General features: G+C 71.5%; 59 protein-coding genes (1 of these 59 running past the window's edge). 25 read left to right on the forward strand and 34 right to left on the reverse strand.

The genetic code is table 11. The annotated features are described in order from the left end of the window. The first annotated feature begins 100 nt into the window (after window positions 1-100). Window positions 101-931 carry a hypothetical protein gene (locus G5C66_RS13095; RefSeq protein ID WP_165111414.1) on the forward strand — a complete coding sequence of 277 codons (831 nt, stop codon included), beginning with the start codon at window positions 101-103 and terminating at the stop codon, window positions 929-931. 50 nt (window positions 932-981) lie between these two features. Continuing rightward, window positions 982-1,194, forward strand: a complete 213-nt coding sequence (locus tag G5C66_RS13100) for a hypothetical protein (protein WP_165111415.1) — start codon at window positions 982-984, stop codon at window positions 1,192-1,194. On the opposite strand, the gene G5C66_RS13105 is transcribed toward G5C66_RS13100, so the two are convergent. Further along, window positions 1,191-2,426 carry a PucR family transcriptional regulator gene (locus G5C66_RS13105; protein ID WP_165111416.1) on the reverse strand — a complete coding sequence of 412 codons (1,236 nt, stop codon included), beginning with the start codon at window positions 2,424-2,426 and terminating at the stop codon, window positions 1,191-1,193. The two genes, G5C66_RS13100 and G5C66_RS13105, sit on opposite strands and share 4 nt — an antisense overlap. Window positions 2,427-2,648: 222 nt before the next feature. Here G5C66_RS13105 and G5C66_RS13110 point away from each other — a divergent pair, with 222 nt between their 5' ends. Then, window positions 2,649-4,970, forward strand: a complete 2,322-nt coding sequence (locus G5C66_RS13110) for a molybdopterin cofactor-binding domain-containing protein (RefSeq protein ID WP_165111417.1) — start codon at window positions 2,649-2,651, stop codon at window positions 4,968-4,970. A gap of 23 nt (window positions 4,971-4,993) precedes the next feature. Next, the gene (locus G5C66_RS13115; protein ID WP_165111418.1) at window positions 4,994-5,485 is read left to right on the forward strand and encodes a (2Fe-2S)-binding protein; all 492 of its coding nucleotides are present in this window, start codon (window positions 4,994-4,996) and stop codon (window positions 5,483-5,485) included. Here the strand turns inward: G5C66_RS13115 and G5C66_RS13120 are convergent. Next, window positions 5,482-5,787: a thiamine-binding protein gene (locus tag G5C66_RS13120; RefSeq protein WP_165111419.1), complete on the reverse strand. Its 306-nt coding sequence runs from the start codon at window positions 5,785-5,787 to the stop codon at window positions 5,482-5,484. The genes G5C66_RS13115 and G5C66_RS13120 overlap by 4 nt on opposite strands. An 88-nt stretch (window positions 5,788-5,875) precedes the next feature. Here G5C66_RS13120 and G5C66_RS13125 point away from each other — a divergent pair, with 88 nt between their 5' ends. The 3 genes from G5C66_RS13125 (at window position 5,876) to G5C66_RS13135 (ending at window position 7,716) form a co-directional block, all read left to right on the forward strand. Then, window positions 5,876-6,103 carry a hypothetical protein gene (locus tag G5C66_RS13125; protein WP_165111420.1) on the forward strand — a complete coding sequence of 76 codons (228 nt, stop codon included), beginning with the start codon at window positions 5,876-5,878 and terminating at the stop codon, window positions 6,101-6,103. Then, complete coding sequence (locus tag G5C66_RS13130; protein ID WP_165111421.1) at window positions 6,100-6,786, forward strand: hypothetical protein; 687 nt, start codon at window positions 6,100-6,102, stop codon at window positions 6,784-6,786. Before G5C66_RS13125 ends, G5C66_RS13130 begins: the two co-directional genes overlap by 4 nt. A gap of 123 nt (window positions 6,787-6,909) precedes the next feature. Next, window positions 6,910-7,716 (forward strand): endonuclease/exonuclease/phosphatase family protein, encoded by an 807-nt coding sequence (locus tag G5C66_RS13135; protein ID WP_165111422.1) that lies wholly within the window; start codon window positions 6,910-6,912, stop codon window positions 7,714-7,716. Window positions 7,717-7,738: 22 nt separating this feature from the next. Here G5C66_RS13135 and G5C66_RS13140 read toward each other — a convergent pair whose 3' ends face one another. Beyond that, window positions 7,739-8,638, reverse strand: a complete 900-nt coding sequence (locus G5C66_RS13140) for a phosphotransferase (protein WP_165111423.1) — start codon at window positions 8,636-8,638, stop codon at window positions 7,739-7,741. Between the two features lie 103 nt (window positions 8,639-8,741). After that, window positions 8,742-11,432, reverse strand: coding sequence for an aconitate hydratase AcnA (gene acnA / locus G5C66_RS13145; protein ID WP_165111582.1), 2,691 nt, complete (start codon window positions 11,430-11,432; stop codon window positions 8,742-8,744). A 285-nt stretch (window positions 11,433-11,717) separates the two neighbouring features. On the opposite strand from acnA, the gene G5C66_RS13150 reads away from it, so the two are divergent. Together G5C66_RS13150 and G5C66_RS13155 are read left to right on the forward strand one after the other, a co-directional pair. Continuing rightward, window positions 11,718-12,089: a hypothetical protein gene (locus G5C66_RS13150; protein ID WP_141804792.1), complete on the forward strand. Its 372-nt coding sequence runs from the start codon at window positions 11,718-11,720 to the stop codon at window positions 12,087-12,089. Next, the gene (locus tag G5C66_RS13155; RefSeq protein ID WP_165111424.1) at window positions 12,076-12,489 is read left to right on the forward strand and encodes a hypothetical protein; all 414 of its coding nucleotides are present in this window, start codon (window positions 12,076-12,078) and stop codon (window positions 12,487-12,489) included. Before G5C66_RS13150 ends, G5C66_RS13155 begins: the two co-directional genes overlap by 14 nt. Before the next feature lie 6 nt (window positions 12,490-12,495). Here the strand turns inward: G5C66_RS13155 and G5C66_RS13160 are convergent, their stop codons facing one another. Together G5C66_RS13160 and G5C66_RS13165 are read right to left on the reverse strand one after the other, a co-directional pair. Further along, window positions 12,496-13,314: an arylamine N-acetyltransferase gene (locus tag G5C66_RS13160; RefSeq protein ID WP_165111425.1), complete on the reverse strand. Its 819-nt coding sequence runs from the start codon at window positions 13,312-13,314 to the stop codon at window positions 12,496-12,498. 49 nt (window positions 13,315-13,363) lie between these two features. Further along, entirely contained in the window at window positions 13,364-14,773 is a 1,410-nt protein-coding gene (locus G5C66_RS13165) for an aminotransferase-like domain-containing protein (RefSeq protein ID WP_165111426.1), read from the reverse strand. A 70-nt stretch (window positions 14,774-14,843) separates the two neighbouring features. Between G5C66_RS13165 and G5C66_RS13170 the strand changes: the two genes are divergently transcribed. Further along, a complete protein-coding gene (locus G5C66_RS13170) occupies window positions 14,844-15,794 on the forward strand; it encodes a DMT family transporter (protein WP_241248493.1) in 951 nt (316 codons plus the stop codon). On the opposite strand, the gene G5C66_RS13175 is transcribed toward G5C66_RS13170, so the two are convergent. Continuing rightward, window positions 15,704-16,894, reverse strand: coding sequence for a class I SAM-dependent RNA methyltransferase (locus G5C66_RS13175; protein WP_165111428.1), 1,191 nt, complete (start codon window positions 16,892-16,894; stop codon window positions 15,704-15,706). The two genes, G5C66_RS13170 and G5C66_RS13175, sit on opposite strands and share 91 nt — an antisense overlap. Beyond that, window positions 16,891-18,906, reverse strand: coding sequence for an amino acid permease (locus tag G5C66_RS13180; protein WP_165111429.1), 2,016 nt, complete (start codon window positions 18,904-18,906; stop codon window positions 16,891-16,893). The genes G5C66_RS13175 and G5C66_RS13180 overlap by 4 nt, the downstream gene beginning before the upstream one ends. Before the next feature lie 26 nt (window positions 18,907-18,932). Here G5C66_RS13180 and G5C66_RS13185 point away from each other — a divergent pair, with 26 nt between their 5' ends. Genes G5C66_RS13185 through G5C66_RS13200 form a run of 4 tightly spaced genes read left to right on the forward strand, consistent with a single transcriptional unit; the run spans window position 18,933 to window position 23,949 of the window. Further along, window positions 18,933-19,595 (forward strand): NAD-binding protein, encoded by a 663-nt coding sequence (locus G5C66_RS13185; protein WP_165111430.1) that lies wholly within the window; start codon window positions 18,933-18,935, stop codon window positions 19,593-19,595. Next, window positions 19,595-20,266 carry a potassium channel family protein gene (locus tag G5C66_RS13190; protein WP_165111431.1) on the forward strand — a complete coding sequence of 224 codons (672 nt, stop codon included), beginning with the start codon at window positions 19,595-19,597 and terminating at the stop codon, window positions 20,264-20,266. The genes G5C66_RS13185 and G5C66_RS13190 overlap by 1 nt, the downstream gene beginning before the upstream one ends. A gap of 42 nt (window positions 20,267-20,308) precedes the next feature. Continuing rightward, the gene (locus tag G5C66_RS13195) at window positions 20,309-22,195 is read left to right on the forward strand and encodes an ABC transporter ATP-binding protein (protein WP_165111432.1); all 1,887 of its coding nucleotides are present in this window, start codon (window positions 20,309-20,311) and stop codon (window positions 22,193-22,195) included. Then, complete coding sequence (locus G5C66_RS13200) at window positions 22,192-23,949, forward strand: ABC transporter ATP-binding protein (RefSeq protein ID WP_165111433.1); 1,758 nt, start codon at window positions 22,192-22,194, stop codon at window positions 23,947-23,949. The genes G5C66_RS13195 and G5C66_RS13200 overlap by 4 nt, the downstream gene beginning before the upstream one ends. A 47-nt stretch (window positions 23,950-23,996) precedes the next feature. Here G5C66_RS13200 and G5C66_RS13205 read toward each other — a convergent pair whose 3' ends face one another. From G5C66_RS13205 to G5C66_RS13225, 5 genes are read right to left on the reverse strand one after another with little or no spacing between them, the layout of a single operon-like run. After that, window positions 23,997-25,010, reverse strand: coding sequence for an ABC transporter substrate-binding protein (locus G5C66_RS13205; RefSeq protein WP_165111434.1), 1,014 nt, complete (start codon window positions 25,008-25,010; stop codon window positions 23,997-23,999). Then, complete coding sequence (locus tag G5C66_RS13210; protein ID WP_165111435.1) at window positions 25,007-25,798, reverse strand: ABC transporter ATP-binding protein; 792 nt, start codon at window positions 25,796-25,798, stop codon at window positions 25,007-25,009. The genes G5C66_RS13205 and G5C66_RS13210 overlap by 4 nt, the downstream gene beginning before the upstream one ends. Continuing rightward, entirely contained in the window at window positions 25,795-26,931 is a 1,137-nt protein-coding gene (locus G5C66_RS13215; protein ID WP_206444075.1) for a FecCD family ABC transporter permease, read from the reverse strand. The genes G5C66_RS13210 and G5C66_RS13215 overlap by 4 nt, the downstream gene beginning before the upstream one ends. After that, window positions 26,931-28,595, reverse strand: a complete 1,665-nt coding sequence (locus G5C66_RS13220; RefSeq protein WP_165111436.1) for a prolyl oligopeptidase family serine peptidase — start codon at window positions 28,593-28,595, stop codon at window positions 26,931-26,933. The genes G5C66_RS13215 and G5C66_RS13220 overlap by 1 nt, the downstream gene beginning before the upstream one ends. A 5-nt stretch (window positions 28,596-28,600) precedes the next feature. Then, window positions 28,601-29,803, reverse strand: a complete 1,203-nt coding sequence (locus G5C66_RS13225; RefSeq protein ID WP_165111437.1) for a hypothetical protein — start codon at window positions 29,801-29,803, stop codon at window positions 28,601-28,603. 113 nt (window positions 29,804-29,916) lie between these two features. Between G5C66_RS13225 and amiA the strand changes: the two genes are divergently transcribed. The 8 genes from amiA to G5C66_RS13260 all read left to right on the forward strand — a co-directional run bounded on the left by amiA (window position 29,917) and on the right by G5C66_RS13260 (window position 38,017). After that, on the forward strand, window positions 29,917-30,015 hold the full coding sequence (gene amiA / locus G5C66_RS26020; RefSeq protein WP_241248494.1) for a streptamidine family RiPP: 99 nt from the start codon (window positions 29,917-29,919) through the stop codon (window positions 30,013-30,015). 131 nt (window positions 30,016-30,146) lie between these two features. Further along, on the forward strand, window positions 30,147-30,920 hold the full coding sequence (locus G5C66_RS13230) for a hypothetical protein (RefSeq protein WP_165111438.1): 774 nt from the start codon (window positions 30,147-30,149) through the stop codon (window positions 30,918-30,920). After that, entirely contained in the window at window positions 30,917-31,903 is a 987-nt protein-coding gene (locus G5C66_RS13235) for a CocE/NonD family hydrolase (protein WP_165111439.1), read from the forward strand. Before G5C66_RS13230 ends, G5C66_RS13235 begins: the two co-directional genes overlap by 4 nt. Further along, complete coding sequence (locus tag G5C66_RS13240; RefSeq protein ID WP_206444076.1) at window positions 31,900-33,303, forward strand: YcaO-like family protein; 1,404 nt, start codon at window positions 31,900-31,902, stop codon at window positions 33,301-33,303. The genes G5C66_RS13235 and G5C66_RS13240 overlap by 4 nt, the downstream gene beginning before the upstream one ends. A 13-nt stretch (window positions 33,304-33,316) precedes the next feature. Further along, complete coding sequence (locus tag G5C66_RS13245; RefSeq protein ID WP_165111440.1) at window positions 33,317-34,312, forward strand: nitroreductase family protein; 996 nt, start codon at window positions 33,317-33,319, stop codon at window positions 34,310-34,312. Then, complete coding sequence (locus G5C66_RS13250) at window positions 34,309-35,964, forward strand: ABC transporter ATP-binding protein/permease (RefSeq protein WP_165111441.1); 1,656 nt, start codon at window positions 34,309-34,311, stop codon at window positions 35,962-35,964. The genes G5C66_RS13245 and G5C66_RS13250 overlap by 4 nt, the downstream gene beginning before the upstream one ends. Then, window positions 35,961-37,655, forward strand: coding sequence for an ATP-binding cassette domain-containing protein (locus G5C66_RS13255; protein ID WP_165111442.1), 1,695 nt, complete (start codon window positions 35,961-35,963; stop codon window positions 37,653-37,655). Before G5C66_RS13250 ends, G5C66_RS13255 begins: the two co-directional genes overlap by 4 nt. Window positions 37,656-37,738: 83 nt before the next feature. Further along, window positions 37,739-38,017, forward strand: coding sequence for an HU family DNA-binding protein (locus G5C66_RS13260; protein WP_165111443.1), 279 nt, complete (start codon window positions 37,739-37,741; stop codon window positions 38,015-38,017). A gap of 66 nt (window positions 38,018-38,083) precedes the next feature. Here the strand turns inward: G5C66_RS13260 and G5C66_RS13265 are convergent, their stop codons facing one another. The 4 genes from G5C66_RS13265 to G5C66_RS13280 are packed head-to-tail and all read right to left on the reverse strand — an operon-like array spanning window position 38,084 to window position 42,787. Further along, a complete protein-coding gene (locus G5C66_RS13265; protein WP_165111444.1) occupies window positions 38,084-39,475 on the reverse strand; it encodes an ABC transporter ATP-binding protein in 1,392 nt (463 codons plus the stop codon). After that, window positions 39,472-40,299: an ABC transporter permease gene (locus G5C66_RS13270; protein ID WP_206444077.1), complete on the reverse strand. Its 828-nt coding sequence runs from the start codon at window positions 40,297-40,299 to the stop codon at window positions 39,472-39,474. Before G5C66_RS13270 ends, G5C66_RS13265 begins: the two co-directional genes overlap by 4 nt. Beyond that, window positions 40,296-41,249 carry an ABC transporter permease gene (locus tag G5C66_RS13275; protein ID WP_165111445.1) on the reverse strand — a complete coding sequence of 318 codons (954 nt, stop codon included), beginning with the start codon at window positions 41,247-41,249 and terminating at the stop codon, window positions 40,296-40,298. Before G5C66_RS13275 ends, G5C66_RS13270 begins: the two co-directional genes overlap by 4 nt. Then, window positions 41,246-42,787, reverse strand: a complete 1,542-nt coding sequence (locus G5C66_RS13280; protein ID WP_165111446.1) for an ABC transporter substrate-binding protein — start codon at window positions 42,785-42,787, stop codon at window positions 41,246-41,248. The genes G5C66_RS13275 and G5C66_RS13280 overlap by 4 nt, the downstream gene beginning before the upstream one ends. A 126-nt stretch (window positions 42,788-42,913) precedes the next feature. On the opposite strand from G5C66_RS13280, the gene rpmG reads away from it, so the two are divergent. Next, the gene (rpmG, locus tag G5C66_RS13285) at window positions 42,914-43,084 is read left to right on the forward strand and encodes a 50S ribosomal protein L33 (protein WP_165111447.1); all 171 of its coding nucleotides are present in this window, start codon (window positions 42,914-42,916) and stop codon (window positions 43,082-43,084) included. 101 nt (window positions 43,085-43,185) lie between these two features. Here rpmG and ykgO read toward each other — a convergent pair whose 3' ends face one another. From ykgO to G5C66_RS13315, 6 genes are all read right to left on the reverse strand, one after another. Continuing rightward, the gene (ykgO, locus tag G5C66_RS13290; protein WP_165111448.1) at window positions 43,186-43,308 is read right to left on the reverse strand and encodes a type B 50S ribosomal protein L36; all 123 of its coding nucleotides are present in this window, start codon (window positions 43,306-43,308) and stop codon (window positions 43,186-43,188) included. 5 nt (window positions 43,309-43,313) lie between these two features. Continuing rightward, complete coding sequence (rpsR, locus tag G5C66_RS13295) at window positions 43,314-43,550, reverse strand: 30S ribosomal protein S18 (protein ID WP_165111449.1); 237 nt, start codon at window positions 43,548-43,550, stop codon at window positions 43,314-43,316. Window positions 43,551-43,574: 24 nt separating this feature from the next. Then, a complete protein-coding gene (gene rpmF, locus G5C66_RS13300; RefSeq protein WP_165111450.1) occupies window positions 43,575-43,751 on the reverse strand; it encodes a 50S ribosomal protein L32 in 177 nt (58 codons plus the stop codon). Between the two features lie 33 nt (window positions 43,752-43,784). After that, window positions 43,785-44,903: a CobW family GTP-binding protein gene (locus tag G5C66_RS13305; RefSeq protein WP_165111451.1), complete on the reverse strand. Its 1,119-nt coding sequence runs from the start codon at window positions 44,901-44,903 to the stop codon at window positions 43,785-43,787. Then, the gene (locus G5C66_RS13310) at window positions 44,903-45,163 is read right to left on the reverse strand and encodes a type B 50S ribosomal protein L31 (RefSeq protein ID WP_045547218.1); all 261 of its coding nucleotides are present in this window, start codon (window positions 45,161-45,163) and stop codon (window positions 44,903-44,905) included. The genes G5C66_RS13305 and G5C66_RS13310 overlap by 1 nt, the downstream gene beginning before the upstream one ends. 78 nt (window positions 45,164-45,241) lie before the next feature. Beyond that, window positions 45,242-45,799, reverse strand: a complete 558-nt coding sequence (locus G5C66_RS13315; RefSeq protein WP_165111452.1) for a helix-turn-helix domain-containing protein — start codon at window positions 45,797-45,799, stop codon at window positions 45,242-45,244. A 73-nt stretch (window positions 45,800-45,872) separates the two neighbouring features. Between G5C66_RS13315 and G5C66_RS13320 the strand changes: the two genes are divergently transcribed. Further along, window positions 45,873-47,438 carry a bifunctional NAD(P)/FAD-dependent oxidoreductase/class I SAM-dependent methyltransferase gene (locus G5C66_RS13320; RefSeq protein WP_165111453.1) on the forward strand — a complete coding sequence of 522 codons (1,566 nt, stop codon included), beginning with the start codon at window positions 45,873-45,875 and terminating at the stop codon, window positions 47,436-47,438. 9 nt (window positions 47,439-47,447) lie between these two features. Here the strand turns inward: G5C66_RS13320 and G5C66_RS13325 are convergent, their stop codons facing one another. The 5 genes from G5C66_RS13325 to rpmB form a co-directional block, all read right to left on the reverse strand. After that, entirely contained in the window at window positions 47,448-47,972 is a 525-nt protein-coding gene (locus tag G5C66_RS13325) for a hypothetical protein (protein WP_165111454.1), read from the reverse strand. A 14-nt stretch (window positions 47,973-47,986) separates the two neighbouring features. Beyond that, the gene (locus G5C66_RS13330; protein ID WP_165111455.1) at window positions 47,987-48,694 is read right to left on the reverse strand and encodes a TIGR03943 family putative permease subunit; all 708 of its coding nucleotides are present in this window, start codon (window positions 48,692-48,694) and stop codon (window positions 47,987-47,989) included. A 79-nt stretch (window positions 48,695-48,773) separates the two neighbouring features. After that, window positions 48,774-49,760: a permease gene (locus G5C66_RS13335; RefSeq protein WP_165111456.1), complete on the reverse strand. Its 987-nt coding sequence runs from the start codon at window positions 49,758-49,760 to the stop codon at window positions 48,774-48,776. 83 nt (window positions 49,761-49,843) lie between these two features. After that, complete coding sequence (gene rpsN, locus G5C66_RS13340) at window positions 49,844-50,149, reverse strand: 30S ribosomal protein S14 (protein WP_165111457.1); 306 nt, start codon at window positions 50,147-50,149, stop codon at window positions 49,844-49,846. Continuing rightward, window positions 50,149-50,385, reverse strand: a complete 237-nt coding sequence (gene rpmB, locus G5C66_RS13345; protein ID WP_165111458.1) for a 50S ribosomal protein L28 — start codon at window positions 50,383-50,385, stop codon at window positions 50,149-50,151. The genes rpsN and rpmB overlap by 1 nt, the downstream gene beginning before the upstream one ends. 100 nt (window positions 50,386-50,485) lie before the next feature. Between rpmB and G5C66_RS13350 the strand changes: the two genes are divergently transcribed. Next, window positions 50,486-50,896, forward strand: coding sequence for a Fur family transcriptional regulator (locus G5C66_RS13350; RefSeq protein ID WP_165111459.1), 411 nt, complete (start codon window positions 50,486-50,488; stop codon window positions 50,894-50,896). Between the two features lie 3 nt (window positions 50,897-50,899). Here the strand turns inward: G5C66_RS13350 and G5C66_RS13355 are convergent, their stop codons facing one another. The 6 genes from G5C66_RS13355 to dut form a co-directional block, all read right to left on the reverse strand. Continuing rightward, window positions 50,900-52,345, reverse strand: coding sequence for a PepSY-associated TM helix domain-containing protein (locus tag G5C66_RS13355; protein ID WP_165111460.1), 1,446 nt, complete (start codon window positions 52,343-52,345; stop codon window positions 50,900-50,902). A 79-nt stretch (window positions 52,346-52,424) separates the two neighbouring features. Next, entirely contained in the window at window positions 52,425-52,943 is a 519-nt protein-coding gene (locus tag G5C66_RS13360; protein ID WP_338144164.1) for a cell division protein FtsQ, read from the reverse strand. Between the two features lie 58 nt (window positions 52,944-53,001). Further along, window positions 53,002-53,763, reverse strand: a complete 762-nt coding sequence (locus G5C66_RS13365; protein ID WP_165111462.1) for a DUF3159 domain-containing protein — start codon at window positions 53,761-53,763, stop codon at window positions 53,002-53,004. An 11-nt stretch (window positions 53,764-53,774) separates the two neighbouring features. Next, complete coding sequence (locus tag G5C66_RS13370; RefSeq protein WP_165111463.1) at window positions 53,775-54,146, reverse strand: single stranded DNA-binding domain-containing protein; 372 nt, start codon at window positions 54,144-54,146, stop codon at window positions 53,775-53,777. A 7-nt stretch (window positions 54,147-54,153) separates the two neighbouring features. Next, a complete protein-coding gene (locus tag G5C66_RS13375) occupies window positions 54,154-54,816 on the reverse strand; it encodes a DUF3710 domain-containing protein (RefSeq protein WP_165111464.1) in 663 nt (220 codons plus the stop codon). 52 nt (window positions 54,817-54,868) lie between these two features. Beyond that, on the reverse strand, window positions 54,869-54,971 hold the final stretch of the coding sequence (gene dut / locus G5C66_RS13380) for a dUTP diphosphatase (protein ID WP_338144165.1). It continues 350 nt past the right edge of the window; only the last 103 of its 453 coding nucleotides appear in the window; its start codon lies off the right edge, out of view; its stop codon occupies window positions 54,869-54,871.

Here is a 54,971-nt window from a genome sequence, read left to right on the forward strand (position 1 = left end):
CCTCCTCCCCTCCACCGCCGACCTGCCGAGCCTGCTCGAGGTGGTCGAGGAAGAACCGAAACACCAGCCGTAGGTGCCGCCGCGGGATACCCTCCCGCGCATGAACCATCGAACCCTCCTTCGCGTCGCGACGGCCATCGCCGTCGCAGCGCTGGCGACCTTGAGCCCCGCCTCAGGCTCACTGGCCGCCACGTCCGGGCCGAGCGTCCAGACCGTGGCGCGACCCACCTACCCCTTCACCCTCGCGTCCAGCTTCAAGGTCACCTACGAGGCCTATCTCGGCAGCGAGCTGGAGGACGGCGGTCGGCCGGCGTACGTCCAGATCCGGGTCTCGAAGACGCCCCTCACCTCGACGAGCCGGCGAGCATGGACCTACCCGTCACACCTGCAACGCGTCGGGCTGACCTCGACGTGGCGGACGGGTCAGGTCACGATCGGCGTCAACCAGGGTCAGGCATCGTGCGTCGGGGCCCGTGCCGTGGATGCCGCCGGACGCGTCGGGCCATGGAGCTACACGACCTGCATCGCTCGCTTCTTCGACGACAACCAGCTCGAGCGCAAGGGCACGGTCAAGACCGTCCGTGCGAAGAGGTTCTGGCACGGCGTTGCCTCGGAGATCGACGGCGGCGGCCAGCTGATCCTCCGCCATGTGCCCCGAGGGAGCGATGTCTGGGTGCTGGGGCGGCCGGCGCCGTACTCGACCACCGCCTACTGGGGATTCACGCCGCGGATCATCGGCATGAACTCGACAGGGACGAAGCAGATCGTCCTCGGCCGGGACGGCGGAGACAACGTGAACCACCGGAGCATGTGGAGGGCCTCCATGCGGACCCAGCGCCTGGGCCCGGTGTGGCTTCGCCGTGACCCCGACGGCACCTTCCCCATCGAGGGCATCGTCGTGATTCCGCCGTGGGCTCGATCCTCGGTCTGATGGCCGCGGGGGTGCTTGACGGAAGGCAAACCAAGGCAAAGACTGGCGTCATGGCAATGACCAAGAAGCAGAAGAAGGCGATCCTGACCACCGGCGCGCTGGTGGCTCAGGCGGCGGTCGCCCCGGTGATCCTGCGTGACCTGCAGAAGCGCTCCGACGACGAGATCCGGGGACCGCGGACGCTGTGGCGACTGTGGGGCAGCACCAACCTGCTCGGCGCGGCGGTCTACTGGTTCTACGGCCGCAAGACAGCCGCGGCCTAGGTCTTCGCACCATTCCGGGGCGCGGTGAGCAGCCGGATCGCGAAGATCAGCTCCTCCACGTCGGCGAACCGGCGCAGGTCGCAGCCGGTGCGCTCGGCGATGCGCTCGAGCCGATGGTAGGCGGTGTTGACGTGCACATGCAGGCGCTCGGCGGCGAGCTTGGCGTTGAGGTCGCAGGCGACGTACGCCAGCATGGTCTCGATCATCACGCTGTCACGCGCGAGGTCCTCCTCGACGAACTGGCGCAGCGCCGGGCGCACCAGACGGCGAGCCGTCGGATCCTCGCGTAGCACCAGGTAGTCGATCGTCGAGATCATCGACAGCGCCATCACCCCGGGATCCCCACCCAGGACGTCGCGAGCGATCGCTGCCTCCGAGTACGCGGCGGGCACGGCGCCGAAGCCGGTGTGCACGGTGCTGGCGCCCACGCCCAGCCCGAACCCCTCCCGGGTGAGGCGGCGGTGGATGCGGCGCAGATCAGGCACGATCGACCTGACGTCGTCGGTGGCGACCGGCAGGATCCCAACGAGCTGCTCCTGACGGATCACCATGACCCCCTCGCGCAACGGGCCCAGCTCGGTGCGCACGTGCCGCAGCGCCTCCCGCAGGCTTCGTCCCGGCGCCTGCGGCCGTCCGGGAACAGCGACCAGGACGATGATCCGGCCGTCGGGTTCGAGCCGGCACCTGCGGGCCACCTCCAGCATCGGCCCGGGCCGGACGCCGCGTCCGGCGAGCAGGTCCTCCACCAGATCTCGGCGGATCCGGTCGCCCTCGGCGAGCTCGACCTGATGGGCGGCGAGGTAGGCCTCAGCCGCGACCGTGCTGCCGACCTCGATCACCTGCATCACGTGCGAGGCCACCGGAAGCGCCGCGCGACTGGTCTCCGGGTCGGCGGCGGCGATCTCCACGATGCGCTCCCACAGCGCCACCTGTCCGATGCGGAAGGCCTGCAGGAAGTCGGCGAGCGCGACCCCCTGGCGGACCCGGCGAGTCGCCTGGTCCACGGTGAACTCGAAGTCCTCGCGTACGGCGGCGCGTCCCTCCTCCAGCGTGGTGAGCACCGCCAGGAACACCGCCTCCGCGTGGTCGCCGACCTCCTTGCGCAGCTCGGGGTCGGGGCTGGCGGCATAAGCCGGCACCTGGTCCCAGTTGTGCTTCAGGAACAGCTCCACTGTGTGCGGGAGGTCGTCCCTGATGCCCGCGACGATGCGTCGGATCGGCTCTGTGCTCATCGCGCTCCCTCGTGTCTCGCTGGCGGTTGCGGCATCAACCAACCAACGCACCAGTGTGGCGACAGTCACGCCTGGGCAGGTGTGTGATCCGTCTCCATCCGGGTTGTCGCGCCCTCACACATTTCCCGACGCGCCCTTCCCAACCGAGATCTGGCTGGTGAAGGGTGCTATGTGTCGGGGGTCACAAACTCGGAACCTGCTCACGCCAGGAGTGATTTGCACATGGGGACGCACAACCCGGATGGCCCGTCTCGGGTCTCCAGACGATCGTTCGTCGGATACGTCATCGGCAGCGCCACGCTGATCGCCGCCGCCGACCTGGGCCTGGCTCCCACTGCCGCCCACGCGGCACCGATCCCGTCGGCGCCGCAGGTACCCGAGGTCTACGACCTCAACGACTTCCTGACCCACTGCGCGGCGCCGACCTCCAACCTGATCGCGATCGAGGTCGACGACAAGGGGCACGCCCACTTCGCGCTGCCTCGGATGGAGGTCGGCCAGGGCATCACCACGGCCGTCTCCATGCTGATCGCCGATGAGCTCGACCTCCCGGTCGACCACGTGCACGTCACCCTGGCGCCGGCCCGGCCCGAGCTGCTCTTCAACCAGCTGACCGGCGGCTCCAACACGATCATCTCGATGTACACCCCGGTGCGCGTCGCCGCCGCCATCGCCCGCAAGGCGCTGCTCGAGGCCGCCGCGATCATGCTCGGCGGCACGGTGGCGCAGCTGGTCGCCAAGAGTGGCGTGATCAGTGCTCCGGACGGGACCTCGGTGACGTACGGCGAGGCGGCCGCCAAGGCAGCGAAGCCGACGACCGAGAAGGTCGAGGTCGAGCTGAAGCGGACCTCCGAGCACGGTGTCGTCGGCAAGCCCCACCGTCGTGTCGACGCCCGCGACGCCATCACCGGCAAGAAGAAGTTCGCGATGGACCTCGACATCCCCGGCGCGCTGCCCACGATGGTCTGCCGGGCGCCCGAGCTCAACGGCACCCCGGACGAGATCCGGAACAAGGCCGAGGTCGAGAAGATGCCGGGTGTCACCCACGTGGCGATCATCCCGACCGGCGTCGCGGTGCGGGCCAAGACCTTCGGGCAGTGCATCGACGCCGTACGCGCGCTGGACGTCACCTGGAACTCCGGCACCGTGACCACCATGTCGGCCGACGACGTCCGGGCCGAGCTCAAGGCCGGCCAGATCCCGCTGGCGGTGCCGAAGGTCGGCGCGGCCTCGGTCGACGGCGAGTTCACCTTCCACTTCCGCAGCGGCTCGGCCCTCGAGCCCAACTGCGCGGTCGCCGACGTACGTGACGACTCGGCGACCATCTGGGGCGGACTGAAGTCGCCGATCGACGCGCAGGGCCGGGTCGCGAAGGCGGTCGGCCTGAGCCAGGACAAGGTGACGGTCAACGTCGTCCAGGGCGGCGGGTCCTTCGGCCGCAAGCTGTTCAGCGACGCCGCGGTCGAGGCCGCGCACGCGTCCAAGGCGTTCGGCGTCCCGGTCAAGCTGATGTGGCACCGCGCCGACGAGCCGCGCCAGGGCCGGGTGCACCCGATGGCGGTCTCCCAGATCCGGGCGACCGTGCTGGCCGGGAGCGTGCTCACCTTCGAGCAGCGGCATGCCAGCGTGGCGTGCGACTTCACCCACGGTCTCGGGGAGCGGCTGACCGCCGAGGTGGCCGCGCTGCCGACCGGTCTGTCGAACCTGAGCTTCTCGGAGTCGATCTTCCTACTGACCCAGGAGCTGCCCTACAACTTCGGGGTCATCACTCAGCTGCTCAACGAGCCGAAGCCCGCGGTCGACCGGTTCAACACGAGCTCGGTGCGCAACATCTACTCCCCCGACGTGGCCACCGCCAGCGAGCTGATGGTCGACCAGCTCGCCAAGAAGCTGAAGCAGGACCCGGTCACCTTCCGGCGCAAATACCTCAAGAGCGACGTGGTCAAGCGGGTGCTCGACCGCGCCGCCGAGCTCGGCGACTGGGGTCGTACGATGCCCGCCGGCACGGCGCAGGGCATCGCCATCCACAAGGAGTACAAGGGCGCCACCGCCGTCCTCGTCGAGATCGACTGCCGTCCCGAGACGGTCAACCGCAAGGTGCGCGACGCGGTCACCGGACCCCGGGTCACCAAGGCCGTCGTGGTCGCCGACGTCGGCCTGGTCGTCAACCCCGCCGGTGTGAAGGCCCAGATGATGGGCGGTTTCTCGGACGGCATGTGCCAGGCGCTGACCTACAGCAACCACCTGGTCGACGGCCACTTCCTGGAGGCCAGCTGGGACAACTCGGCCTACACCCGGCAGTGGAACACGCCGTTCGAGTTCGAGTGCGAGGTGATCGAGTCGCACGGCGACCAGCCGGGCGGTGTCGGCGAGGCCGGCGTGGCCGCCTCCATGGCCGCCGTCGCCTGCGCGTACGCCCGCGCGACCGGTGAGATGCCCACGGAGTTCCCGATCAACTTCCGCGAGCCGCTCCACTTCGAGCCCAAGTCCTTCATCCCGTCCGTGCCCGAGTCGCCGACCGACGGCCTCGCCTACACGTTCTGAGCCAGAGAATCGAGCACAGTGCCATGCCTTCACACACCTTCCAGCTCAACGGCGAGACCGTCACCGTCGACGTCGAGAACGACGTACGCATCCTGTGGGTGCTGCGCGACATCCTCGGTGTCACCGGCCCGAAGTACGGCTGCGGCATCAACGTCTGCAAGGCCTGTACGTCGCACATCAACGGCAAAGCGTTCAACCCGTGCTCGGTGCGGGTCGCCGACATCGGCGCCGACGACGAGATCACCACCATCGAGGGTCTCGCCGACACGGCCCCGGGCGACGGCCTCCACCCGATGCAGGAGGCCTGGCTCGAGCACGACGTCGCCCAGTGCGGCTACTGCCAGCCCGGCCAGATCATGACCGCGGTCGCCCTCGTCAACAAGGTCCGCGAGGAGGGCCGAGCCATCACCGAGGCCGACCTCGACACGATCCGCAACGTCTGCCGCTGCGGCACCTACTCCCGGATCCGGGAAGCCATCAAGACCGGCCAGGAGGCGATGGCCCGCGGGCTCTAATCTCCGGAGAGCTCCTGCTCGATCCGCTCGACCTTCGCGGTGAGCTGGCCGGTGTAACCAGGCCGGATGTCGGCCTTGAGCACCAGCCCGACCCGCGGGGAGACGGCGGCGACCGCGTCGACGCACTGCTTGATGACACCCATGACCTCGTCCCACTCACCTTCCAGGTTGGTGAACATGGCATTGGTCTCGTTGGGCAGTCCGGACTCGCGGACGATGCGGACCGCCTCCGCGACGGACGCGGCGACCGAGCCGTCGGGGTCGTCGGTGGTCGTCGGGGCGATCGAGAAGGCGACAAGCATGTCGAAACAGTATCCAAACGCTTCGTCTGCTTGCTTATAGTGGCGCCGCCGGGGGCCGAAGGTGCCACAGCCGGCGAGAGAGGAACCGATGAGTGAGGGACTCGACCGGCTCGCTGCCACCCTGGGCGTGCCGGCCACGCGGCTCGCGCCGCTGGAGGCGTACGACGACCAGCAGCTGGACCGCTTCAACGATCTGGCCCGGGGAGCGATGACCGCGGAGGACAAGGCCTTCGACGCTTCGCTCGACGAGGCGCTGAAACTGGTGCCGAAGATGCTGCGCGGGGTCGTCCAGAAGATGCTCGGAGGCGCCCGATGACCGCCCTGACCAGCGCGCTGGAGATCACCAAGCTCGCCCACGAGATGCAGGTGGACGAGGCCGACCTCGCCTTCCTCGCCACCACCTCCCCCGACGACCTCCACGACCTGCGCGGGATCGTCTCCCACGCGATGTTCAGCCGCAACGAGTCGCGGGTGAAGGGGCTGGCCGCGGTCAGCAAGAAGCTCCCGGCGGCGGTCACCGCGAAGATCACCGAGATCGCGATGGGCCCGATGCTCAGCGCCCGCGTGGCCGCGGTGATGGACCCGGCCGACGCCGCGAAGCTGGCCGGCCACCTGAAGCCGGAGTTCCTCGCCGACCTCTCCGTCCACCTCGACCCCAGCCGGGTCGAGGCGATCATCGCCAGGCTCGACCGGAGCCTGGTGGTCGACGTCGGCCGCCGGCTCCTGGCCGCCGGTCACGTCCTCACCCTGGCCAGGTTCACCGGCGTCGTCGGTCCCGAGACCTCGCTCCAGGTGATGGACGGCGCCTCCGGTGACGAGATCCTCCGGGTAGCGCTCTTCCTCGACGACACCTCGGTGCTCGACCCGATCATCGCCGGGCTCTCCGACGAGACCCTGGCCGAGGTGGTCGCCGCCACCGCCGACCACGGCGAGGCGGCCGACGCGCTCCTGGCCACTCTCTCCGAGGACAGCCGCACCAGGATCGCCTCGCTGGCCTGAGATCGCGTGGGACGCGGACCCCGGTGACGGCACGGCGCCCGCCGGGGTTCGCTCACGTGAGCGTTGTCTGAACGACTCCCGCGTAGCCTTCCGGGCAGGCCGGAAGCCTGGTTTCGTCGGGCCGTGAAAACTCCACGCTCACTCGTCGTCCGTGCCCTCGCTGCACTCGCCATCGTCGCGCTCCCGGCGCTCTCGACGGCCGCTCCGGCCCAGGCCGCCACCTCCGGGCAGCCGACACAGGTCGGTGCGCCGTACTCCCTGCTGCAGATGAACCTCTGCCTCAGCGGGGGCGCCCGCTGCTACCCCGGCACCGAGTACCCGAAGATCCTCGACGAGGCCGTCGCGCGGATCCAGGAGAACGACGTCAACGCGGTGACCGTCAACGAGGCCTGCAGCGGCGACGTCGAGAAGATCGCCGAGCGCACCGGCTACCACATGCGGTTCGCGACCGTCCTGTACCCGACGGCTCCCTACCAGTGCAAGACGCCCGGTGGTCGCGGGGTCTTCGGCAACGCCGTGCTCACCAAGGACGCCATCATGCGCTCCGAGGACGGGGCGTACTCGCGCTGGAACGGCTCCGAGCAACGCCGCTGGCTCTGTGCGACGACCGCCCGCGGCGTGGACGTGTGCACCACCCATCTGTCCACCGACGGTGAGGCCGACCCGGCCTCCGCCAACAACCTCCAGTGCGGCGAGCTCCGCGCGGTGCTCGAGTCCCGGACGAACCCGACGATCTTCGGCGGCGACATGAACCGGCAGGCCTCCTGCGCCCCCGAGGGCTTCTGGACCCTGACCGACGACGACGCCGAGCAGCTGCCCGGCATCCAGCACATCTACGGGAACATCGGCGAGCCGACCCTCGAGATCGAGCGCGCGACCTACACCGACCACGACGTGATGATCGCTCGCACCGTGATCCCCAAGCCCTGATCGGCACCCTCCGAGACGGGCGTCAGCCGGCCGCCAGGATGCTCTCCAGGCGGGCCCGGCACTCGGCGACGAACGCCGGGAAGCTGTCCCAGTAGTACGAGACGCCGCTGACCCCGACGGCGACCGCCCAGGCCCGCGCCCGGGTCCAGGTGTCGTCGTCGAGGTCGAGCGCGTCCCAGTACGCCTCACGGGCCGTCTCCGGCAGGTCCCAGACCGTGGAGTGCTCGGCGTCGGGGACCCCGACGGAGAGGCCACCGAAGTCGATCAGGGCGTGCAGCCGCCCGTCGCGTACGAGCAGGTTCGTCGGCTTGAGGTCGCCGTGGAGCCAGCCGTGCGGCGCGGGCGACTCCGGCAGCTCGACGCCGGCGCGCCACATCCGCTCCAGGGCGTCGACGTCGAGCAGGTCCCCGGCCTTGTCGCGGCAGTCGGCCAGCGCCTCGGTGACCCAGGGGTCGCACGGCGCGAGCGGGCCGCCGCGGTACCAGTCCAGCGGAGCCTCGCGGGTGGCCCCCATCAGCCCGACACCGTGCAGCTCCCGCACCGCCGCCGCCAGGTCGGCACCGAAGAGCGCCCAGTCCTCGACCGTCCCGGGCCCGGCCTCGGCACCCTCGATCCAGCGGTAGACCGACCAGACGAGCGGGTAAGCCGCCGACGCCGTCCCGGCATGGACCGGCTCCGGGATCCGTGTGCTCAGCCGGTCCGCCAGCCGAGGGAGCCATTCCTGCTCCTTGCGCAGCGACCCGGCGTTGGCGGCGGTCCGGGGCAGGCGTACGAGAAGGTCCTCGCCGAGGCGGAACATCGTGTTGTCGGTGCCCTCTCCGGCAGGCTTCAGCGGGAGCTGGGCCCACTCGGGTCGCTGGTCCTCCAGCAGGGAGCGCACCAGCGCCTCGTCGACCGGGATCTCGTCCTCGTGAAGGGTCACCCGGCGGAGTATCGCAGGACCCGAACCTGCGGCGCCCGCCGTTTTCGCCCGGACGCGGAACGGCCCGCCACCCTCTCGGGTGACGGGCCGTTCGCCTCGCGGATCAGTTGTTGTTGACCAGGCTGCGCAGGACGTACTGCAGGATGCCGCCGTTGCGGTAGTAGTTGGCCTCACCGGGGGTGTCGATGCGGACGACCGCGTCGAACTCGACGCCGGTGTCGGTGGTGACATTGACCGTCTTCGGGGTGCGGCCCTCGTTGAGCTCGGTGATGCCGGTGATGGAGAAGGTCTCCTCACCGGTCAGGCCGAGGCTGTCGGCGTTCTGGCCCGCCGGGAACTGCAGCGGGATGACGCCCATACCGATCAGGTTGGAGCGGTGGATGCGCTCGAACGACTCGGTGATGACGGCCTTCACGCCCAGCAGCGAGGTGCCCTTGGCGGCCCAGTCGCGCGAGGAGCCGGAGCCGTACTCCTTGCCGCCGAGGACGACCAGCGGGGTGCCGGCCGCGGCGTAGTTCTGCGCGGCGTCGTAGACGAAGCTGACCGGAGCGTCGGGCTGGGTGAAGTCGCGGGTGTAGCCACCCTCGGTGCCCGGGGCGACCTGGTTCTTGATCCGGATGTTGGCGAAGGTGCCGCGGATCATGACCTCGTGGTTGCCTCGGCGCGAGCCGTAGGAGTTGAAGTCACGCTGCTCGACGCCGTGCTCGAGAAGGTACTTGCCGGCCGGCGAGTCCTTCTTGATGTTGCCCGCGGGGCTGATGTGGTCGGTGGTGACCGAGTCGCCCAGCTTCAGCAGGACGCGGGCACCCTCGATGTCGGTGACCGGCGCCGGGGTCTTGGCCATGCCCTCGAAGTAGGGAGCCTTGCGGACGTAGGTCGACTCCTCGTCCCAGGTGAAGGTGTCACCGGTCGGGGTCGGCAGGTTCTGCCAGCGCTCGTCGCCCGCGAACACGTCGGCGTAGTCCTTCGTGAACATGTCGGAGGAGATCGCGGTGGCGATGGTCTCCTCGACCTCGGCCGGGGTCGGCCAGATGTCCTTGAGGAAGACGTCGTTGCCGTCCTGGTCCTGGCCCAGCGGGTCCTCGAACAGGTTCATGTTCATGTTGCCGGCCAGGGCGTAGGCGATGACCAGCGGCGGCGACGCGAGGTAGTTCATCTTCACGTCGGGGTTGATGCGACCCTCGAAGTTGCGGTTGCCGGAGAGGACCGAGACGACGGCGAGGTCGTTGTCGTTCACCGCGGCGGAGACCTCGGGGATGATCGGGCCCGAGTTGCCGATGCAGGTCACGCAGCCGTAGCCGACGAGGTTGAAGCCGACCTTCTCCAGGTAGGGGGTGAGCCCGGCCTTGTCGTAGTAGTCGGTGACGACCTTGGAGCCCGGCGCCAGGGTGGTCTTGACCCACGGCTTGCGGGTCAGGCCCTTCTCGACGGCCTTCTTCGCCAGCAGCGCGGCGCCGATCATGACCGACGGGTTGGAGGTGTTGGTGCAGGAGGTGATCGAGGCGATCGTGACCGCGCCGTTCTCCAGCTCGAACTCGGTGCCGTCGGCCAGCTTGACCGGGATCTTCGCGTCGGTCGCCGAGGTGTAGCTCGGCAGGTGACCCTCGAAGGAGGTCTTGGCCTCGGTCAGCTCGACGCGGTCCTGCGGGCGCTTCGGACCGGCGATGCTCGGGACGACGGTGGAGAGGTCGAGCTCGAGCTTCTCGGAGTAGCGCGGCTCGGCGGCCGGGTCGTGCCAGAGACCCTGCTCCTTGGAGTACTTCTCCACCAGGGCCAGCTGCTCCTCGGAGCGGCCGGTGAGCCGGAGGTAGTTGATGGTCTCCTCGTCGACCGGGAAGATCGCGATGGTGGAGCCGAACTCCGGCGACATGTTGCCGATGGTGGCGCGGTTGGCCAGCGGCAGCGCGGTCACGCCGGCGCCGTAGAACTCGACGAACTTGCCGACGACGCCGTGCTTGCGCAGCATCTCGGTGATGGTGAGCACCAGGTCGGTGGCGGTCGAGCCCTCGGGCAGGTCGCCGTGGAGCTTGAAGCCGACCACGCGCGGGATCAGCATGGAGACCGGCTGGCCGAGCAGCGCGGCCTCGGCCTCGATGCCGCCGACGCCGAAGCCGAGGACGCCCAGGCCGTTGACCATGGTGGTGTGGGAGTCGGTGCCGACGCAGGTGTCGGGGTAGGCCTGCAGCTCGCCGTCGACCTCACGGGTGAAGACGGTGCGGGCCAGGTGCTCGATGTTGACCTGGTGGACGATGCCGGTGCCCGGGGGGACGACCTTGAAGTCCTCGAAGGCGGTCTGGCCCCAGCGCAGGAACTGGTAGCGCTCGCGGTTGCGCTCGTACTCGATCTCGACGTTGCGCTCGAAGGCCTCGGGCGTGCCGAAGACCTCGGCGATCACGGAGTGGTCGATGACCATCTCGGCCGGCGAGAGCGGGTTGATCTTGGTCGGGTCGCCGCCGAGCTCGGCCGCGGCCTCGCGCAGCGTGGCCAGGTCGACGATGCAGGGCACGCCGGTGAAGTCCTGCATGATCACGCGCGCCGGCGTGTACTGGATCTCCTTGTCGGGCTCGGCGGTCTCGTCCCAGCCCGCCAGCGCCTTGATGTCGTCGGCGGTGATGTTCGCGCCGTCCTCGGTGCGCAGGAGGTTCTCCAGCAGCACCTTCAGGGAGAAGGGCAGCGACGCGACGTCGAGGCCCTCACCCTTGACCGCATCCAGGCGGAAGATCTCGTAGGACTTACCGTCCACGTCCAGGGTGCTCTTGGCACCGAAGCTGTCCTTGCTGGCCAACGCGTTCATCTCCTTGCTCGCGTCCACAGTGACGTACGTTCTCAAGTCTTTGGAGCCCATCCTGCCCCGGCCACCCGCGCCGGGAAAACAAAGGCTCACCTAACCCTTTACGGCGGCTGCCCGCCCAATCTCTTGATATCAAGATACATGATGTCGAACGACAATTCGAATCACCCGGCGCGCCGTGTTGTGACCACCGCCGCTGACAGCGATCCTCGGATGCACCATGATGGGCCCGACCGGGCCACCCGTCGGGCCGCTACTCGACGGGCACGAAGTGATGCGAGGAGAGCCTTGAGCACCCTGATCGCCGTCGTGGCGCTGGTGATCGCCGTGGCCGCTGCCGCTGTCGCCTGGCGCCTGAGGCGCGCCAACAAGGCGCTGCGCGCCGAGACCATCGGCCTGCTGTGGCGGCTGGAGCAGGCCGACATCTCGGCCCCGCGCACCGCCTACGCCGAGCTCCCGCCCGAGGACCGGCTGCTCAGCATCCGCATCCTCAACCCGCTCGAGCTGGCCTCCGCCCAGACCAAGGCGGCCACGATGCTCCACAAGGTGCGTCCGGCGCTGCTCTCCAAGATGGTCTACGACCAGGCGGCCGAGTCGCTGCGCGAGCGGCTCGCCGACGAGGGCGTCGTGGCCGAGGTGAAGGTCCATGCTGGTCGCTAGCCTCGCGCTGCTCGGCGCTCTCGGCTCCGCCGTCGTGGTCGGCCTCGCCTTCGCGGAGCAGCGCCGCCTCGAGCAGGCCCTGGAGGACGTACGTCTCGGGGACCTGAAGGCGCGCACGTCCCGTGCCGAGGCCGAGCGTGCCGCCAACTGGCTCGGCCCGATCACCGATCCCTTCGCGGAGGCGACCCGGTCGGTGGCCGGCGCGCTGGCCCGGGTGGTTCCCTACTCCGGCCGCCGCGGCCCGCGTGTCCTCAACGCGATGCCGGCCACGACGACCGGTGAGCTGCTCGGCACCCTCGGCCCGCACCTCGACGAGGCCGTCCTGGACCGGCGCCAGCTCATCACCGACCTCTCCGACGACCCGACGATGGCGATGCAGATCGTCGTCGACGATCGGTAGCGAGGGTCAGTCGAGGGTCTCCAGGCGCCCGCGGAGGCGGGTGCGCTCGTCGTCGGTGAGCGGCACCTCGAGCTCCTCGACGTAGCCCATCACCTCGTCGAGCCCGATCTCGCGGTGCTCGGTCTCCTCACCCGGGCGGCGGATCGTGACGGTGTTGTGGGTGAGGCTGATGTGTCTGTCCGCGAGCAGCTTGGTCACGATCAGGCGGTGGCGGAAGTGCACCGTCGGGTGGGTGCTGGTGTAGTGGTGGCCGAGCGCGACGTCGCTGGGCACGACCAGCGCCTCGTCGTGGGTGTGCATCAACTCCCAGCCGTCGTCCTTGGCCCGCTCCAGCGCCCAGCCGTGCTCGCCCCAGCGCACCCGGTGGGCGATGCCGCCGACCTCGTCGACGGCACCGTCGACCATCGGGATCGGCCGCCACACGCTCAGCCCGAACCCGGGGTCGGCCAGCAGCCGCTCCCCGTCCAGGTCGACGACGACCACCAGATGCGTACGTCCGGCCGCGGTCGGGTCGGGGCCCACCCGAGCGAGCCGCCGGTCGACGGCGAAGCCGAGTCGGTCGAGCACCGCGCCGAGCAGCGTGCCGTGCTCGAAGCAGTAGCCGCCTCTCCCCCGGCCGACGAACTTCTTCTCCACCTCGTGCAGGTCGACGCCGGGGTGCTGGTCGAGCAGCACGTCGATGTTGTCGAAGGTGAAGGTGCGCAGGTGGGCGTCGTAGACCTCCTCGAGCGCCTCCCGCGACGGGCCGGGTGGCTCGGTCACCCCGATCCGCTCCAGATATGCCGTCAGGTCGAGTCGGTCGGTGCCCCACAGATCATCGCTCACGGCAGCATCTCAACGCCGATCCGCGCGACGCGCAACCGATATCGGCGCGTCAGCGCTGGGCGAGGATCGCGTCGCCGATCACCGAGGCGGCGTCGGTGAAACCGCCGGGGTTGGGGCCGGTGAAGTTGAGGCGGAGGTACGGACCCGCGGGTTCGGCGGAGAACCACTCGTCGCCGGCCGCCACATAGACGCCGGCGGCCTCGCAGTCACGGACCAGGCGATGGACGTCGATCCCGCCGGGCAGCCGTCCCCAGAGGTGGATCCCGCCGGGCGGAAGGGTGCCGATGTCCACTGCCGAGGCGTGCTCGGCGAGGCTCGCGGCGAGCAGGTCACGCCGTTCCCTCAGCGCCCGGCGCAGGCGGCGGAGGTGGGTCGACCAACCCGGGTCGCTGACGACATCGAGCGCAGTCGCCTGGAGGATCGCGCTGACATAGGCGGACTCGGCCGCTTGATCCGCCAGGATCCGTTCGCGCGCGGGACCGCGGGCGATCACAGCGGCGACGCGGACCGCCGGCGACATCGACTTGGTCAGGGAGCGTACGTAGACGACGTGCCCGTCGTGATCCTCGACCGCGACCGGCCGCGGCTCGGTGGTGATCGCCAGGTCGTGAGCCCAGTCGTCCTCGACCAGGAACGCGCCACGATCACGGACCACGTCGAGCACGGCACGCCCACGTTCGGGGCTCCACTGGGCACCGGTGGGGTTGGCGTAGTTCGGCTGGGCGTAGAACGCGCGGGCGCCGGTCTCGCGGAAGGTCCGGTCGAGCTCGTCGGGGTCGGGACCGTCGGCGTCGCCGCGCACCGGGACGAGACGTACGCCCGCCAGGTGGGCGGAGTGGATCGCGCCCCAGTAGGTCGGCGACTCGATCAGCAGGGCGCCGCCCGGCGGCACCAATGCGCGGGTGATCGAGGTCAGCGCGCTCTGGCTGCCCGGAGTGATCACGACGTCCGAGAAGGCCGGAGCGGCGGTGCCCGCCGGGGTCAGCGCCGCGAGCTCGGTCGCGAACCAGGCCCTCAGCTCCGGCAGCCCCGCAGTGGGCGGCCGCGCGGTGGCCGCGGCGCTGCGCGCGGCCCGCCCGAGCGCCGCACGCACGAGGCGCTCGGGGAGCAGACCGGGCTCGGGATAGCCGCCGTGTAGCGCGTGCGCCTCAGGCGGAGCGGTCCGCAGCGGCTGGCTGCTCCTCGGCAGCGTGAACCGGGGCGTACGCAGCGCCGCGCTCTGCCAGCCGTAGTCGACCGAGCGCACGACGCGCTCGGCGCGGGCGAAGGTGCCGACCCCGGGCCGGGACTCGGTCAGGCCCTCGGCCGCCAGGCGGCGCAGCGCCTTCTGCACCGTCACCGGGCTGGCGGCGTACCGGGCAACCAGCTCGCGCGAGGACGGAAGCCGGGCACCGGGCGCGGCGGCCGAGATCCACCGGCGCAGGTCATCGACGATCCTGCCGGTGCTATCGTTTGACATGACAATGAATAGTAGCGCTACTGTCCTTCGTAGCGCTCCGCTACCGAACGCCACCGGCGGACCGAGCGGCTTGGCCTGGGGCTTCGTCGGCATCGTCGCGTTCTCGCTGACCGTGCCGATGACCCGGATCGCCGTCGGCGGCCTCTCCCCGCTGTTCATCGGCACGGGCCGTGCGGTCGTCGCGGCCCTCCTCGCCGCGCTCGTCCTCACCCTCACCCGCCAACCGCTCCCCGCCCGGCCGGCGGTGTGGGCACGGCTGGCGGTGGTCGCGGGCGGGGTGGTCGTGGGCTTCCCGGTCCTGACCTCGTACGCCCTCGGGACGGTCCCGGCAGCCCATGGTGCGGTGGTGATCGCGGTGCTCCCGGCGGTCACCGCGGTCGCGGTCGTGCTGCGAACGGCGGAGCGGCCCTCGTACGCATTCTGGTTCTTCTCCGTCATCGGGGCCGCCGTGGTCGTCGCGTTCGTCGCCGTGCAGGGCGGCGGACTCGGACAGATCCACATGGCCGACCTGCTGCTGATCGGCGCAGTGCTGGCCTGCGCGCTGGGCTACATGGAGGGCGGGCTCCTCTCGCGAGAGCTCGGCTCGTGGCAGACGATCAGCTGGGCACTCGTGCTCACCTCGCCGCTGATGGTCGTCCTCGCCGTCGTGGCGCTGGTCCAGGAGCCTCCCTCAGCGACCCCGGGCCAGATCGCGGCCTTCGGCTACCTGGCGGTGGTGAGCATGTTCCTGGGCTTCTTCGCCTGGTACCGCGGCCTCGCGATCGGTCCGATGACCACCGTCTCCCAGATCCAGCTCCTCCAGCCGGTGCTCACGATCAGCTGGGCCGCCCTGCTCCTCGGTGAGCACGTCGGGACCGCGACCATCGTCGGCGCGGTCGCCGTCATCTTCTGTGCGGCCGGCGCCGTCCGCTCTCGAGACGCTCGGCGGCTTCAGGCCCCAGAGCCCTCCAGCAAGGCGACAGCCTCCACGTGGTGGGTCATCGGGAACAGGTCGAAGGCGCGCAGCGTACGCAGCCGGTAGCCGTGCTCGGCGAAGATCGCGACATCGCGGGCCAGGGCAGCCGGGTCGCAGGCGACGTACGCGACCTTCTGCGGCGAACGCGCGACGACGGCCTCGACGACCGCCCGGCGCGCACCCTCGCGGGGCGGGTCGAGGACGACGAGGTCGAACGGACCCTCTTCGAGGCCGCCGAGCACGGTGGCGACGTCGCCGGCGGTGACCTCGGCCGCGGGAACGTTGCCGACCGAGAGCGCGGAGGCGGTCTGGTCGCCCTCGACCGCCACGACACGTCCGGTCGGTCCGACGGCGTCGGCGAGGAACGCGGAGAAGAGGCCGACACCGGCGTAGAGGTCCAGGACGGTCTGGCCCGGCGCGGGTGCCAACACGGACAGCACCGCGGAGACGAGCGTCGCGGGCGCACCCGGGTGGACCTGCCAGAAGCCGTCGGCGGCGACCTCGAAAGAGTGCGTCGCGTCCCCGATCTCGACCGTCTCCACGACCGTCCCCGCACCCGGTTCTCGGGCGCCGTCGGTCGCGATCAGGCAGTCGTCGACCGGGATCACGTCGTGGGAGCGATAGCGCCGCATCCCGCGGCCACCACCCGGCGCGGTGGCGTAGCGCTGACGGGTGCGCCACCGCAGCCCGTCGACGTCGCCGGGCACCGCCTCGACGACCAGGTCGGCGACGAGCGGGTCCTCGGCGGACAGGCCGCCCAGCCGCACCAGCTGCTCGCGCAGCACCGTCGCCTTCAGGTCCCGCTGGGCGGGCAGCGAGACGTGCTGAAAGTCGCAGCCGCCGCAGAGCCCGGGGCCGGCGTAGGGGCAGGGCGGAACGACCCGTTCCGGCGCGACCGAGAGAACCGAGACGGCGTCGCCGCGCCAGAACCGGTCACCGGCGGTTCCCTCGGTGATCTCGACGACCACCTGCTCACCGGGGAGGGCGTGGCGTACGAAGACGACGCGGGAGTCCTCCCCGATCGGCACCCGGGCGACGAAGTGACCGCCATGGGCGACCGGGCCGACCTCGATCTCGAACCGCCGGCCGACGTACGACTCGCCCTTCGACGCCTTCGGGCGCGCCCGCCGCCCACGCGACGGCGCCGGGCGTCGGGACCGGCTCATCGCCGGCCGCTTCCGCGGCGCAGGCCCGGCGCGAGCCAGTACTCCTCGCGCATCTCCTCGGCGCGCTCCTTGCCGGAGGCGAGCTGGTAGGGCACCGAGATGACCATGACGCCCGGGGTGAACAGCAGGCGGCCCTTGAGCCGCAGCGCGGTCTGGTTGTGCAGGAACTGCTCCCACCAGCGGCCGACGACGTACTCGGGGATGTAGACGGCCACGACGCCGCGCGGGTTGGCGTCACGGATCGCCGAGGCGTACTCGACGACCGGGCGGATGAGCTCGCGGTAGGGAGAGTGGAGCACCTTCAACGGCATCGGCAGGTTGCGCTCGTCCCACTGCTTGAGCAGCTCGGCGGTGTCGGAGTCGGTGGTCGAGACGGTCACGGCCTCGAGCGCGTTGGGGCGCGACGCCTGGGCGAAGGCCAGCGCCCGCAGGGTCGGCTTGTGGAGCTTGGAGACCAGGACGATCGCGTGGACCCGGGTCGGCATGACCTTGTCGGACTCGTCGGCAGCCAGCTCGCGGGCGACGTTGTCGTAGTGACGCCGGATGCCGAGCATGACCACGAAGAAGAAGCCCATGGCCAGGATCGTGATCCAGGCACCGGCGAGGAACTTGGTGATCAGCACGATCACCAGCACCACCGAGGTCATCCCGAGGCCGAAGGTGTTGATCGCCCGCGACCGCTGCATCCGGCGCCGCTCGGCCGGGTCGCGCTCGGTGGCGAGGTGGCGGGTCCAGTGGCGGATCATGCCCAGCTGGCTCAGGTTGAATGAGACGAAGACGCCGACGATGTAGAGCTGGATCAGCTTGGTGGTCTGCGCCTCGAAGATGACGATCAGGGCGATCGCCAGCACGGCCAGGAAGACGATGCCGTTGCTGTAGGCGAGCCGGTCACCGCGCGCGCCCAGGGCCCGCGGCGCGAAGCCGTCCTTGGCCAGGATCGAGCCGAGCACTGGGAAGCCGTTGAACGCGGTGTTGGCCGCCAGGACCAGGATGATGCCGGTGACGGTGATGACGAAGTAGAACCCCGGCGGGAAGTCGTTGAAGACGCCGGCGGCGATCTGGGAGATCACCGGGTGCTGCTCGTAGCCGTCGGGGACCGCGTCGCCGGCGGCGGTGCGGAGCTGGTCGAGCTTGTGCGGGTCGACGTAGCGGATGCTCATCTGCTTGGCCAGCACGATGATGCTCATCATCATCGAGACCGCGATCAGCGCGAGCAGCAGCAGCGTGGTGGCGGCGTTCTTGCTCTTGGGCCGCTGGAAGGCGGGTACGCCGTTGGAGATCGCCTCCACACCGGTCAGCGCCGCACAGCCCGACGAGAACGCCCGGGCGAGCAGGAAGACCAGCGCCACCTGGTTGAGCGTTCCCTCCCAGCCCTCCTCGGGCCGGATCTCGAGGTGGGCGCTCTCGGCCTGCGGCAGGTTGCCGCTCAGCAGCAGCACCAGGCCGTAGAGGCCCATCCCGAGGATCGCGACCATGAACAGATAGGTCGGGATCGCGAAGAAGGTGCCGGACTCGCGCACGCCGCGCAGGTTCATGGCGGTCAGCAGCACGACCGCGATCGAGGCGACCAGCACCTCGTGGCCGATCAGGCTGGGGATGGCGCTGGCGGCGTACTGGGCGGCGTTGGAGATCGAGACCGCCACCGTCAGCACGTAGTCGACGAGGAGCGCGCTGGCCACGGTCACGCCGGCCCGGCGGCCCAGGTTGACGGTCGCGACCTCGTAGTCGCCGCCGCCGCTCGGGTAGGCGTGTACCGTCTGCCGGTAGGAGGCGACCACTGTCAACATCACCAGCGCGACCGCGAGACCGATCTTCCAGGACCAGACGTACGCCGAGGCCCCGGCCACCGCGAGCATGATGAAGACCTCGTCGGGAGCGTAGGCGACCGAGGAGAGCGCATCGCTCGCGAAAACGGGCAGCGCGATCCGCTTCGGCAGCAGCGTCTCCCCCAGCTGTGAGCTGCGGAGCTTGCGGCCGATCAGAATCCTCTTGGAGACGTCGCCTACACCCACAGGTGGTGAGGCTATACGGTGGCGGAGTGCATGTAGTGATCATGGGCTGCGGCCGCGTCGGCTCGACCCTGGCGAGGAGTCTCGAGGACCGCAACCACACGGTCTCGGTCATCGACCAGAACTCGGACGCCTTCCGGCGGCTCGGACCTGGGTTCAACGGTGACAAGGTCGCCGGGATGGGCTTCGACCGCGAGGTGCTGCTGAAGGCCGGCATCAAGCGGGCCGAGGCGTTCGCCGCCGTCTCCAGCGGCGACAACTCCAACATCATCTCCGCACGCGTCGCGCGCGAGGAGTTCGGCATCCAGCAGGTCGTGGCCCGCATCTACGACCCCGGTCGCGCCGAGGTCTACCAGCGCCTCGGGATCAGCACCGTGGCGACCGTGAAGTGGACCGCCGACCAGGTGCTCCGCCGGCTCCTCCCTGCCGGGACCGAGCCCGACTTCCGCGACATGTCGGGCAACATCCGCATCGACCAGGTGATCATGCCCGAGTCCTGGGTCGGCGAGCGGACCATCAAGTTCCAGCGCCAGTCCGGTTCGCGGATCGCGTGGATCGACCGGCTCGGCGAGGGCGTCCTCCCGGTCCGCGAGAGCGTGATCCAGGAGGGCGACGTGCTCCACATCGTGATGCGCGAGGAGAACACCGCGCAGGTCTACAAGACGATCAAGAACGGCCCCGAGGAAGACTGATGCGAGTAGCGATTGCCGGGGCTGGGGCCGTGGGAAGGTCCATCGCCCGTGAGCTGATCACCAACGGCCACGAGGTGCTCCTCATCGACAAGAACCCGAGCGCGATCAAGCCCGAGCGGGTGGCCGACGCGGAGTGGCTGCTCGCCGACGCGTGCGAGCTCTCCTCGCTCGAGGAGGCCCGGCTCGACAACTGCGACGTGGTCATCGCCGCGACCGGTGACGACAAGGCCAACCTGGTCTGCTCGCTGCTGGCCAAGACCGAGTTCGGCGTGCCCCGCACAGTGGGCCGGGTCAACCACCCCAACAACGAGTGGCTCTTCACCGAGGCCTGGGGTGTCGACGTCAACGTCTCCACCCCTCGGATCATGTCCGCGCTCGTCGAGGAGGCCGTCACCGTCGGCGACCTGGTGCGGCTGTTCACCTTCCGGCAGGGGCAGGCCAACCTGGTCGAGATCACCCTGCCCGCCGACTCCCCCTACGTCGGCAAGCCCACCGGACTGGTGCCGTTCCCGGAGAACTGCGCGTTGGTCACGCTGCTGCGTGACGGTCAGGTCTACGTACCCACTCCCGAGCAGCCTCTCGAGCAGGGCGACGAGCTCCTCTTCGTCGTGCCCACCGAGAAGGAGGACGAGCTCGAGCGTCTCCTCGCCCCGACCGGTCACGGCGGCTAGATCCCGTACGCAGCAAACCCTCGATCTCGGCAGGACCCTGATTTGCCCGCTTCTCCCCTCCGCCAGACGCTTCGTCCTGTCCGGGGAAGGCTGGTCGGCAGCCTGCTGCTGATGGTCGTCTCGACGGTCGCCGGGCTGGTGCCGCTGGTCGGCATCGTCGAATTGGCCCGGATCCTGCTGCCCTCCGATGTGTCGGTGGACGCCGACCGCGCCTGGGCCGTGGTCTGGGTCAGCGTGGGCGCGCTGCTGGTGCGCCTGGCGACGGTGCTCGGCTCCTCGTGGCTCTCCCACGTCGCCGATCTCGACCTCTCCATCCACCTGCGCCGGCTGCTGGTCGCCCGGCTGGGCCGGGTGCCGCTGGCGTGGTTCACCGAGCGCAACTCCGGCACCGTGAAGAAGGCGGTGCAGGACGACGTCGCCGCGCTGCACCATCTGGTGGCCCACTCGGTCATGGAGCTGACCGCGGCCATCACGCTGCCCACGGTCGTCGCCGTCTATCTCTTCGTGGTGTCTCCGCCGCTCGCGCTGGTGACGCTCGTCCCGCTCGCGCTCGGACTCGTCGGGTTCCGGATCTCGATGCGCGGCGCGGGAGCGCTCTACCGCGACTACGACGCCGGGCTGGCCGAGCTCGCCGCCGCGACGGTCGAGAACACCGGCGGGATCGCGGAGATCAAGACGTTCGGCGCCACCGGGCAGGCTCACCGACGGCTGGCCGAGGTGGCGACCCGGTTCGGTGGGTTCAACCGGGCCTGGATGCGCCACTCGGCCCTCGGGATGCTGCTGATGGAGCTCGCGCTGACGCCGGCGCTGACCCTGGTGCTCGTGCTCGGAGCCGGGGTCTGGATGCTGCGCGCGTCGTGGATCACCGGGCCGGACCTGGTGCCGTTCCTGGTGCTCGGGCTGGCGATGACCGCGCCGGTCACCGTCGCCGGCTACGCCGCCCGCGAGCTGCGCGAGGCGACCGAGGCGGCCCGGCGCATCCAGCGGCTGCTGGCCGAGCCGGAGCTGCCGGAGCCTTCTGCCCCGGCGTCGCTCCCGGCCTCTTCCCGCGTCGAGATCCAGGACGTCTCCTTCGCATACTCCCCCGGCGCGCCGCCGGTGCTCCACGACATCGACCTGGTGCTCGAGCCGGGCACCGTGACCGCGCTCGTGGGCCACTCCGGCTCGGGCAAGTCGACGCTGGCCAAGCTGCTGCCCCGCTTCGCCGACCCCACCGCGGGTCGGATCACCATCGCCGGGGTCGACCTTCGCGAGATGACGAGCGCTCAGCTCTACGAGCAGGTCTCCTTCGTCTTCCAGGACACCGGGCTGCTGCGTACCTCGATCCGGGACAACATCCGGCTCGCCCACCCCGAAGCCCCCGACGAGGACGTACGCCGCGCCGCCGGGGCCGCTCAGATCGCCGACCGCATCGCCGAGCTCCCCCGGGGCTACGACTCGGTGGTCGGCGAGGACGGCCAGCTCTCCGGCGGCGAGCGGCAGCGGGTCGCGATCGCCCGTGCTCTCCTCTCCGACACCCCGATCCTGGTGCTCGACGAGGCCACTGCGGCCGCGGACCCGGAGTCGGAGGCGCTCGTCCAGCGGGCGCTGTCCCGCCTCGTCGCCGGACGTACGCTGCTGGTGATCGCCCACCGCCTCTCCACGGTCACCGGGGCCGACCAGATCGTCGTCCTCGACGAGGGCCGGGTCGCCGAGCGCGGCACCCACGAGGAGCTCCTCGCCCGAGGTGGGCGCTACGCCCGGCTCTGGGCCGCGGACCAGCGTGCCCACCCGGCCCCCGTCGGTCGAGCCGCGAGGCCGCCTGCGGCCGAGCGTGTCGAGACCAACACAGTCCCATCGAGCGCGACAAGGGACTGTGTTGGTCTCGACACGCCTCCGCCTAGCGGCTCCGGCGGCTCGACCGACGGCGGCAACGAGGAGTGTGCATGATCACGATCGTCCGTCTGCTGGCCGCGCTGGTCGACCGCCCGCATCGGCGCCAGCTCGCCCGCGTGGTCGCGATGTTCGTCGCGACCGGGGTGCTCCAGGGTCTCGCCTTCGCCTGCGTGGTTCCGGTCCTGGACGCCGCGCTGCGCCAGGACTGGGAGGCTGCGACGACCTGGCTCGCCGTGCTCGCCGGCCTCTTCGTGGTCCATCACGTGGCCCTGACGGTCGGCAACCTGGACGGCTACGACATGGCCTGCGACCTGCTCGACATCACCCTGGCCCGGCTCGGCGACCACACGGTGCGGCTGCCGCTGGGCTGGTACGCCCAGGACCGCACGGGGCAGCTCTCCCGGATGGCGTCGAAGGGCGCGACCGACATCGCCTCGGTGCCGGGGCATCTGCTGCGGCCGCTGATCGCCGCCGTGGTCAGCCCGGTCACCGTGGTCGTCGCGATGGCGTTCCTGGAGTGGCGGCTCGCGCTCGCGCTCCTCGTCGGCGTCGTCGCGGTGCTGGCCACCACCCGGCTCCTGGCCGTGATCGTCGGACGCGGCGAGGGCGCCTACGACGCCGCGATGGCGGAGGGCTCCGCGCGCGTGGTCGAGTTCGCGCTCAACCAGCCCGCACTGCGGGTCTTCGGCCGCACCGTCCACGGCAACGAGCTGGTCGAGACCGCGCTGCGGGAGCAGAAGCGCGCGTCGCGGCGGCTGCTGGTCACCGGCTTCGGCGGCCTGGGGATCCAGCTGCTCTCCATCCAGGCGCTGCTCACCCTGGTCATCGCGCTCGCCGTCCACCTCAGCCTCGGCGGCACGCTGACGCCGGCCACCGCGATCGGCCTCCTCGTCCTCACCGTGCGGTTCGTGGAGTCGCTGATCGACTACGGCGAGCTCTCCAGCGCGCTGCGGATCGCCGAGGGTTCGTTGCGACGTGTCCTCGACGTCCTCCGGGTCGAGCCGCTCCCCGAACCGGCCACGCCCGGTGAGCCGGCCGACAGCAGCATCGAGCTGCGCGAGATGGCCTTCTCCTACGACGCCCGCTCCGACGAACACAGCGCCCGGGTCCTCGACGACGTCTCGCTCACCGCGCCGCCGCGCTCGCTGACCGCCGTGGTCGGGCCGTCCGGCTCCGGGAAGAGCACCCTGCTGCGTCTGGTCGCCCGGTTCCACGACGTGACGGCGGGCTCGGTGATGCTGGGTGGGGTCGACGTACGCGATCTGGGGACCGAGGCGCTGATGCAGCGCGTCTCGATCGTCTTCCAGGACGTCTACCTCTTCGAGGGCACCCTGCGCGACAACGTGATGATGTCGCGGCCCGACGCCACCGACGAGGAGCTGTACGAGGCCGCGCGGCTGGCGAGGGTCGACGACATCGTCGAGCGGCTCCCCCACGGCTGGCAGACCCGGATCGGTGAGGCCGGCTCCACGCTCTCCGGCGGGGAGAAGCAGCGGGTCTCGATCGCCCGGGCGCTGCTGAAGGACGCCCCGGTCGTCCTCCTCGACGAGGCGACCGCCGCCCTCGACGCCGAGAACGAGGCCGCGGTCCAGGAGGCGCTGACCGCGCTCTCCGCCGACCGTACGGTCATCGTCATCGCCCACCGGCTGCAGACCGTCGTCGCCGCCGACCAGATCGTGGTCCTCGACGGCGGCCGGATCGTCGAGCGCGGCTCCCATACCGAGCTCCTGGCCCACGGCGGCCGCTACCTCGACTTCTGGCGCGAGCGCACCCAGGCCGAGGGCTGGCGACTGCTACCGGAGAGCTGACCGCCGGGGTCGTCCAGGAGGCCGACCCCGGCGGCAGGGCGCGCGTCTCAGAAGGCGTCGGGGTGCAGGCCCTCCGCGATCGTCCGCACCGCCGCGACGTTGCCGAGCGTGCCCGGGAAGGTGTCCGGGGTGCGCAGCACGACGAAGCGGTCCTCCTTGACGGCGGTGACGTCGGGGAAGGTCTGGCGCAGGTACGTCTCGACCCGCTCGGCCTCGGACTGCTCACGGACGGCGAACACGATGGCGTCCGGGTTGCGCGCGGCGATCTCCTCGGGCGAGACGACCGCGGAGAAGAACTGCTCGAAGAGCTTCTCGTCCGGGCTGAAGACGTTCTCGCCGCCCGCGCGGTCGATCATGTCGTACTCCACCCCGGCACCGATCGCGGAGATCGTCTTGCCCTCGACGAAGAGCTGCGCGACGGTGGGCCGTGGCCGGTCCGCCACCGCCTTCTCGACCGCCTCGAGGTCACCGCGGGTCTCGGCGACCAGCTCGTCGGCGGCGCCTGGGACCCCGAAGATGCTGCCGAGCGCCTCCAGGTCGGTGAACAGGTCGGTGACCTCGCCGGTGGCGCGGCGCTCGGGGCAGCCGCCGGCGGCGACGTACGTGGTCACCCCGGCGTCGCTGAGCTGGTCGATGGTGGCGAAACCCTGCTCGGCAGTGAACTCGTACTCGGTCGGCGCGACGACGGCGTCGGGCTGCACGTCGAGGAGCTGCTCCCGGGCCGGCGGCGCGTCGGTGCTCAGCTCGGGCACCTCGCTCGCCTTCTCGGCGACGTCCTCGGGCAGCTCGTGCATGGCGGTCTGCGCCTGGCCGACGAGCCGATCGGCGAGACCGAGGCGGACGAGCAGCTCGGTCTGGGCGGGGCTGAGCCCGACGATGCGCTCCGGAGCGGACTCGACCGTGACCTGGCGACCGCAGTTCTCCACGGTCACCGGGTAGCCCTCGGCGGCCTCACCGTTCGCCGCGGCGTCGTTCGTGACGCCGGTGCCACCGCATCCGGTCGCGGCCAGCAGCGTGAGCGCTGCCACCGGGACGGCGCGCAGCAGTGGGGTGGTGTTCATGTGTTCCTCTCTCGGGTCCGCGCGGACGTCCCGCGCAGGAGCAGGTGGGGGGTGCCGGCCTCCGGATCGGTGATCCGGCTGGCCTCGACACCGAAGACCTCACGCACCAGGGCCGGCGTGAGGATGTCGGCGGGCTCGCCCAGCGCGACGACGCGCCCGCGGTCGAGCACCGCGACGCGGTCGCAGTAGGCCAGCGCGAGGTCGAGCTCGTGCAGCGCGACCACGGTGGTGATCCCGAGCTCCGCGACGGTGTGCATCAGCTCGAACCGGTAGGAGACGTCGAGATGGTTGGTGGGCTCGTCGAGCAGCAGGAGCTCGGCCTCCTGCGCGATCGCCCGGGCGAGCAACGTACGCTGCCGCTCACCGCCAGAGAGCCGGTGCACCGGCCGGTCGGCCAGCGCGGCGACGCCGGCCAGCTCCATCGCCCGGCCCACGACCCGCCAGTCCTTGGGGCTGTCGCGGCCCAGCACTCCGCGGTGCGGCGTACGTCCCAGCAGCACGCTCTCGGCGACGGTCAGCCCGAACTCGTCCGGCGGCTCCTGGGCCATCACCGCGACCCGGCGCGCGATCTCGCGACGGCTCATCGTGGCGACGTCGGTGCCGTCGAGGCGCACCTGGCCGGAGACCGGCCGGAGCGCGCCGAAGCAGGCCCGCAGGATCGTCGACTTGCCGCTGCCGTTCGCGCCCAGGATGCCGAGGACCTCCCCCGGCTCGACGACGACGGACGCGGCGGTGACGACCTCGCGGCCGCCGCGGCCCAGGGTGAGGTCCAGCGTCTCGAGCCTCATCGCGCCATCCCCTGCTCGTCGGCGGCCCGGCCGCGCATCAGCCAGAGGAAGAACGGCACTCCGATCAGCGCGGTGATGATGCCCAGCGGCACCTCGGCGGGCGCCGAGACGGTGCGGGCGATCAGGTCGGCGCCGCACAGGAACAGCGCGCCGCCGAAGACCGCCACCGGGACGATGCGGCGGTGGTCGGAGCCGACCAGCACCCGCGCGATGTGTGGGACGACCAGGCCGACGAACCCGATCCCGCCGGCGACCGAGACCACGGTGCCGGTGAGCAGCGCGGCCGCCAGCAGCAGCACCGACCGCAGCCGGTTGACCCGGACGCCGAGCGCGGTGGCGGTCTCGTCGCCGACCTGCAGCGCGTTGACCGCGCGTCCGGTGGTGACCGAGACCACGAGGGCGACCACGAGGGCGACCAGCGGCCCGGCGAGGTCGGTCATGGTGGCCGCGGAGACGGAGCCCAGCAGGAAGAACATCACGCTGAACACGTTCTGCGCCTCGGTCGTGAGCGTCAGGTAGCTCGTGATCGCGCTGAAGAAGGTCCCCAGCGCGACCCCGGTGAGCACCAGGCGCTGCGGGGCGATGCTGCCGTTCTTGTACGCCACCCCGAACACCGCCGCCGTCGCGACCGCGGCACCCACGAACGCCGCGGTGCCTATCCAGGCGCCGACAGCGGCGGCGCCGAGCACCACCACGGAGACCGCGCCCACGCCCGCGCCCGAGGAGACACCGATGATCGCCGGCTCGGCCAGCGGGTTGCGTACGACCGCCTGGATGAACACCCCGGCGAGGCTCAGCGCCGCTCCGGCCAGCGCGGCCAGGAGAGCGCGCGGCAGCCGGAACTGCCACACCACCTGGTCCTGCAGCACCGTGTAGGTGCCGTCGCTCATCCACGGCATCCCGGGCAGCAGGTGCCCGGTGACGAGCTTGGCGGCGTCGAGCGCGGTCAGGTCGACGGTGCCCGCGGAGGCCGACAGCGCGACGACCACGGCGAGGGCGGCCGCGAGGCCGACGGTGAGCAGCCGGGCGCGCCATCGTCGCCGGGCAATGACGGCGGGGACCTGGCCGGACGGTCGCGTCCGTACTTCCGGTGGCGCTTCGTCCGTGGTCACGGAGACATCGGTGGGGGTCATCACACTCCTGTGGGTCGGTGAGCTGAGTCGAGGGCGAAGTCGAGGACGGAGGCGGCGAAGTCGTGCACGGAGTCGAGGTGGTTGCCGCCATGGCCCATCCGCGGGCGGTGGCTGCGTACGACCTCGGCGCCGCGGGCCCGCAGCACGTCGGCGAGCCGGTCGGTGGGTTCGGCGGCGACCCGGGAGTCCTCCGCGAACGTGGTCAGCAGGAAGCGCGGCCACCCTCGGTCCGGAAAGCGGCCCGCGCGCGCGAACGGCGAGTAGTCGTCCATGGCGGCGCGCACCGCCGGGTCGGCGGGGTCGCCGAACTCGTCGGTCCAGTGCGGGGCACCGGGATGCTCGGTGAAGCGGTGCGGGTCGAGCGGTGCGGCCGTGCAGGCGACCCCGGCGACGAGGCCCGGCTCGGCGAGCGCCGCCGAGACGGCGACCAGTCCGCCGAGCGACGCCCCCGCGAGCACCAGCCGTTCCGGCCGAGCGAGGCCGAGGCGCACCAGCTCGCGGGCCACCGCGACCGCGTCGGCGACCGTACGCACCTTGCCCGCGCCCTGTCCGGCGGCGTGCCACGACGTGCCGGCCCCGCCTCCCCCGCGCAGCCGGGCGGTCACGTGCAGCCCGCCGAGCTCGCACCAGGCCGCGACCGAGGGCTCGAAACGAGGCAGATCGACGACACCGAAGCCGCCGTAGACCTCGACGAGGGTCGCGCCACCGGGATCTCCGGTCACGACGAGCTCGATCTCGGCTCCGTCGTCCGCGGTCACCGTGATCAGCCGTGACCGCCGACCCTCGCTCGTCGAACGCGCCGCCTCCTCGATCGGCGCCACCTGGGGCACCTCCGCCGGCGACTCGATCCGCGCCCAGGCGCGGCCCTGCGCCCAGGACAGGCCCGAGACCGTACGCACCTCCTGCTGGTCCGAGACGGCAACTGTCTCCGTCGCGGTGAGCAGGCCGCCATCGGCGCCGAGCCGGACGATCGCCGAGTGGCCGTCCCGGACCAGGTGGACCAGGCAGCCGCCCGGGATGGCCTGGGCGTGCACGGGGACTCCCGGAAGGGTCTCCAGCCGGCATCGCGCCGATGCCTGTCCTTGCAGACTCACCAGCTCCTCGCCGGTGACCGCCACCAGCGTGTCCGCCGCCGCGCTGACGTTGCGGACCCTGGGGAGCTCGAGGATCTGGGCGCCGTCGGTGCCGACGAGCAGGGTCCGCTCCTCATCGGTGCGGGCGATCACCACCCTGCCGCCGACGCCGACCGGTGTCGCGCGCTCACCTGTCGCGGTCGTGAACAGCGTCCGGGCCGGCTCACCGGTCCGGACGCGCAGGCAGCGTCCTTCGGCGTCGGCGACGACGAGGCCGTGGTCGTCCCAGGCCATCCGGGCGTGACGGACCGCCACCCCGGGGATCCCGGTCGCCTCCCCCGACGTGGTGTCGAGCACGAGGAGACGCCCGTCCTCGGAGCCGTCGTCGCTGATCTCGACAGCGACCAGGCGCCCGTCCGCAGACGGCGCAGCGCCCTGGATCCGAGCGTCCGGGTCGAGGACGAGCCGGCCGTCCTCGTCCACCAGGACCGGCAGCAGGTCGCCGGAGCGTCGGGACAGCCGGAACCGGCCCAGCGGCAGGCCCGGGCGACCCGCGCGCTCGGCACGACAGAGCGCGTCGTGCACGCTCACGCGCGTCACCGCCCGACCCCGTCGACCCGGGTCTCGGGCTCCCGGAGGACGGCCAGGTGACCGCCCTCGTCGAACGGTGATCCGAGATCGAGGGTCGACTCGATGCCGGTGCTGCGGACGAGGTGGAGCTCGCCGTCGCCTCCGCGCGTCACCGCCGCCAGGTCGCCCGAGACCAGGGCGAGGGCACGCCGCTGCGCGGACCTGTCGCCGACCGGGTCCCAGGGCGCCACCCCGGGCTGCGGGGCGGCACTCATCGCCGGCAGCTCGACCTCGCTGAGCCGGCCGTCGGCGAGCATCGCCAGCCGGTCGCCGTCGGGGTGTATCACCGTCCACACCACGGTGCCGTCGAGCGCGTCCGGCCGGAACACCAGACCCTCACCGGTCCGGGTCACCTCGGCGGAGCCGTCCAGGCTCCACCGCACCACGTGGTTGGTCCAGGTGTGCCACCGCGCGGCGTCCGAGTCGGCACCACGGACGGCGCCCACGATCCCGGCCTTCGGGTCGAGACGGAGGAAGTACGCCCGGCCCGGCACCGGCCACGGCCAGGTCTCGAGGCGCTCGGGCCGACCGTCGGTGACCCGCAGCCGCTCGATGCCTGCCTCGGTGGAAAGGTGGACCACGCCGGACCGGTGGTCGCCGGCGTCGCCGTGACCGAGGTCGCCCGCCAGCTTCAGGCGCTCACCGCGTACGACCGGACAGTGGGGGCCGGCACGGAGGAGGGCGTGGAGCGGGATGACCTCGGCCTCGCCGGGCTCGCGGTGCCGCAGCACGACCATGGGCTCCCCCGTTCCGGTATCCGGAACGATCACGACGCCGGGCTCGCCGGTGCGGACCCGTACCCGCACCGCGGTGGCTCCGCTCGCATCGGCCAGGTCGACGACCGTGACCAGGTCGCTCCACGGCTCCCACGACGCACCCAGGCCGGTGGTGACCACGACGTAGCGCCCGGTCGGGTCGCAGGCGAGGTGCTCGGCGGGGATCGCGACCGGCACTCTCCGCGCCTGACCTGCGCCGTCGATGACGACGAGCGTGCCGAGACCGTCGTCGGCGAAGACCGCCCGCGCCCCTCCCAGCGCACCTGCCGGGAGCGTCAGGACGCCGGCGTGCTCGGCCAGCGTGGCGCTCGACCAGGGGCCAGGCAACGCGCCGGGATCGAAGGTCCGCCAGCGGCCGGCGCGGTGGTCTGCGAGGACCAGTGTGGGGTTCATGGTCGGACACACTACTGGTATTGGGAATGATTCTCATATACGTTTTGCCGCTGTCCGCACCAGCGGGCCCCGGCGATGCCGGGTGGAAACGATCCGACAGAGGAGCTAGACCGATGAACAACGACATCGTGAGCGAGATCGAGGACACCGAGCAGCTGGCGCACCTTTCCGCCACGCACTCCAACGCGCTGGTCGAGAACCCCTTCGACTGATCGCTGACGGGTGAGCACCCCGTGCCGTTCGGGTGAGCTGGCCACCGCCTGATCGCGGGGGCGCCGGGCTGACGAGCCCGGCGCCCCCGGCCCTGTCCCCACCATCGACCACCGAGCAGCCAGGAGATCCGATGTACCCCAGACACGAGTGGCGCCCCCTTCCCGCCGCGCGCGGAGAGGTCCGCCTGTCGCCGGACATGCCGGCGCTGCGTACCGGCTCGGGGGACTTCCTCAGGCTGCACGACCTGCCCGGTCCCGGCCGGGTCCCGACCTACCGCTACCTCCTTCGGGTACGCCGCGCCGCGCTCGAGCGCGAGGCGCGGATCCGCCGCTCGCGGTGGCCCGAGGGCCGGCGCAGCGTCCTCGTCCTCGGCCACGGCCGGCTCAGCCGCGCGCTGGCCGCCGAGCTCATCCGCTCGGGTGCAGAGGTCCGGCGCGGCGGAGGCAGGCTGCTGGCGCGGGCCGACGCCGTCGTGGACGTGCGCGAGGTTCCGCAGCGACCCGGGACCGACGAGTCCCTCGGACACCTGACAGCGGGCGGGGCCGTCCTGCTGCGTGCCAGGCGCGAGGGCAGCCGGATGCTGATCTTCCCGCTCATCGTCGACGGCAGCGAGGCCACCCCCGACCAGGTCCGCCGCCGCCGGCTGGCCGCCTCCCCGGCCGCCTCCGAGCTCTCCTCGTGGCTCTCGGGCAGCCGCCGCGACCCACGGCCGCTGCCCCGCACGACGCTGACACTCACGGTGGCCCGCTGCCTGTCCATCCTGGAGGACTGGGCTGCCGACGACCCGGCGGTCTCCGAGCACCGGCTCCTGCTGCGGGTCGTCGGCGACGGCCTGCGGGAACGCGCGCACACCGTCTTGGGGTTCGACGAGCCGGCACCGCGCCCGCAGGGACCCGCCCGGTGACCGAGCCGGAGATCCGTCCCTTCCCGGTCACGACCCGCGACGGTGTCGTCCTCGGCGGCTGGCTCGTCCGCTCCGTCGGCACCGCCCGAGCCGTCGTGCTCGTCCGCACGCCCTACGACGCCCAGGCCCACCTGCCGCTCGCCCGGTCGCTGGCGCGGCACGGCTTTGACTGTCTGGTCCAGGACGTACGCGGCCGCTACACCTCCGGCGGCACCTGGCGGCCCTACGCCACGGAGGCCGTCGACGGCATCGACACCGTCGACGCGCTGCAGCAGCGCTGCCCGCGAACGCCGGTGGTCGCCTACGGTGCCTCCTACGCCGCTCACACCGCGCTCGAGACCGCTCGTGCCGATCGGCGGGTGGCGCGGGTGATCGCCCTGGTGCCCGCTCTCGGCGCGTACGAGACCGCCTACTCCGTGGACGGGACCCCGCAGCATCTGGACCGCCTCGGCTGGTGGGCGATCCACGGCTTCGGACGCCGCGCCGAGCCCGCGCTCGCCCCCGAGATCCTGCGGGCCGCGACCGCCGTCGCCGACCGCGACGGCCCGGTCGCCGCCGCGGCCGGCCTCGGCTGGGACGCGGCGCGCCTCGATGCCTTCGGCGCGCTCTGGTCGACACCACCGCGCGACCTGCCCCACCACTTCGGCGCTGTGACCGCGCCGCTGCTCGTCGTCACCGGCGACGCCGACCCGTTCGACGCGTACGCCCGCCGGCTGGCTGCCGCCTGGGGCATCCGCAGCGGAGCCGGCAGCGCCCTGGTCAGCGGGCCCTGGGGCCACGACCTCGGCATCGGCACCAGCGACCCCGCGCTGCGGGCGGCGTACGAGGCCGCCGGCTCGCCCGGCCGCATCGTCCTGCGCTGGCTCACCGACGGTGTGCCGGCGACCGACCAGGAGCTCCGGCTTGATGTCGCTTCCCGGACCTGGTCCGAGCGACCACTCGTCACCGCGACCGAGCCGGCCATCGAGAGAGGACACGCATGACCGGAGCATCCACGGCGATGCCGCCCCTCGACGTCGAGCGGCTGGTGGACCGGGAGACCGGGCTGATCCGGCGAGTGCGCGAGGTGCTGCGCCCCGAGCGCGCGCCGCTGCGCTACACCTCGCTGACCGCCGAGGTCTCCGACGCCCGCTGGCTCGGCGACTGGCCGGCCGACCGGGTCTCGCTCGGCACCACCTTCGGAGACGTCGCCGGCGCCCGGATCGCGGCGATCGCCGAGGGCGTGGAGCGCTACTGCGGAAACTTCATCCCGGACAGGCTCGACCCCGCGGAGTTCCGGACCGGAACCGCCGCCGACCTCCGGCTCCAGGGTCTTCGTGTGGTCGACCTCGACGACCTTCCTCGCTGGAGCGCCGGACAGCTCGCCCGGCCCGGCTTCCCCTACCGCGCTCTCGACGAGGAGGTGCCGACGTTGTGGAGCCGCTGCCAGGAGCAGCCGGCCTCCGGCTACACCGAGGAGGCGACCGATCTGTGGATGCCGCACGCACTCGTCGGCCTCAACTGGCGCCAGCGCCGGTTCGCCCATCTGGACCGCGTCTTCCATCTCAACTACGCCGGCATCGCCACCGGACAGGGCACGGCCGACGCCCACGACCGCGGACTCCTCGAGGTCGTCGAGCGGGACGCCCTCGAGGTCTGGTGGCACCACGACGGACCTGCTCGCGGGATCGACACCGCGTCGGTCCCAGGACTGAGCGCCGACCTCGAGGGCGCACCCCTCGACGTCCACGTCGTCCAGATGCAGACCGAGCTCGCGCCGGCGATGGCGGCACTCGTACGCGACCGGGAGACGGGGGTGTACGCCGCGGGCTTCTCGGCGTCCACCGACCCGGTGCGGGCCGTCCGCAAGGCCGTCCTCGAGGCGGTCCACACCTGGATCTACACCCTCGGCTGCCTCGACGCGGACGGCTGGGTCTTCGAAGCCGTACGTGCCGGGCTGATGGCTCCGGGGCTCTACCTGGACCATCGCGAGGATCGCAGCTACCTCGACGCGGTGGGCCCGGACTTCGCGAACGTCCGCGATCTCGGCGCCCATGTGCAGGTCTGGCTCGATCCCCGGGTGCACAGGCTCGCCGAGCGGTTCACGGCGCCTGCCCTCGGCGAGGTGCCGATCTCGGAGGTGCCGGCCACGGACGTGGCCGAGGTCCGCCGTCTGCTGCACAGCGGCGGCCACCGCGTCATCACGCGCGACCTCACCACGCGTGATGTGGCGCAGACGTCGCTGCGGGTCGTACGCACCTTCGTCACCGGCCTGGTGCCGAACGCCCCCGCGGCGTTCCGCTACACCGGGATGCCGCGCTTCGCCGAGGCGGCACGGCGTCGCGGCTGGGCGCAGGCAGACCCCGACGAGGCGCTGGCCCTGTGCCCGCCGCCTCACATGTGACCGGGACTCGACCGTGACCTCCACCACGGCTCTCCTGGAGACCGCCTTCTCCCCCGACCTTCCGGGCGATCCGCTGCCTCCGGGCCCGCACGCGAACCGCTGGCCCGGCGAGCCCGTCGAGATCGGCGGCGCGGCGGCGACGGCGGTCCACCGGCTGTGGCGGGCGCGAGGTCACCATCCACGCCCCGACGGGACGCCGACGACGGTCCCGCGCCGTGCCGTCCCCTCGGCTGGCGGCTGCTACCCCGTGCAGTGGCACCTGGTGGTGCCTCCTGGGCGCGGGGCGCACCTCGGCCCGGGGCGCTACGTCTACCATCCGGTGGCCGAGCGGCTCGTGCGCCGACCCGAGCCTCCGGGATCAGCCGGCTCGGGGCGCGACGACGTCGAGATCGTCCTCACGGTCCAGCCTGGACGCACCTTCGGTCGCTACCGGCACCGGTCCTGGCCGCTGTGGGTCGCGGACGCGGCGTACGCGCTCGAGGCGCTGCTCCTGCTTCTCCCCGGCGCCCACCTGCCCAGAGACTGGTCGGACCTCGCCGCCGCCCGACATGCCCTCGGCCTGCCTCGAGCGGGACAGGCGGTCTGGTGGCTCGACCGTGGCCTGGTCCCCGAGATCGCCATGGCCCGGATCAGCTTGCCCCTGGCCCCTCGGCTCGACGAGATCGCCGCCGCGGCGATCTGCTCGCGCCGCAGTCCGGCGCTGGACCGCTTCCAGGAGCACCGTGCTCGTGGCCGCGCGGACGCGGAGGTCGCCGAGGTGGCCCGGCAGAGCGGCCAGTCGTGGGTGCTCGGCGCCGATCGCGTGATCGCCTGGGACCGCCCCCTACGTCTCGACGCCACCGGCTACGCCCGGCTGTGGCAGGTGCATCGCGAGGCCGCCCGGCACACCTACTCCCTGAACGCCCGAGGCCACGGCGTCCGCCCCGTCTCCGGGTTCTGCGTCCCGTCGGCGGGCGCCCCGCCGCTGGTCCATGCCATCGCCATCCTCGAGAACGGAGCTTCCGCATGATGGTCGACACCCTGCTCCTGCGCACCGCGCTGCGACATCCCGGCCCTGCCACGACGACGGTCGGGCTGCAGGTCCTGGTGACCGCCACCTACCTCCCGCAGGCCTATGCCCTGGCCCAGGGACTCTTCGCGGTGGTCGCCGGCGACGGCGACCGCGCGGTGACGGCAGCGCTGTGGATCGCCGCGATCGTGGCCGCACGCTGGCTGCTGTCGTGGGCGCATGCCCGGGCCGCGGCACGACTGGGAGAGGACGTACGCCTCGGGGTGCGGGACGAGGCGCTGCGCGGCGTCCTGGTGCCGGAGGCCCTGCACGACCCTGGCCGTCGCGACGGTGGTCTCCGGACGGCGCTCGTCGACGGGGTCGACGGGGTCGACGCGTACGTCACCCGCTACCTGCCCGCGCTCGCCCAGGCGTTCCTGCTGATCCCGGTCGTGACCGTTCTGCTGGTCGTCGTCCACCCGCCCGCCGGCCTGGCGGCCGGGCTGGCGGCAGTCGCGGCGCTGACGGCTCCGCTGCTGTGGAAGCGGCTCATGCGTCGACGCTCGGACGAGCACTGGGACACCTATGAGGGCCTGGGGTCGGACCTGCTCGAGGCGCTCCGCGGGATGTCGACGCTGCGCCTCCTCGGGCGGGTCGACCAGACCCGTGCCCGGCTGGCCCGGCGGAGCGAGGACCTGCACCGGGCGACGGTGCGGGCGATGCGTACGTCGCTGCTCGACACCGCGCTCATCGACCTCGCCGTCCAGGGAGGCACGCTCGCGGCCGCCGGGCTCGCACTGGTGGCGAGCGTGACCGGCTCCGGGGTGCCACCGGCCGAGCTCTACCTGGCGCTGATGCTGGTGAGCGAGGTCTTCCGGCCCATCCGGGACCTCTCCGGCGCTTGGCACGCCGGCTATCTCGGGACCTCCGCCGTCCCGGCGCTGCGACGGCTCGGCGTCGGCGGGGCGGGCGCAGTGACGGGTACCCCTGCCGCCGACGACCGGGACGCGACCCCGGCCGGTGCCCTCGTCCTCGACGACGTCTCCTTCGCCTACCCCGGCGGGCCGGCGATCCTCGACGGCGTCCGGGCGACCTTCGAGCCCGGCGCGGTCACCGCCGTCGTCGGCCCGAGCGGGGCCGGGAAGACCACGCTTCTCGACCTGGTCCTCACCCACCTCTCCCCCACCAGCGGCCGGGTTCTGCTCGGCGGTCGGCCGGTGCGTACGTCCGAGGTCGCCGTGGTCTCGCAGCGCCCGGTGCTCTTCGAGGGCACCGTCCGCGAGAACCTGCGCGTCTCCCGCCCCGACGCGAGCGAGGCAGACCTGTGGCGGGCGTGCACGGCGGCCGGCATCGAGCAGGAGGTACGCAGTCTCCCCGCCGGCCTCGACACGCCGATCGCCAGCGCCGGCGCGAGCCTGTCCGGCGGTCAGCGCCAGCGGATCGCGCTGGCCCGGGCGGTCCTCTCCGACCGGCCCGTCCTGCTCGCCGACGAACCGACCAGCGCTCTCGACCCAGCCGCCGCACAGACCGTCACCGAGACGCTCGCCAGGCTCGCCACCGACCGGATCGTGGTCGTCGTCGCCCACCGCGAGGAGTCGCTCGACGGCGTCGAGCGCGTTCTCGAGCTCGCCCGCGGTCGACTGACCCCACTGCTCGACGGGAGCCACGTATGACCACCTCGACAGCCTCCGCGCGCCCCCTCACCGCTCTGCTCGGCCACCTGGGCGGCGAGCGCCGCGCCATCGTCGCCACCATCCTCCTCGTGGTCGTCAGCCAGGTGTGCCTGGGAGCCATCTCGGTGCTGCTCGCCGCGGCCGTCGGCCACGCCGTCGTGCTCCGTAGCGCGCCTCCGGGTTGGTTCTGGGTGCTGTCGGCCGGCCTCGTGATCGTCCGGGCCGTGCTGACATGGGGCGAGATGGACGCCTCCCACGCGCTGGCGTTCCGGGTGCTCGCGCGACTCCGGATGGCGCTCTTCGACCGCTACGCGGTCGCGCTGCCGACCAGGCGCCGCGAGAACACCGGCCGGGCCGCATCCACCGCGATGGCCGACACCGAGCGGCTGGAGTTCTTCTACGCCCACACCGTCGCCCAGCTGGTCGCCGCGGCGGTCAACGCGCTCCTCGGACTGGTCCTGCTCGCCGTGGTGGAACCGGTGCTCGCCCTGGTGACGCTCACCGCTCTCGCGCTCGTCCTCTCGACCGTCCCGCTGGGCCGGCGCCGCCTGGAGGCCCTCGGGGCGGAGATGGTCGAGGCCACCGGCGCCCTGTCCGACCGCGTCGTCGACGTGCTCGGCGGCCTCCGCGAGGTGCTGGGCTACGGCCTGCACGAGCCGGTCCGCCACCAGATCAGGGAGACCGGCGCCGGGGCCGCCCGGGCAGCAGGCAGGCTGGAGACCACCCATCGCGTGCTCGCCGGAGCCCGTGAGGCGGCGGTGACCCTCGCGGGCGTGGGCGTGCTGGTCGGCGTACTCGGCCGCGGCGTCCCCGCCGAGCACGTCGCCACCCTGGTCGTCCTCGCGCTCGCGACCGTCGCACCGGTCGCCGACGCCGCCGCCACCTGCGCCCGGCTGCCCGCCCTGCGTGCGGCGGCCACCCGGGTCGGCGACGAGCTCGCCCGTCCCGCGGTGCTCACCCGCGACACTCCGCCGGCGCCCCTGCCCGACGGGCCGCTCGGCCTGCGGATGCACGGGGTGGGTTTCGGGTATGACGAGCGGCGCGTGCTCGACGGCTTCGACCTGAGCATCGCCCCCGGGGAGCACGTCGGCCTCCGCGGCCCTTCGGGGGCGGGCAAGTCGACCGTGGTGTCGCTCGCCAGCCGGCTCTGGGACCCCGACACCGGGTCGGTCGAGCTCACCAGCTCGACGCGTGCCGAGGTCGCGATCTCGGCGGTCGACGACGCCGCCCTGCGGGCTACGCTCACCACGGTCGAGCAGGACGGCGCGCTCTTCTCCGGCACCGTACGCGAGGCGATCGCCGGCCCGTCGACGACCGACGCCGAGATCGAGGAGATCCTCACCCGGCTCGGCCTCGCGGACGCGGTCACCCCCGACAGCCACATCGGCGAGGGCGGCCTCAGCCTCAGCGGCGGGCAGCGGGCCCGTCTGCGGCTCGCCCAGGCGGTCCTGCGGCGCCCACGGATCCTGATCCTGGACGAGCCGACCGCCGACCTCGACGAGGCCTCCGCCAGGCAGGTGACCGACCTTCTCGGCACCCTTCCGGCCACGCTGCTGGTGGTCTCCCATCGCCACCAGACCCTCGCCGGGATGGACCGGGTCGTCGACATCGCGGCGCCGGAGGTCTACGAAACGCCCACAAACCCCCGCAGACCGCGTAACCACGCGGGACACGCGGCGCGTGAACGTTGAAGATCCCCACCTCTGGCCTACGCTGGCGACGAGCCGCATCTCGTCTACCTTTGCGGCTCGGATCAACGATTAAAGGAGATCGCATGAACCGCACCGACCTGGTGAGCGAAATCGCCAAGCAGGCGGAGATCACCCAGACGCAGGCCTCCGCCGCCCTGGGTGCCGCCATCGAGGCGATCAGCGCGGCCGTCGCTGCCGGCGACAAGGTCACGCTGCCCGGCTTCGGTACGTTCGAGTCGCGCGAGCGCTCGGCTCGCACCGGCCGCAACCCGCAGACCGGCGCCGAGATCAAGATCCCGGCCTCGAAGGGCCCGGCGTTCAAGGCCGGCTCCGCCTTCAAGGAGCGGGTCGCCAAGGGCTGAGTCCCCTGGACACGCACGAAGGGCCGGGTCGTCACGACCCGGCCCTTCGTCTGTCTCGTGGTGCGTCTACAGCGCCACCTCGCGGTCGGCGAGTGCCGCCGAGAGGTCGACGTCATGGGTGACCACGAGCAGTGCGGCCCCCGATTCGGACACCTCGCTCATGAGCGCGTCGACGGTCTGCTCCTGGGTGACCAGGTCGAGACGTGATGTCGCCTCGTCCGCGAAGACCAGCGACGGCTTCGGCAGCATCGCGCGGACGACCGCGATCCGCTGCAGCTCACCGCCCGAGACCTGCCCGGGACGACGCCTCAGGATCTCGTACGGCAGTCCGAGCCGCTCCAGCATCGCCTCGACCTGCGACGCATCGATGCCGTGGCGTCGCATCACGTCGCCCATCGCCTTCTCCAAGCTGACCCGTTGCGGGAACGACAGCGCCGGGTCCTGGTAGAGCTTCTGCATCCGGCCCTTCCCCGCGCCCCGGCCGTACGTCACCGATCCGCTGTCGACCTCGGTCAGCCCGAGCAGCGCGTTGCCGAGCGTCGTCTTGCCGGCACCGCTGGGCCCGGTGATGGCGACCCGCTCACCGGCACGGATCTCGATGTCGACGCCGTCGAAGACCACCTTGTGGGCGTAGGACTTCGTGATCGCCTCGGCACGGACGAGCACGTCGCCGTCGTCCGGGGCACCGGTCCGCATCCACGGGTGTCTCCAGTGCACCGGCTCGGCAGCGAGCAGGCGCTTGGTGTAGTCCTCCGCCGGCGAGGTGAGCACGACCTCGGCCGGACCCGACTCGACCACCGCGGCTTCTCGCATGACCATCACCTCGCCTCCGAGCCGGCGGGCCAGCCGCAGGTCGTGGGTGATCGTGAGCAGCAGCCCGCCCTCGTCGAGGTGGCCGAGGAGGAGGTCGGCGAGCTGGTCGACCGATGCCCGGTCGAGACCCTTGGACGGCTCGTCCAGGATCAGCACCTTCGCGCCACCGACGGTGGCCGCGGCGTACGCCACCCGCTGGGCCATCCCGCCCGAGAGGGTGTGCGGATAGGACGAGCTGGCCCCGGCCAGACCCACCTGGCCGAGCCGCGTGTCGGCTGCCTCGAGCGCGGCCCTGCTTCGCGGCGTCCAGCCGGCGACGCCCTCGGCGACCTGAGCCCGCACCCGCATCGTCGGGTCGAGCGCGAGCGCCGGCTCCTGCGGAAGAAGGGCGACCTCGCGGCCCCACAGCCTGCGCCGCGAGTCCCGCTCGGCCAGGTCGAAGGCGGCGTCGCCGACCGCCAGGGAGCCGACCGCGGACAGCTCGGGCGGCAGCGTACCCATCAGGGCATGGGCCAGGATCGACTTCCCCGACCCGCTCTCCCCGACGATCGAGAGCGGCTTGCCGGCCTCGATGTGGACGTCGGGCACGTCAGCCAGGACGAGCGACCCGGTGCGTACGACCACTCCGGTGGCTTTCAGGTTCATCGCCCCTCCTCATGCGATCGCAGCCCGAGCAGGCAGATGGTCAGGCAGAACAACACCGCGACCGGCGCCAACGGCATCCACGGTGCCGCGTCGTAGAACGGGAACGACTCGGTGATCATCAGTCCAAGCTCTGCACGCGGCGGTTGCAGCCCGACCTTCACGAAGCCGAGCGTCGACATCGCCAGGATCGAGGTGACCATGCCCAACGAGGACAAGGTCACCAGGAGCGGCCGGAGCGCCGGCCAGAGGTGGCGGCGTACGACATGGAGCCAGCCGAGCTGCAGCAGTCCGGCAGCCTCCACGGCCGACGAGCCGAGCACCAGGGCGCTGCGAGCGCGCACCACCCGAAAGAACTCCACCCACTGCACGAGCGCGAGGCCGACGTAGAGGGCGACCATCGACCCGGGCGCAGCCAGGGCCGAGACCAGGAGCACCACGAGCAGGGCCGGGATGGCGACGAAGGCCTCCGAGATCGAGCGGAGCGCCGCGTCGACCCAGCCGCCGAACCACGCCGACAGCACGCCGGCGACGCAGCCGAGCACCAGCGCGGTGGCGACACAGACCGACGCGAGCAGCAGGGAGACGCGGGTCGCGTGGGCGACGCGCGAGGCGACACTGCGGCCGTAGTCGTCGGTCCCCAGCGGGTCGGCGACCGACGGTGGCTGCAGATAGCGAGCCAGGTCCTGCGCCGCCGGATCGGGAAGCACCAGCGGCCCGATCAGCGCGAACGCGATGATCAGCCCGAGCCCCGCCATCGACGCGACCCGCGTCCACGACGGACCAGGGCGAGCCCCCACGGTCTGCTCCAGCATCAACATGCTCATGCCGCCACCGCCCGTCCCCGCGGCCGCGGGTCGAGACCCAGCACGGCCAGATCGACGAGCGTGTTCACCAGCACGATCAGCAGCGCCAGCACGAGGGCCGATGCCTGCAGCACGGGGATGTCCCGCCAGAAGACAGCATGCACCAGCGAGTGGCCAAGCCCGTCCCAGGCGAAGAGGCTCTCCACCACCACGACTCCTTCGATGAGCACGACGAACTGCACGCCGAGGTACGGCACCAGCGACACGGCCGCGTTGCGCAGCACGTGGCGCACCAGCACCCATCTCTCGGGCAGCCCCTTGGTCTGCGCGAACTCCACATAGGCCGAGCCCCGGACCTCGATCACGGCGTCGCGGGTCACCCGCGCGACGAGCCCGGACAGGCTCAGCCCGAGGGTCAGCGCCGGAAGGACGATGCCGCCGTCGCCGTGCCCGACCGCCGGGAAGAGTCCCAGCTGGGCCGAGAGCACGATCATCAGCAGCAGGCCGAGCAGGAACGGCGGCACGGCACGTACGCCGGCCACCCACAGCGACGAGAACCGGTCGGCGAAGCCACCGGGCCGACGGGCCGCGACGACGCCGATCCCGGCACCAGCGATCACCGCGATCACGATCGAGAGCAGCGCCAACTGGAGCGTGGCGGCCAGGTAGTGGCTCACCTCGGTCATCACGGGCTGAGAGGTGACCAGGGACCTGCCCAGGTCGAGCTGGAGCAGGTCGACCACCCACTCCCCCAGCTGCTGCCACAGCGGCCGGTCGAGCCCGAGCTCGTCACGGACGGACGCCGCAGCGTCGGCGTCGACCATGTCGTAGCCGTATCGACCTGCGGCGATCCGGTAGGCGATGCCGCCCGGCAGCCGCTGGGTGATCACGAAGCAGAGCGCCGAGACGCCGATCGCCACCGCCAGTGCCTGAGCGGCCCGGCGGGCGACCACACCACCGAGGCGGCTCATTCGGCCAGCTCGATGTCGGTGATCCGCCAGCTGGTCTCGAGCGCGTCGATCTGGAAACCTTCCACGCGGTCGCTGACGGCGGCGTTCATCCGATACCAGGAGACCGGGACCAGCGGCAGCTGCTCCTGGGCGCTCGTCACGATCGTCCGGCGGTGCTCGGCCGCCTCCTCACCCTCGGCTCCGGCCATCAGCGCAGCCACGGCCTTGTCGACAGCAGGGTCGCTCCATCCCATGGTGCCCCAGTCGGAGCCGCCCTTGGCGAAGGTGTCGGCCACGGTGGGCAGCGGGTCGGAGATCAGCGCGAAGGACTTGGCGACAAGTGCCATCTGCAGACTGCCGTCGCCGTGCTTGGCCGGCACCTCGCTGGAGTTCGTGACCTCGACGTCGACCTTCACGCCGACCTTCTTCAGCTCGGCCTGGATCGCGGTGGCCAGCGCCGGCAGCTCCGGTCGGTCCGGGTAGGTCAGCAGCTCGAGCGTGAGCGGCCTCCCGTCCTTGGCGACGGTGCCGTCGGCGCCGGTCTTCCACCCGGCCTCGGCCAGCAGCGCCTTCGCCTTCTCCGCGTCGTACGTCAGCGGCTCGAGCTCCGCGTCCCAGTCCGCCAGGGTCGGGGTCAGCAGCTGGGTCGCGGCGATGTCCTTCTCCCTCAGGACCGCCTCGGCGATCGACTCGCGGTCGAGCGCCATGCTGATCGCCTGCCGGACACGTACGTCCTTCAGGGCCGGATCCGCGGCGTTCATCTTCATCAGGATCGTGCGCGGCTGCAGGGCGGACTCCATGTCCACGCCGTCGGTGCTCTCCACGCGCTCGCGGCCGGCGGGCTCCAGCCCGAAGACCACGTCCGCCTGGCCGCCGGTGGCCATCACCGCACGGCTCTCGGCGCGACCGACCGCCTGGAACGAGACCTTCTCGACCTCAGGCTCCTTGCCCCGCCAGTCGGCGACGCGTACGGTCTCGATGCGGGAGGGAAGCGACACCTTCGCGACCTCGTAGGGACCGGTCCCGACGATCTTCTCGACCTTCCCCTCCGCGTCGTAGGAGGACGGGGCCAGGATCCCGGTGCTGTAGTGGGACAGGGTCGCGGGAACGGACACGTTCGGCTCGCTGAGCTCGATCACCACCGAGGTCCCGTCGGCACGGATGGTCTCGACGCCGACATCGGCGAGCGGACTGGCGGCGTCGGCGGCCATCTTCTCGAGCACGGCGACGACGTTCTCGGGCGTCATCGGCTTGCCGTCGTGGAACTCGACCCCGTCGGCGAGCTCGAAGGTCCAGACCTTGTTCGCCTCGTCGGCCGACCACGTGGTGGCCAGGCCCGGGACGAGGTTCCCTTCGACATCGGCCGTGACCAGCGTCTCGGTGACGTGGAGTCGGGTGAAGAAGTAGCCGTCCGAGGACGGTTCGAGGCTGTGGATCTCGAACGGCCCGGCAATCCGGAGGGTGTCGGAGTCGGCGGACTGCGACGAGCCACAGGCAGTCACGGCGAGCGCGACGGCAGCGAGCGCAGCAGCGCGACGCAGGTGGGGGCGGTTGTTCATCGTTGGTGCCTTCCAGTCAGGAGGGCCACAACTTAATTGAGAACAATTCTCATCACCAAACCGATTAACGATGGGGAGGGCGTGACCACCATTGAGACTCGTTCCCATTATCGGTAAGCTGAAGATATGGCAAGCAGATCATCCGATGTACGCCCCAAGATCAAGCTTCGTTCCACCGCAGGCACGGGCTACACGTACATCTCCAAGAAGAACCGACGAAACACTCCTGATCGGCTCGTGCTGCGCAAGTACGACCCGGTGGTGCGACGCCACGTCGAGTTCCGCGAGGAACGCTGACCCTCGCGGCGCTCCGCGCCGCAGTCGATTGATCCTGGCTCCCGACACACAGACGGCGCCGAGCCCCGATTCCGGGGACTCGGCGCCGTCTGCGCGATTGATCAGCCCTGACGGGCCTTCAGCCGTGGGTTCAGCTTGTTGATCACGTAGATCCGGCCGCGGCGGCGTACGACCTGGGAGCCGGGCTGGTTCTTCAGCGACCGGATGGAGTTGACGACCTTCATGGGCGCTATCCCTTCGTGCTCGTGTAGGGCAGCAGCGCGAGCTCGCGGGCGTTCTTGATCGCCTTGGTGACGGCGCGCTGCTGCTGCGGGGTGAGTCCGGTGACGCGGCGCGAGCGGATCTTGCCGCGGTCGGAGATGAACGTACGCAGCAGCTGCACGTCCTTGTAGTCGACGTAGGTCACGCCCGGGTCCAGCAGCGGCTTGCGGCGCTTGCGGACAGGCGTGGGCGGGCGCTTGGGCATGGGTCAGCCTTTCGGGGATTCGGTTCAGCGGGCCTTGGCAGGGTCGACCAGCCCGCGCTGGACGGCTCGGACCAGGCGGCGGGGCACGTCGTAGGTCTGGCCATCGACGGTGACCGGGACGAGCGCGACCGGGGTCGCCTTCCAGCTCGACCGGCGGTGGCGGGTGTTGCTGCGCGACATCTTGCGCTTGGGTACGGCCATGGCGGCCTCCTTCGTGGTGGTTGACGGTCCGGGTCAGGCGGCGCGGCCGATGGGGCCGAGCCAGTCCTCGAGCCCGTCCCAGGACTCCTCCCAGATCTGACCGCGCTGGGCGATCTCCTGGTCGGTGAGCAGGGCGCGCTCGAAGGCGCGCGGGATCTCGTCAGCCTCGTCGTCGATGCCGATCACGACGATCCGGGTCAGCCGGTCGGTGCGGCCCCACTTCTGGGTCGAGCCGACGCTCGCCTGGCCGCCGGCACCGTCCCAGACGCAGATGTCGTCGGGCCGGGTCGGCACCCAGAAGCAGCCGCGGGAGCGACGCGGACCGCCGCCGAGGATCTCCAGCTCCTCCTGGAACCGGACCGGGTGGATCGGGCGCTCGGAGCGCAGGTCGAGCCGCCACGCGCCGCCCGCGGGCAGGGGCGGCAGCGGGTTGCGGCGTACCTCCGCGACCCAGGCCTCCACCGCGTGGTGGCGGTGCACACCGGCGACCAGGCCCGCGGCGTCCAGGAGCGAGGGGTCGGTCACCACCGGCGTACGCGGGCGGGCGAGGGTCGCCACCAGCGACTGCTCCTCGGGCTCGGGGGTCTCGGTGATGCAGACGAGGTCGGCGTACTCGACGATCGCACTGGCGACCTCGGCGACGCCGCGGCGGTCGTCCTCGGAGGTGGCCAGACCGCGCTCGTCGAGGAGGTCGGGACCGAGCAGGTCCTCGGCGACCGTCGTGCCCTCGAGCGCCGCGACGACGGCGGAGATGCCGATGTGCGGCGCCATCCGCGGCGCCCACGCCAGCACCCGGCAGACCTGGACCGCCTCAGCAGCGACCGGCAGGCAGGCCACGATGCTCCCCCAGCGACCCTGGGCGGCGAGCCGCTCGAGCGTCGGCACGATGTCCTCGCGGATCGCGCAGGCGACGCAGGCGTGGGCGAGGTTGATCTCCTCGTGCTCGATCACCCCGGTGACGTCGCTGACGACGCGGGTGAGCAGCTGGCGCTCCGGGTCGATGATGTGGCGGACCGTGACCGCGTCGGGGAGGCCGAACTGGAGCGAGATCGTCGCCGACAGCATCGCGCCCTCTTCGACGCCGCTGACCAGGACCACCGGCACCTTCGGACGGGACAGGTTGCGGGGGGACCGCGGACGAGGGGTGCCCATCAGCCGCGCCCGTAGCGGCGCTTGAACCGCTCGACCCGTCCCTCGGTGTCGACCACGCGGCCGCGGCCGGTCCAGAACGGGTGGCTGGCACTGGAGACGTCGACGTCGACGACCGGGTAGGTCTCGCCGTTCTCCCAGGTGACCCGCTCGTGGTCGTCGGCGAGGCGCTCGACGAGCGTCGACCGCATCAGGAAGAGCTTGTCCGCCGAGCGGTCGCGGAAGACGACCGGCCCGGAGACGGGGTGGATGCCTTGCTTCATGGGGACCTCCCGCTGTGGTTAATGATAACGATTCTCATCTTACACAGTCGGCGTCCGTCCTCCACATCGAAGTGCGACTCACCCCTCCGCGGTGTGGGTGTGCATGCGTACGCCGTCCCTGTTGAAGATGCTCAGCACCTGCGCCGGGCGGGATCCGGTCGCGAACATCGCGTGCGGCACCCGGGTGTCGAACTCGGCCGCCTCACCACGGGTCAGCACCAGGTCACGATCGCCCAGCAGCAGCCGCAGCTTCCCGGAGATGACGTAGAGCCACTCGTAGCCGTCGTGCACCCGCGGCTCCGGCACCTCGGTCACCGGCTGGTAGGTGATCTTGAAGGTGCTCACCGGCGACCCCTCGGGCGTCAGCGGCGCGATCTCCATGCCGTCGCGACGTTCCACCGGGCGCCTGACCCGCGGGTCCGGCACCGACGGCGTCACCAGGCTGTCGAGGCCGACGCCGAGGTGGCGGGTCAGCGGGATCAGCAGCTCGAGGCTCGCCTGCCGCTTGCCCGACTCGAGGCGGGACAGCGTGCTCGGTGACATCTCCGCCTTCGCGGCCAGCTGCTCCAGGGTCCATCCCTTGCTGTGCCGGATCGCCCGGATCCGCGGTCCGACCTGCTTGAGCTCGTCGATCATGTGCTCCATCTCCCATTTGCCATTTCAGCAAGAACTCTTGCCGTTCTTTCATTGTGCCACTGAACTGGATGACATGAACGCACACACAGAACACCTTGACGTGATCGTCATCGGCGGCGGTGCCGCCGGACTCTCCGCCGCCCTCATGCTGGGCCGCTCCCGCCGCCGGACCCTCGTGATCGACTCCGGCCTTCCCCGCAACCGCTTCGCGGCGCACATGCACGGCGTCCTCGGCCACGAGGGCATCGACCCCGCCGAGCTGCTCCGCAAGGGGCACGAGGAGCTGGCTGCGTACGACATCGCGATCCGGCAGGGGCGGGTCGCCCGCCTCGACGAGACGGACGACGGCGTGAGCGTCCTCCTGGAGGACGGGCAGCGGCTCGCGGCGCGGGTCGCGATCGTGGCGACCGGGGTCACCGACGAGCTTCCCGACATCCCCGGCCTCGCCGAGCGCTGGGGCAGCACCGTCCTGCACTGCCCCTACTGCCACGGCTGGGAGGTGCGCGACCGGAGGATCGGCGTGCTGACGACCTCGCCGCTCGGCATGCACCAGGCGCAGCTGATCCGCCAGTGGAGCGACGATGTCGTCGTCTTCACCGCCGGGCTCGGGCAGCTCGAGCAGGCCGAGAAGCAGCGGCTGCTGGCGCGTGGGATCACGCTCGTCCCTGGCCCTGTCACCGAGGTGCTCGGCGAGGGAGACCAGGTCACCGCGGTGCGTACCGCCGACGGGTCGACCATCGAGGTCGGCGCCATCTTCACCGCCGGCACCCTGCGCCCGCACGACGACTTCCTGACCCACCTCGGCCTCGAGCGCACCGACACACCGGCCGGCAGCTTCCTCGCCGTCGATCCGACCGGCAAGACCAGCAGCGACCGGATCTGGGCGGTCGGCAACGTCTCCAACCCGATGGCCAACGTGCCGATCAGCATGAGCGCCGGCACCATGGCCGGCAGCTTCGTGAACATGACCCTGGTCACCGACGACTTCGACCGCGCGGTCGCCGGCCCCGCCGAGCCGAGCGACCCGGTGGCCTTCTGGCAGGAGAGGTACGCCGGCAGCGACCGGATCTGGTCCGGCAAGGTCAACGCGGTGCTGGGTGACATCGCCGCGAGCCTCGAGCCCGGGACCGCGCTCGACCTGGGCTCCGGCGAGGGCGCCGACGTCATCTGGCTGGCCCAGCACGGCTGGCAGGCGACCGGCATCGACATCTCCGACAACGCCGTCTCCCGCGGCCGAGAGGCGGCGCGGGCCGCCGGCCTGGCCGAGGAACAGGCGCGGTTCGTGGTCTCCGACCTCTCCGACCCGGCCGTCCTCGACCGAGGCTATGACCTGGTCACCGCGAGCTTCTTCCACTCCCCCGTGGAGCTGCCTCGTACCGACATCCTGCGCCGGGCGGCCGAGCTGGTGAACGCCGGCGGCCACCTGCTGATCACCTCGCACGCCGCCGCGCCGCCCTGGGCCGACGCCTCCGCCCACGAGCACGACTTCCTCGACGCCAAGGAGGAGCTCGAGGAGCTCGGCCTGCCCGAGGACGCCTGGGAGACGGTCATCCTCGAGCACCGGCACCGCGCCGTCACCAGCCCGTCGGGCGGGCCGGCCACGCTCGAGGACGCGGTCGTCCTGCTCCGCCGCCGCTGATCGCCGGCGTCAGGCCGCGCCGCAGCTCTCGGTGAGGTACTCGCCGAGACGCTCGTAGGCGAGGTTCTGCGCCTCGCTGCGCTCGAGCGGGTCCTCGCCCCGCCCGGTGCGCAGCGCGTCCTCGATCATCATCCGCACACCCTCGACAGCCGCGGCCGGCGTGCCTTCCGGGACGCCCATCGACTGCAGGCTCGTGGCCGCCAACCCCAGCGCCGTCTCGTTCTCGTCGTTCGGCGTGGACATCTGGGCCGCGTGGGCGTTCGCCATGGTCTGGACGGCGCCGCAGAACTCCTCCAGGGACGCGACCGGCCCGGAGGCGACCGGGGCCGCCGACGATCCCGCCCCGGACGGAGCGGCTGCCGGAGCGTCGGAGCCGCCGAGGTCGCGGGTCAGCACCACGACGCCGATCGCGACCGCGATCAGCACGCCGACCACGAGCGCGCGCGGCGTGTGCGGCAGCCGGTCGCGCCAGGTCTGCTCACGCTGTGCCGCGGCCCGTCGGGCGGGGTTGCCGGAGCGTCTCGGGTCGCCCACTCGCTGACGCTCGCTCACTGGTAGGTGTTGGCCGGAGCCTCGCGCGGCTCGACCGAGGAGGCCTCGATGGCCGTCTCCGACTTGCCGCCCGGAGCGGTGCCCTCGACCCAGCGGCCGGTGACCGCGACCCAGGAGTCGCGCTCCGGAGCGTCGTCGTAGTCCTCGACCCGCACCCGGGAGGCGCTGGCGTCGGCGGCGCAGCAGGCGATGGCGATGCGGGTGACGTACCAGTTGCCGTTCTCGTCGGTGCTCACGAAGCCGGTGAGGCGTACGTCGCGGTCCTTGATCGTCGCGCCGTCCTCGACACCGGCACGCCACATGAACTCCGCAACCTCCACATCCACCGGGCCGTCCGAGGCCGGCAGCGGCAGGATCTCGGCGTCGGGAGCGGCCGCGACCGGGTCGCCGGCGCGGCGCTCGGCGAGGTAGGCGCCCAGCGACGGCGGGCTGGCGACGAAGACGATCACGCCAGGCAGGAGGGCCAGCCAGGTCATCGCCGGGACCTTGTGGCCGTGCCCGTCGTGCCCGTCGTGGTCTTCGATGTCGCCAGGCGCCGGACGCAGCAGCATCCACACCGTCAGTCCGAGCAGCACCACGCCGGTGGCTACCAGCGGCCACTTCATCCAGTCGGTGACGTACCTCAGATAGCCGTCGCCGAGCGAGAGCCGCAGCAGGACGGCGCCGAGGAAGCCGACGACGAGAGCCTGGGTTGTTCTGGTCACGCGGCCACCTCCGTTGCGCGAGCGCCATTGTACGGACGCGGCCGCGTGTTGATTGACTGGATCGCTCGCTGACGCTCGCTCACAGCAGCCACCATCCGATGCCGACGGCGGAGGCGACCGCCGTGATGATCACCAAGGGTACGAAGCGCAGGGCGAAGCCAATGCCGAACTGGCCGGCCTCCATCGAGGCGAGCTTGATGTCCATCGCCGGGCCGACGACGAGGAAGACCAGCTTCGCGGTGTCGGAGAAGGCGGTGAACGAGGCGGCGACGAAGGCGTCGGACTCCGAGCACAGCGCCACGACGAACGCGAACAGAGCCAGCGTGGCGATCCCCAGCACCGCCTGCCCGGCGACGGTGTTGACCACCGAGCGCGGTACGAAGGTGTTGACCGCCGCGGCCAGCATGGCGCCCAGCACCAGGAAGCCGGAGGCGTGCAGGAAGTCGTGGCTGACGTTGCCGAGGAACGACCGCTCGTGGGCGTGCACGTCACGCCCGAGGTTGGTGAGCCGCTCGAGGAGCAGCTTGCCGCGGGCCATCATGATCCAGCCGACCGCCACCGCGGTGATCAGCGAGGCCAGGAACCGGGCGAGCACCATCATCGGCTGACCGGGGAAGGCGACCGCGGTCGAGACGAGCACCGCCGGGTTGACCGCCGGAGCCGCGAGCAGGAACGTCAGCGCGACCGCCGGCGCTACCCCGCGGCGGATCAGCGAGTTGGTCACCGGCACCGCGGCGCACTCGCAGCCCGGCAGCCCGATCCCGGCCAGGCCGGCGACCGGGACGCCGAGCACCGGGCTCTTCGGCACGATCTTGCTCAGCGCCTTCTCCGAGAGGAACGTCGAGATCACGGCGCTGAGTAGCACACCGCCGAGCAGGAACGGCGCCGACTGCACCACGATGGCCACGAAGATCGTGCCCCAGGTGTTGAACAGGTCGTGGTCCAGGAGCGGCAGCAACCAGCGCTGGGAGAGCAGGATGACCAGCAGGACGATCGCGACGACCTCTGTCTGCCCCAGCCTGAACCCAGGCTTCTGCGCCGCCCGCACCGGGGTCTTCGTACTCATGAGGCGAGTGTCTAGCACAGCCCGATGACGGCCGGGTAGCGCCTCGCCGACTCGGAATGGTTCCGGTTAGGCTTGTGCTGGCGTCACCAGCTCGACTTGGTGATCCCCGGCAGATGACCCTTGTGGGCGAGCTCGCGGAACCGGATCCGGGACACGCCGGCCTTGCGCAGATATCCCCGCGGACGGCCGTCGACCTGGTCGCGGTTGCGGAGGCGTACGGGCGAGGAGTCGCGCGGGAGGCGGGACAGGGCGCGGACGGCCTCGGCCTGCTCGGCCGAGCCCGGCTCGGCGGTGCGGATCTGCTCCTTGAGGGCGGCACGGCGCTCGGCGTACCTCTCCACGACCTCGCGGCGCTTGGCCTCGGCCGCGATCTTCGACTTCTTGGCCATCAGACCTTCTCCCCTCGGGCGCGCATCTCGGCGACGACGGCTTCGATGCCGCGTACGTCGATCTGCTTGATCGCGTTGGTGCTGAGCCGCAGGGTGACCTTCCGGCCCAGGCTGGGGACGTAGTAGGTCTTCTTCTGCAGGTTGACCTCCCAGCGCCGGCGGGTCGCCTTCTTGGACCAGGGACGGTTGTTGCCGAAGCCGGGGCGGGCGCCGGTGACCTGACACGTGCGTGACATGAGAGCCTTTCGTCTTATCGGGAATCATTCCCAGTATGACACATGCCGCCCCGCCCCGCTGAACACGGGATCCATACCGATACCGACTAACATGGCGCTCATGGCAGCAACCCAGCAGGTCAAGCGGCGCGCCACCAACCAGGGCGCCGCGGTGAAGGACGCTCTCGCCGCCGAGGACACCTTCCGCAGCGCCCAGGACGTCTACGCGACGCTGCGAGCCAACGGCGAGAAGATCGGCCTCTCCACGGTCTACCGCCACCTGCAGATCTTCGTCGACGACGGCCTCGCCGACGTGATCCACAAGCCCGACGGTGAGTCGACCTATCGGCTGTGCGGCGACGCCTCCACCACCCATCACCACCACCTGGTCTGCCGCAGCTGCGGCAAGGCGGTCGAGATCGAGGGTCCGGCCGTGGAGACCTGGGCCGACAAGGTGGCGGCGCAGAACGGCTTCACCGACGTCAACCACACCGTGGAGATCTTCGGCCTCTGCGCGTCCTGCGCCGGCTGACCCTCAGCCGCGCCGGCGCACCGCGGCGAGGACGACGTCGACCGCCAGGAACGCGACCAGGCTGATCCCCAGCAGCGGGAAGAACCAGCCGACCGCCACGGTGGCCGCGACGCCGCCCACCAGGACCGGCCAGGGCAGCCGGCGCCAGGCGCCGGGCGGCACCGGGCGGCCGAACCGCAGCCGGCCCGCGCCACGAGGACGCCGCAGCCACCACATCCGGTAGCCGAGCAGGGTGACCGCGATCAGGCCGATCGCGAGCGCTGCCAGCGCGACCTGGTTGGCGACGCCGAACAGGATCCCCATGTGGGCGCCGATGGTCCAGGTGGTCAGTTTGGCCATCACCGGCCAGTCCTCGAAGTCGACCCGGTCCACGACGGCGCCGCTGGCGGGGTCGACGGTGACGGTGTCGTAGCTGGTGGGCCAGTCACGCTTGTTCTCCGCCGCCGTCCACGCGCTGCCGGCGTTGGGCGGCGGGGTCAGGTAGAGCGGGTCGCCCAGGCCCTCCTCGCGGGCGGTGGCGAGCACCCCGTCGATGCCGACGCCGTCGACCAGGAGCGCGTCCGGGTCGTCGGCGGGCGCCGCGGTGCCCGCTTCGTGGTGCTGGTGCCCGGCCGCGGGGGCGTCGCCGGCCACGGAGGTCGCGGGCAGCGGCTTCACCCAGGACAGGGCCGTACGCAGCTCCTCGACGTTGGCGCCGGCGTAGCGCGACCAGGTCACCCCGGAGACGGAGAGGGCGAGGGCGCCGAGCAGGATCCAGACGCCGATCGCCCCGTGCCAGGACATCACCCGGGAGCGTCCCCGCGCCTCGGGGTCGGGCGCGAGCAGCCGGCGGGCGCGCCGCTCCCCCCGACGCTTGCCGATCCAGAGCGCCAGTCCACCCAGGGCCACCACCCACAGCCAGCTCGCGGCGAGCTCGCTGTAGTTGCGGCCGAGGGCGCCGAGGTGCAGGTTGCGGTGGAGGTCGTCGAGCCACGCGCGGAAACCGAGCCACTGGCCGTAGCTGCGTACCTGGCCCTCGACCTGGCCGGTGTAGGGGTTCACGAACACCGACATGTCGTAGTCGGCCGGGACCGTCTCGTCGGTGAAGACGACCCGGGTGCTGCGGTCGGCGGCCTCGGGCACGTCGACCCGGATGACGGCGCCGTCGGGGTGGGTCGCCCGGGCGGCGGCGACCTGGTCGGCGAGCGGGACGGTGTCGCCGGCCGGGGTGACCTGGGTGAGCTCGCGGTAGGCGATCTGCTCGACCTGCGGGGCGATCGTGTAGAGCAGCCCGGTCACCGAGGCGACCAGGATGAACGGGGCGACCAGCACCCCGGTGTAGAAGTGCAGCCGCAGTACGAGCGGGCGGATCGCCGGCCACCAGCCGCGCCCCTGGCTCGGCGGCGCGGGCTCCGGGGTCTGTGGCTCTGCTGCTGGCGGTGCGGTCTGGAACTGGGTCGGAACGGACATGTGACGCTTCTCTTCTCGCGAATTCTCGGGTACGCAAGACAGCCACCGGGGCTCACCCGGTGGTGCTCGCAGAGGGATCTCAGAGGCCGGCCGGCCTCGGCGGTCCCCGTCGCGGAGAGACATCGGTCCACAGGGCCGGTCGTGGGAGGAAGTGCCCGGCCTCGGCAAGCAGCCGCCCGGCGACCGCGACCCGGGGCATCGGCAAGCGGCGTACGACCACGGCGAGGGCCCTGCGGTGCAGCACCCAGACGACGACCGAGAGCACCGCGGCGCAGGTGTGGGCCAGGAGCATCGAGCCGCCCTCGCCGGCGCCGGGCGTGATCGCGTGCCGGTGTGCGGCTCCTGGCGCCGCGGCGAGGGCCGCGAAGACCTCGTGGAGTCCCAGCTGGGTCAGTCCGGCCAGCACCGCACCCCCGAGCAGACCCACCCGGCGCTGGAGGACCACCACGCCGGTACCGAAGACGGCCAGGGCCGCGGCGACCAGCCAGCCCGCGCTCGGCAGCGTGCGTCCCGCGGCCAGGTGGGCGAGCGCCGCGCCGGTGGTGATCTCGAGGGTCGCGAGCAGGGCGAGCCACACGCTTCCGCGCGTCGGCCTCACCACTCGTAGCTGCACCTGCAGCACCGTCTCCCGAGAAGGGGCTCTCAGAGCCCGTTGGTCACTGCGTCTGCGTCTGCTGCACCGGCGTGTGGTTGCGTGCCAGGAGCCAGATCATGGTGCCGTAGCAGGCGATCCGCAGCGCCCAGCCGAGGCCGGTGCGGAGGATGCCGAGGGCCAGGATCGCCCAGTCGCGGTCGATGGCGCCGCTCCAGGCCAGGAACCAGATCGGCCCCTGGATAGCCGCGCCGATCGCGCCGGGGGCCAGGAACAGCCAGGTGAGCCGCGTGCACAGCTTCACGATCTGCTTGTCCTGGTGCCACTCGAGCGGGTCACCGCTGGCGACGCCGATGAAGAAGCCGAAGATCGGCCAGCCGATCAGGCACAGCCCACCGACGACGACGGTGTAGCCGAGGCTGATCAGGATGCCGGGCAGGAAGTAGGCCAGCGCCTGCTCCTCGGCCGAGCCACCCATCGACTGGGCCAGCCGCACCACCGCGAAGCCGATGAGGATGCCGAAGATGGCGTTGCCGACGTACTGCAGGCTCGAGCGCTGCACCAGCCGCACGACCAGGAAGATCGCCGCGGACGCCGCCGAGGCGATCAGGGCGACCTTGAGGTCCTTGACCACCAGCCAGGCGATGGTGAAGACGAGCCCGGGCACGCCGGCCTCCAGCATGCCGCGCACGCCGCCGAGCCCGGCGGCCATCTGGCGGCGTACGACCGCCTCGACGGTGTCGACCGTCGGATGGTTGTGGTCGTGGTGCTGGTCGGCACGGTCGTCGGCAGAGCCGTCGGCGGGGGTCTCGGAGGTCGGGCTCACGTGTGGTTGGCTCATTCGTTGGGGTCCGGGATCAGCTCGTAGCGGGGGTTGAACATGATGCGCTGGCCGTCGGTGCGACCGATACGGCCCTGCACCTGCAAGGACCGGCCCGGGCTGATGCCGGCGATGCGCCTGCGGCCCAGCCAGATGAGCGTCAACGTGCCGGAGCCGTCGAACAGCTCCGCCTCCAGCGCCGGGACGCCTCCGCGCGGCCGCAGCGTGATCGTACGCAGCGTCCCGCGCAGGCGCACCGACTCACGGTCGGGCGCGTCGGCGATGGAGGCGACATCCTTGGCGACGTACGCAGCCCGGATCTCGCTCGCGTCGATCGAGGCCGTGTTGGCCCACTCGCTGAGCTTGGCGCGCAGCCGACCCTTGGACACTACCGGCTCATTTCTCGACGCGGCGCGCGTTGGGCGGCAGCTTCACCTCGAGCGCCTCGCCCTTCGGCTTGGCCTCCGTGCCGCGGCGCACCACGACCTGCTCGAGGAGCTTCTCCCACTCCTTGCCTGCGCTCGGCTCCATCGCCGGGCGGCCGAGCATGGTGGCGCGGAGCATCCAGCGGGGACCGTTGACGCCGATGATCCGGGTCTGCTGGACGGCTGGCTGGCCGTCGGGCAGCTTGACCTTCATCTGGGTGATCAGCTCGGCGCCCCAGGGGCCCTCGAGGTCGGCGGTCGCGCCGCCGCGCTGCTGGACGTCCTGGCGCAGCATCGGCAGCGACTCGGTCCACAGGTCGCCGTTGCGGGGCGCGGCGAAGGCGCGCAGCTCCATGGCGCCGTCCTCGGCCGTCAGCATCACGGCCGCGATCTGGCCCGACTTCTCGTCCACCTGCAGGCGCAGCTCCTTGCCGGGTGCCGGGGCGAGCATCATCGAGCCGAGGTCCACCCAGTCGCCGGTGATCAGTCCCTCGGGAGCCGAGTCGATGTCGAACGGGCCGATCTCGGGAGCAGCCGGCACCGGCCGCTCCTCGGGCACGAGACGCTCATCGACCGATGCAGACGGCTCTCCCCGGTGGGAGGGCGTGGACTTGCGACGGAACTTCACGACCATCTGCTTTCAGGTTGCGGTGGATCTCTGAGGAGGCCTATCTAACACTGATCGCTCAGCGGCTGGAGAAGCCCCCGGTAGAACCGTATCCCCCATCTCCACGAACGGACTCGGGCAATGCGGAGACCTCGACGAAACGAGCCTGCTCGACACGCTGG

The sequence above is a fragment of the Nocardioides turkmenicus genome (assembly GCF_011045035.1).
GTDB lineage: Bacteria > Actinomycetota > Actinomycetes > Propionibacteriales > Nocardioidaceae > Nocardioides > Nocardioides turkmenicus.

Excerpts from the sequence above, each read along its gene's own strand:
- G5C66_RS13095 (WP_165111414.1), top strand. The coding sequence starts at position 101 with ATGAACCATCGAACCCTCCTTCGCGTCGCGACGGCCATCGCCGTCGCA.
- G5C66_RS13100 (WP_165111415.1), top strand. The coding sequence starts at position 982 with ATGGCAATGACCAAGAAGCAGAAGAAGGCGATCCTGACCACCGGCGCG.
- G5C66_RS13105 (WP_165111416.1), bottom strand. The coding sequence starts at position 2,426 with ATGAGCACAGAGCCGATCCGACGCATCGTCGCGGGCATCAGGGACGAC.
- G5C66_RS13110 (WP_165111417.1), top strand. The coding sequence starts at position 2,649 with ATGGGGACGCACAACCCGGATGGCCCGTCTCGGGTCTCCAGACGATCG.
- G5C66_RS13115 (WP_165111418.1), top strand. The coding sequence starts at position 4,994 with ATGCCTTCACACACCTTCCAGCTCAACGGCGAGACCGTCACCGTCGAC.
- G5C66_RS13120 (WP_165111419.1), bottom strand. The coding sequence starts at position 5,787 with ATGCTTGTCGCCTTCTCGATCGCCCCGACGACCACCGACGACCCCGAC.
- G5C66_RS13125 (WP_165111420.1), top strand. The coding sequence starts at position 5,876 with ATGAGTGAGGGACTCGACCGGCTCGCTGCCACCCTGGGCGTGCCGGCC.
- G5C66_RS13130 (WP_165111421.1), top strand. The coding sequence starts at position 6,100 with ATGACCGCCCTGACCAGCGCGCTGGAGATCACCAAGCTCGCCCACGAG.
- acnA (WP_165111582.1), bottom strand. The coding sequence starts at position 11,432 with ATGAACGCGTTGGCCAGCAAGGACAGCTTCGGTGCCAAGAGCACCCTG.
- G5C66_RS13155 (WP_165111424.1), top strand. The coding sequence starts at position 12,076 with ATGCTGGTCGCTAGCCTCGCGCTGCTCGGCGCTCTCGGCTCCGCCGTC.
- G5C66_RS13165 (WP_165111426.1), bottom strand. The coding sequence starts at position 14,773 with ATGTCAAACGATAGCACCGGCAGGATCGTCGATGACCTGCGCCGGTGG.
- G5C66_RS13175 (WP_165111428.1), bottom strand. The coding sequence starts at position 16,894 with ATGAGCCGGTCCCGACGCCCGGCGCCGTCGCGTGGGCGGCGGGCGCGC.
- G5C66_RS13190 (WP_165111431.1), top strand. The coding sequence starts at position 19,595 with ATGCGAGTAGCGATTGCCGGGGCTGGGGCCGTGGGAAGGTCCATCGCC.
- G5C66_RS13200 (WP_165111433.1), top strand. The coding sequence starts at position 22,192 with ATGATCACGATCGTCCGTCTGCTGGCCGCGCTGGTCGACCGCCCGCAT.
- G5C66_RS13205 (WP_165111434.1), bottom strand. The coding sequence starts at position 25,010 with ATGAACACCACCCCACTGCTGCGCGCCGTCCCGGTGGCAGCGCTCACG.
- G5C66_RS13210 (WP_165111435.1), bottom strand. The coding sequence starts at position 25,798 with ATGAGGCTCGAGACGCTGGACCTCACCCTGGGCCGCGGCGGCCGCGAG.
- G5C66_RS13215 (WP_206444075.1), bottom strand. The coding sequence starts at position 26,931 with ATGACCCCCACCGATGTCTCCGTGACCACGGACGAAGCGCCACCGGAA.
- G5C66_RS13225 (WP_165111437.1), bottom strand. The coding sequence starts at position 29,803 with ATGAACCCCACACTGGTCCTCGCAGACCACCGCGCCGGCCGCTGGCGG.
- amiA (WP_241248494.1), top strand. The coding sequence starts at position 29,917 with ATGAACAACGACATCGTGAGCGAGATCGAGGACACCGAGCAGCTGGCG.
- G5C66_RS13230 (WP_165111438.1), top strand. The coding sequence starts at position 30,147 with ATGTACCCCAGACACGAGTGGCGCCCCCTTCCCGCCGCGCGCGGAGAG.
- G5C66_RS13240 (WP_206444076.1), top strand. The coding sequence starts at position 31,900 with ATGACCGGAGCATCCACGGCGATGCCGCCCCTCGACGTCGAGCGGCTG.
- G5C66_RS13250 (WP_165111441.1), top strand. The coding sequence starts at position 34,309 with ATGATGGTCGACACCCTGCTCCTGCGCACCGCGCTGCGACATCCCGGC.
- G5C66_RS13255 (WP_165111442.1), top strand. The coding sequence starts at position 35,961 with ATGACCACCTCGACAGCCTCCGCGCGCCCCCTCACCGCTCTGCTCGGC.
- G5C66_RS13260 (WP_165111443.1), top strand. The coding sequence starts at position 37,739 with ATGAACCGCACCGACCTGGTGAGCGAAATCGCCAAGCAGGCGGAGATC.
- G5C66_RS13265 (WP_165111444.1), bottom strand. The coding sequence starts at position 39,475 with ATGAACCTGAAAGCCACCGGAGTGGTCGTACGCACCGGGTCGCTCGTC.
- G5C66_RS13270 (WP_206444077.1), bottom strand. The coding sequence starts at position 40,299 with ATGAGCATGTTGATGCTGGAGCAGACCGTGGGGGCTCGCCCTGGTCCG.
- G5C66_RS13275 (WP_165111445.1), bottom strand. The coding sequence starts at position 41,249 with ATGAGCCGCCTCGGTGGTGTGGTCGCCCGCCGGGCCGCTCAGGCACTG.
- G5C66_RS13280 (WP_165111446.1), bottom strand. The coding sequence starts at position 42,787 with ATGAACAACCGCCCCCACCTGCGTCGCGCTGCTGCGCTCGCTGCCGTC.
- rpmG (WP_165111447.1), top strand. The coding sequence starts at position 42,914 with ATGGCAAGCAGATCATCCGATGTACGCCCCAAGATCAAGCTTCGTTCC.
- ykgO (WP_165111448.1), bottom strand. The coding sequence starts at position 43,308 with ATGAAGGTCGTCAACTCCATCCGGTCGCTGAAGAACCAGCCCGGCTCC.
- rpsR (WP_165111449.1), bottom strand. The coding sequence starts at position 43,550 with ATGCCCAAGCGCCCGCCCACGCCTGTCCGCAAGCGCCGCAAGCCGCTG.
- rpmF (WP_165111450.1), bottom strand. The coding sequence starts at position 43,751 with ATGGCCGTACCCAAGCGCAAGATGTCGCGCAGCAACACCCGCCACCGC.
- G5C66_RS13305 (WP_165111451.1), bottom strand. The coding sequence starts at position 44,903 with ATGGGCACCCCTCGTCCGCGGTCCCCCCGCAACCTGTCCCGTCCGAAG.
- G5C66_RS13310 (WP_045547218.1), bottom strand. The coding sequence starts at position 45,163 with ATGAAGCAAGGCATCCACCCCGTCTCCGGGCCGGTCGTCTTCCGCGAC.
- G5C66_RS13315 (WP_165111452.1), bottom strand. The coding sequence starts at position 45,799 with ATGATCGACGAGCTCAAGCAGGTCGGACCGCGGATCCGGGCGATCCGG.
- G5C66_RS13320 (WP_165111453.1), top strand. The coding sequence starts at position 45,873 with ATGAACGCACACACAGAACACCTTGACGTGATCGTCATCGGCGGCGGT.
- G5C66_RS13335 (WP_165111456.1), bottom strand. The coding sequence starts at position 49,760 with ATGAGTACGAAGACCCCGGTGCGGGCGGCGCAGAAGCCTGGGTTCAGG.
- rpsN (WP_165111457.1), bottom strand. The coding sequence starts at position 50,149 with ATGGCCAAGAAGTCGAAGATCGCGGCCGAGGCCAAGCGCCGCGAGGTC.
- rpmB (WP_165111458.1), bottom strand. The coding sequence starts at position 50,385 with ATGTCACGCACGTGTCAGGTCACCGGCGCCCGCCCCGGCTTCGGCAAC.
- G5C66_RS13350 (WP_165111459.1), top strand. The coding sequence starts at position 50,486 with ATGGCAGCAACCCAGCAGGTCAAGCGGCGCGCCACCAACCAGGGCGCC.
- G5C66_RS13355 (WP_165111460.1), bottom strand. The coding sequence starts at position 52,345 with ATGTCCGTTCCGACCCAGTTCCAGACCGCACCGCCAGCAGCAGAGCCA.
- G5C66_RS13375 (WP_165111464.1), bottom strand. The coding sequence starts at position 54,816 with ATGGTCGTGAAGTTCCGTCGCAAGTCCACGCCCTCCCACCGGGGAGAG.